The organism is Marinobacterium jannaschii DSM 6295 (assembly GCF_000620085.1).
GTDB lineage: Bacteria > Pseudomonadota > Gammaproteobacteria > Pseudomonadales > Balneatricaceae > Pontibacterium > Pontibacterium jannaschii.
This window is the reverse complement of the sequence record NZ_KK211069.1, coordinates 1-44746: the sequence shown is the minus strand read 5'-3', so window position 1 is coordinate 44746 and position 44746 is coordinate 1. Positions and strand designations below refer to the sequence as shown.

The following is a 44746-nucleotide window of genomic DNA, read 5'->3' as shown; positions in this document are numbered from 1 at the left end:
GGAGTGTAGCGCAGCTTGGTAGCGCATCTGCTTTGGGAGCAGAGGGTCGGGGGTTCGAATCCCTCCACTCCGACCATTCATCTCAGTGACAGTCGCCACCACCCTACCTGCTGATCAGATTCAGTCCATCATCAGGCATGTAGCGCAACAGCCAAGGCAATATACAGCCGGAACTGACCTTTACGGCAGCCATTTCAGCCGGAAAGCCACCTTCAGTCATAGCTATTTGACTATGGCTACGCCTTGTCGCACTCCTCTTCCGGTAATTCAACCCGAAAGCTTTTGGCTGCCAGAGATTCGCGTAGTTCGAGTAATCGGTTGATAGTCGCTTGTTTTAACTCGAAGCCAGCAGCCAGCAATAAGGTGCCATTTTTGTGCCTGACTTCATGCAGTAAACGCATATTGGGCCGCAGTTCATAAACTTTGAGGCTCAGCCCACCTTCCTCTTCGGCCTCTTCCGGCTCAGCAGCTTCAGCCTCTTTTGGACGTAACAGGACGTCGAGATCCGTCTCTACCCCGAAGTACCTTTCACTCAGGGCGGACTTCCCATCCGGGGCAGTCACCTCGGCCAGGGCCAACACCACTTTTTTAATCACCGTAATCGGTTTAAACGGCTTCGAGATAAAACCATTAATATCCAGCGCCAATGCCGAACTGAGCGTGTCATCGCCAGAAAAGGAGGTGATCACAATGATTGGAAGGTTTCTTGCAGCGCCCGCCAGCCCACAACGCACCCGTTTGGTAAACTCCAGCCCATTTACTTCAGGCATCTGAATGTCGGTAAGCACCAGATCTATCTCAGATCCTTGCAACTTGACCAGTGCTTCCTGCCCATTTTCAGCCTGCTCCAGATGTTCAAAGCCAAGGTTAGACAGTACCTTGGTGATGGCCGCTCGCATGAAAGCGTTATCGTCAACGACCAGAATCCGTTGTAACTCCAGATTTTCAATCTTTTGATTCAACATGCTTTACGACTTCCTGATTTGTCCCTTTATTGTCACCTCTATGCCATCTCACTCAGCTGCAACTGCAGATCTATCGATGGCCGGATCAGGTCTCAAGCTCTAACAACTGATGACACTTTTCAGCCCAGTTATTTACCCATAAGGGCAGCTCCTCAGCAGGCATCGGGCGGGCCGCAAAATAGCCCTGAACCTGATCACAACCCAAACGCTCGACACAACGCCACTCCTGCAGCGTTTCAACCCCCTCAGCAACGACCGTCATACCCAGCTTTTTGGCCAGCTCAACACTGGATTCCAGAATCGCCGCGGCCTTGCCGCCACGCAGCGCTTCCTGAACGTAGCTTCGATCCAGCTTAAGCTCATCAAAGGGCAGGTCTCGCAGCTGGGTCAGATTTGAGTGCCCAGTTCCAAAGTCATCGATCGAAAGCCTGACTTTTTTCAGGCGCAAGCGTAGTAGCACTTCAAGAGGCCGGGCCAGGTCTTCAGCCAGCTGGCTTTCGGTAACTTCCAAGTGCAATCCGCCAATCTCGCCACCCAGCTGTGAAACAAGCGTTCCCAGACTGTCAGGAAACTCCAGGTTTTGCAGGCTATCCATCGAAATATTGATGGCTGTACTGAGGTTCAGCCCGCAGCTTTGCCAATGCATCTGAGCCTTCAACGCCTTCTCCACCACCAGAAAAGTCATCCTGTCGATCAGGCCACTCCTCTCGGCCACAGGTATAAACTCATCCGGGTAGATCATGCCGCGGCCGGAAGTAGGCCATCGCACCAGGGCCTCAACACCAACGGGCTCCAGGCTTTTCAGATCGATTTTGGGCTGAAACCAGGGTTCCAACTCCCCTGCATCAATCGCTCTTTCAAGCATATCGATGGTTACTTCAGGCCTTTCGGCAGAAGAGGCGCTCCGTCTTGCGGGCTCATCGAAAGCAATAAGGTTTTTCAGCACAGCTTGCAAACAATGAGCACTGACCGGCTTATTAAGCGCCCCGAGAACCGACAGTCCGCGTCGACGACCAAGATTTTCGGCCATACTCAGCGTCTGCCGGTCCTCGCCGCTGATCAGAATAATAAAGCCCTGATAGTTGATCTCCTCGAAATGCCTGAGAAACTCAACACCATCGACATCCGGCATATTCAGGTCGACCAGAGCAAGAGCAACCGGCGGCATTGCATCAGCAATACACTGCCGGGCCTGGGCGACACTTTCCGCCGTTGAGATATGACCAAAGCCCATTTTTTTCAGCATATGTGATGTGGTTCGCAACACGAATGGTTCATCATCGACAACCAGTACGGTGCGATTTAGCAACTGGGTACTACACAGGTTGTTTGTCTTCATAGGTATTTTGGTAATTCTCGATCCATGTATCCACTTCAGCAAACAGCAAACTAATCTGCTCCATCTGCTCACTGACCTCTTCCATATCGCAGGCCTTACCTGCATTTTCCAGCGCCAGGCAACAATCAGCGAGTCGATCAGCCCCAACAGAGCGCGCTGTCGACTTCAGATTATGAGCAACCCGACCAACCTGGGTTGCATCACCGGCAGCAAAGGCAACCTTCATTTCGGCGAGATTGACGTTGGCAGAGCGCTGGTAGTCCAGATAGAACTCCAGTAATTCAGCGACATCATCAATCCCGAGCATTGCACCAAGCGCTGTCGGGTCGACGGGGGAGTCAACCACCTCATCAGCCTCATCTGTCGGGACCGGCTCTATGACAGCTTCCCTAACCGGGGCTGCGGAAGAATCGGGTAACCATGTATCTAACGCATCCCTTATCTGGTGCAACTGCATCGGTTTGGTCAGATAAGCATCCATTCCGGCTTCGAAGCAAAGGCTCGCCGTCCCTCTCATTGCATCAGCCGTAATCGCAATAATCGGGATTCGCTCTCCGGCCGCTTCTTCCTGCCGGATACAGCGGGTTAACTGGTAACCATCCATCTCGGGCATATGACAGTCGGTCATAACCAAGCGATAAACATCACTGCGCCACATTTGCAGCGCTTCCACGCCGTCACCAGCCACCTCAACGTTGTAACCCAGCATATTCAGCTGCTGCCTGATTACCTTTTGATTGGTTTCATTGTCGTCGACAACCAGAATAAGCTGCTTAGCGGCTCTCGCCTCTTCCGACGTAAGCATTGGTGCATCCAGCAAACACGGCTCTTCTTGCTGCTGGACTACCTCCGGCGATTTGCGCCCCGCCGCTGCCGCCACAGCATTTACAAGCACGGTGCGACTTAATGCATTCGGATCAAGCCGGATACCCTCTCCAAACTGCTGCTGGATGTAACCACCATTGCCACTACCAAGCAGGACAAAGCGCAGATCTTCGTTATAGCCGAGCCGGGACAGGCTATCTTCTACCAGCTCAAACAACCCGGTGTCTTCACGACAGTCAATAACCACACCGAAATCGATATCGGACTCCATCAATTGACCAAGATAAGTCTCCGCTTCACTTATCTCAGCGGCATACACTCTCGCCCCGGCCGTCCCCAGATAGCTTTCTACAATGTTTTTAATATCAGGGTCCGTGCTGATCAGAAGCAGGTTGAGTTGTTGCAATATCGCAAATTCCGGTATCCCCGGGATACAAGCCTTTTGCAGGGAAAGCGTCAATGAAAACTCAGAACCCTCCCCTTCTTCACTCGCGACTCTGATACGCCCCTCCATGAAATCAACCAGTCGCTGAGTAATTACCAACCCCAAACCGGTACCGCCGAAGCGCCTGGTAATTGTCTTTTCCCCCTGCATAAACGGCTTGAACAGTCGGCTTTTCACCTGGGGACTCATTCCAATCCCGTTATCCTTCACACGAAACTGGATATGGAGTTCATCAGCATCCTGCGCGATCATCTCAACACAGAGCAACACCCGACCATTTCTGTCCGGCATGTCACTGCTGAACTTGATCGCATTACCGACCAGATTGAACAGGATCTGCTTAAGCCGTACAGGGTCTCCTTTCACCATTGGTAAGCCCGGCTCACAATTGATCAGCAACTCTACCTGCCGCCCAGCAGCCACCGTGCGCAACCCATCACCAACATTCTCGATTAACTGTTCTAAAGAGAGCTCGTTATACTCAAGTACAAGCTTACCTGCCTCAATCTTCGAGAAATCCAGAATATCGTCAATCACGCCCTGCAGCATGGCAGCCGATTCATGGGCAGTGCCCAGCATCACTTGCTGCCTCCGGGCAAGATTGGTATGTCGCAGCATATCAATGGTGCCGACAATGCCATTCAGCGGCGTGCGAATCTCGTGGCTCATTGTCGCCAGGAACGTGGACTTGGCCTGATTGGCGGCCTCAGCCTCTTCACGAGCCTGAATCAAGGCGAGCTCATCCTTTTTGCGCTCGGTTATATTTTGTACCGAGGACAGAATAAAGCTTTCGCTGCCCCGTTCGATCACCAATCCATCCAGTAGTACGGGGACTCGATGCCCTTCTTTATGCAGATACTCTTTTTCATAAGGGCCGTATCGCCCGGTCTGGGCCATAGAGTCGATCTGCTTCATCTCCTGAGGTTCATACTCCCTCGGGGTGATATCCCAGTAGCTCAGGGCTTTCGCTTCTGCCTCTTCATAACCAATGATCCCGAGGAAAGCCGGATTAACATCGAGCAGCTTCCCTTCCATATCACACAACACCAGGCCGATCGGTGAAGCGAAGAACAAAGCCCGGTTATAGTCCGTGACATCTTTTAGCTCGACCAGTGTACTTTCAGCCAGTTCTTTCTGCTGACGGGACTCGTTTAAGGTTTCGAGCAGGACAGAGACATTCTGCTTCTGTAAGCGATAGATAATTACGATAGCGATCAGTGCCAGCAAGAGTGCCAAGAGAAACTCAAGCACCATCGAATTGCTAATCAGGCGTGTCGAATCAATGACTTCACTCTCGTCGACCTCAGTTGCGATACCCAGGCCCAGCTCAGCATCCCATAACCAGGCACCGAGCACCGGGACTCCCCGGTAATCCGGATAGGCTTCCAGGCTACTGCCATCCTGCCCGGTGGTTGCACGCTGCGCCATTCTGGTTAACGGCCCAATGGTATCGCCGGAACCAGGCTCCCTGATATCGATGTTGAGAATACTGCTCTTGCCCCGCTCCAGCAGGCCGAGGTCATATAACTGAGATTCAAAGCGGCTTCGCGATAACATTCGCCCCTGGCGGTCAAATGCGTATGTTTCACCGGTACTCCAGATAAGCCTGCTGGCCAGAATCTGCGAGAAGTCACCCAGAGGATCAAGCCGGATCAACAAAATGGCCATAACCTTGCCGCGGTTATCGAAGACCGGTGAAGCCGCAAACATAATTGGTCCGTCATCAACCAACTGCCCCTTGGCGTTACGCAACGGAGTATCGGATCGAAACGGCGGAATGAAGGAAGACTTACCTGCCAGTGCTTTTTTCAGCGGGCCGGGGCGGTGTTGTATCGCCAGATTGACATGCCCCAGATTGCTATCCTGCATTGAAGCAACATTGCGGTAGTCCGGAGAAACAATAATGAATCCTCTACCACTCCTCAGATTAAGACGGGGCTCAAAAAACTCTCGCAGGGCGGCTTGCGCCGGGTGGTTACTCAGGGCAGTGAGATTAGCCGGTGCCTGCAATAGTCCCTCTACGCCAGAAACAACCAGGGGATCAGACGCCCAGCGCTCTACATCCGAAAAAACCGCATCCAGCCAAATCTCTCGTAAAGTTCCGTGGACACTGGATACGCTGGCTCCCAAGGTGCTAATAGCCTCCTCCGTGAGCTTATGCCGGACATTGCTGATGGAGTAGTTGATTACCAAACCCATGCTCACCAACAGAATCAGAGCCACACCCACCAGATGCGCCAAGGTAAAACGCCAGCTTTTTTGCTGCTCATCTGCAGATCGATGGTGTTTTGGCCGGGCGATGAGTAAAACAACACTGCCGATCAATGCCAGAGCAGCAACCAGACCGGCGAAATAATACGCCTCCAGTCCCTGTTCGACGCGCTTCTTGAGTTGAGCCAGCTTCGCCAACTCTGCTGCTGTTATGAACCCCTGCACCTTGCGATATTCGTCAATTAGCGCAGTTTGCGTGTCCCACCATGTCTTGCCATCCGCTTTAAACAGCCCCGTAGATGCACTGGCCAGTGCATTTCGACGCATCTCATCTGCCCTGAGCATCAGTGATGAATTAACAGATTGCTTGTAAAAGCTGACAGCCTCATCATCAGCCAGCGAGAGGAAGAGCTCTTTGTAAGCATTCTCCTGCGCCGAGGTTTCGATAATTCTTCGGAAAAGGCCAGATTCAAAGCTTCCCTGAACAAAGACACGCGCAAGAATTGCTCTTTCCTGCCCTAACAACTCTTTGTAGTAGAGCAAGTTACTATAGCTCGCCAGAGAACCGATCAACCGGCTTCTTTCGGTATAGAAGCTTATCTGCTTAACCGATTCCAACAGCTTGGTATTGATGTCGGTATAGGCGTCAAACACGCCACCACTTTGAAATGGATCTGATTTGAGATTATCAGCCAGACGCAGATCAACACGTCCGTAGCGTAGAGATGGAAGGCGCTTGATATCAGTACGAATGCCATCGAGAATCGCGCGCAATCCGGGAAACCGGACAGACTCTTTCATCTGCCCGGAGCGCTTTAGCAGTTTCTCAGCAAACTGATCCGTGGTTTCCCGCAGAAGCTTTACTTCCTTTTGATATTTCCTGGCATCACCGTTTAAGAAGCCAGATGTCAGGCCGCGTTCCTTTTGAACTTGATGTAACAGATCGCCAATCTCTGCAGCCAGCTCGACCAGTGCGATATCAGAATCAATATCCGATAACACCGCCCGTTTATCGACAACACGGTTTAAACAAAAAAGTCCTGCCAGAAGAATCAGAGAGATGAGAAGCGAAAGCGCGAGAGTTCGGGGAAGTACCCGATTAAACACCTTTCCTGCCGCTACCATCTGCCCTCCTTAACTATCCATTCGTCAATTGAATAAGACTTCAATTTCAATATCCTTATTTAGGGCTCAAACAGAGCAACAGAATTCAACTTACATCGTTACATAGTAGAGCAGGACCAGAAAATTGATAAATGATTGGGGAAATATAGTCTCGGATCTCTGGAAGCAGATGTGACCTGTTACCGCCCTCCAGGACAGAATGACGGCAGATCCTGGACGGCCTGATAATCACGAAGGACGGGCTCGATCAGGGGCAAAGCTGTCTTAGCTAATTTAGAAGGGCTGGGGGCTTAACATATGATGTGGGCCAAAAGGCCGACCTGTAGCACTTCAGTGGTCAGCAGGTCGGTCAATCAGGCCTTGGGGGGGGCGTTACCCCCCCAATCCGGTCTCAGACTTCCGGTTCTTTATAGAATCGGCTTAATACGCGACTCAGGTTATAAGCGTCGGCGGTACCGGCCAGCTCCCGGATTGAATGCATCGCAAACTGAGGAACACCGATATCCAGCGTTTTGACACCGATCTCTGACGCCGTAATCGGACCGATCGTACTGCCGCATGCCATATCACTGCGCACGACAAAGGCCTGTACAGGCACTTCCTCTTCTGCAGCCAGCTTGCGGTAAAGTGCGCTGGTTTCACTGTTACTGGCATAGCGCTGATTAGCGTTCAGTTTTATAACCGCACCCTGGTTGATTAGCGGCCCATGATTAGCATCATGTTTATCAGCGAAATTAGGGTGTACCGCATGGGCATTGTCCGCTGAAATCATCATGGAACGGGACAAAGCACGGTGCCGCTCTTCCGCCTGCGGCATAATGCGCTCCAGCATCTGGCTCAGCATCGGTCCCTGAGCACCCGCAGCAGACATACTGCCGACCTCTTCATGATCATTACAGACCAGCAGCGTGCCCTCTCGCGAATCTGCTTCCAGCATTGCCTGAAGCCCGATAAAGCAGCTCAGCAGATTATCCAGACGCGCCGAAGCGATAAATTCTTCATTCAGACCAACCATTGCCGGAGACTGGACATCATAGAAGCAAAGCTCGTAATCCAATACCTGATCAACATTTGCTACACCGTCATCGATCAGCTTCTGCTTCAGAATCTCCCGAAAGTCCGGCTTTGAACCGGTGCGCCCCAACACAGGAGGCAGATAAGTCTGGGCATTGATGGCGCGACTGCTATTGGCTTCCCGGTCCAGATGTATCGCCAGACTCGGAATAATGGCGATGGCTTTGCGGAAATCGATCAGATGGTGCTCAACAACACCCGCTTCAGACAGGTAACTGATACGACCGGCCAGCGAGAGGTCACGGTCAAACCAGGGGTTCAGCAATACTCCACCATAAACTTCCACACCCAGCTGAAAATAACCGTTTCGGTGTAACTCAGGAGAAGGCTTAACTTTAAGGCACGGCGAGTCCGTATGGGCGCCCACCATACGAAAACCATTTTCAGCCGGAGACCCTTCTACCGGCATGGTCCAGGCGATAATAGATGAATCATTGCGGGTGATGTAGTACCGACCGCCAGCCTCCGTTTGCCATGCGTCAGCTTCGCGCAACGGCTCAAATCCAGCCTCCCGCAATCGCGAAGCCATCGCCTTTACTGCATGAAATGGCGTCGGAGATTCAGATAGAAAGCGGATCAGGGACTGATTGTACTCATTCTGTGTCATTTTAGTTTTCCTCTTTCTTCACTTCCAGCAGCTCAACCTTAAACACCAGCGCAGAATTCGCGGGAATCAACTCTGAAGGACTGGTTGCGCCGTACGCCAGGTCTGCCGGGATATAAAACATTCTGACACCTCCCTCCTTCATCAGACTCAGGCCTTCAGTCCAACCCCTGATCACCCGGTTCAATGGAAATTCAGCGGGTTTTCCTCGCTGCCAGGAGCTGTCAAATACGACCCCATCGACACGAGTACCTTCATAATGAACAACGACATTATCCGTTACTTTGGGAGACTCTCCCTGCCCTTCCCGAAGCACCTCATACTGCAATCCAGAGGGCAGCACGACCACCGACTCCCGCTTGGCATTTTCGGCAAGATAAGCATCACCAGCCTTGCGGGTGTCATCATTGAGTGCTTTCTCAATCAGCTCTTTACGAAAGCGCTCCTCTTCTTCACTTTTGCCGCATCCAGCCAGTACCAGAGTGGTCGCCAGAACCACGATAAGCGGTCGTAACATCACATCACCTTAAACAATTAAATAGCGCTAAACAGTTGATTTTACATCAGCACGCCCCATGTCTAAACTCTGCTATGAAACCTTTGCCTGACTTGGTTAGACACCAACGGATTCCTGCTGCATCGGAACTCTCTGCAATATCAAGTGGTCTCATCAAGAGAACACACGACTGGTAACTCAAATTTATGTATAAATCGCTGTTACACCTTATTGGCACCACCACTCTTGCAATCTGCCTTGCATCACCTGTGGCGGCAAAGATTCCCGAGCCATTAAAGGCTGAAGCGATTCATAGTCAGACGCTTCTGGAAATTGTCGACTCTCTGAAGCTGGGCCATTACAAAAAGCTCGAGATTAACGATACCCTATCCAGCCAGCTGCTCGATAAGTTCCTGGAAAATCTCGACCCGTCCAAGCTTAACTTCTATGCCAGTGACATCCGTGAATTTGAGAAATACCGATTCCAGCTTGATGAAGAGATCAAAGCAGGCAAGCTGGATGTCGCCTATATCATATTCAACCGTTTGCAGCAGCGCAGCAACGAGCGCAATGCCTATGCGATTAAGCTGCTGACCAGCAGCAACAGGCGGTTTGACTTTGACGTTGACGAGAACCTCGACACTGATCGTACCGATGATCAATGGGTTTCCACCAGAGAGGAGATGGACAACCTGTGGAGGAAGCGGGTTAAAAGCGCCCTGTTAAACCTGACTCTGGCGGAAAAGTCGCTGGAAGAAGCCAAAGAAACACTGATTAAACGCTACGCTAATCAACAGAAGCGTTCTGATCAGATCAATAACGACGACGTTTTTCAGACCTACGCCAATACATTTACCGGCCAGTTTGACCCCCATACCCAGTATTTCTCTCCACGCCGCTCTGAAAACTTTAAAATTAATATGAGCCTGTCGCTGGAAGGTATCGGTGCTGTACTCCAGGCAGAAAACGAATACACCAAAATAGTACGCCTGGTGCCGGCAGGGCCTGCCGACAAAACCGGCCAACTGAAACCAGCCGACCTGATTCTGGGTGTCGGCCAGGGCGAAGATGGCAGCATTGAAGATGTTGTCGGCTGGCGCCTGGATGACGTAGTAAGCAAAATCCGCGGACCTAAAGACACAGTGGTCCGTCTACTGGTTCGCTCCAGTGATTCCGATAGCAGCCAGACCCGCATTGTTAAAATCAAAAGAAACAAGGTTAAGCTTGAGGAGCAGGCCGCTAAAAAACGTATTCTCGATATTGATTATCAGGGACGCCAGTTCAAAGTCGGTGTTATTGAGATACCGGCATTCTATATTGACTTTGGTGCCCTTCAGCGTGGCGAGAAGGATTATAAAAGCACCACGCGTGATGTCGAAAAGCTGATCGCCGAACTGCAAGCCGAAAAAATCCACGGCCTGATTATCGATCTTCGTAACAACGGCGGCGGATCTTTGCGTGAGGCCAATGAACTGGTGGGACTGTTTATCAGCCGCGGCCCGACCGTGCAGATCCAGGACCCTAATGGCCGTATTAATGTGATGAGCGACCGTAATCCTAAGTTTGTCTATACCGGCCCGGTTGCGGTGGTAGTAAACCGAATGTCAGCCTCGGCTTCTGAGATATTTGCCGGCGCTATTCAGGATTACCAGCGCGGTATCGTACTGGGAGGACAAACGTTCGGTAAAGGCACGGTCCAGACCCTGCTTCCGCTTGAGCATGGCCAGCTTAAACTTACCCATGCCAAGTTCTACCGTATTTCGGGTGAAAGCACCCAGCATAAAGGGATTATTCCCGATATCAGCTTCCCTACCCTGTACAACACCTCTGAGATCGGTGAAAGCGCTCTGGATGGTGCTCTTGAGTGGGATACAATCCATCCGGTACGTCACGGACACTTTGTGGGTGTATCACCATTTATTGAAAAGCTGACAAAACGCCATAAGCAGCGTGTTAAAGATAATCCTGACTTCATGTTTATGCAGGAGCAGGTCAACCATCTGGAAGAGCAGCGCAACGATACCTTAATTTCATTAAGAAAAGATAAGCTGGAAACAGAGCGCAGCCAGGTTGAATCCTGGCAGCTCGAGGCCGAAAACAGACGTCGGGAGCGCAAGAACCTCGCGCCCATCAGCAAACTGTCTGAGCTGGACAACGAGTTGGAGAAAGACAGCAGCGGCCGCCAGATCAGCCCTGAATCAGAAGCTATTCTGGCAGAAAGCGGACGGATTCTGCTGGATATGATTGACCTGACACTGAAATATACTTCAGCAAAAAACTAACAGGCCCGAAGGAATATCTCTGGAATGAAATCCGGTATCAAAACAGCCGTTGTAGCAACGGTTGCTTTACTTGCAATCAGTGGCACCGGCCTGGTCGGCTACACCTTCCTGGCCGATAGCGAAAGCAGCAAAAAGCTGGAAAAATTTGGTTACGCGGTATTACCTGCCAGCTTCTATGACGATACTGTCGGTGCTCTGGGTCATAAACAGGTACCTGCAACCTTTGCGGAAGAGAAACTGACGCCTACGCAAAAAGTCGTTCAGGGACTGCGCAAGGATAAGGAAAACCTGATTAAGGAGCAGGAAGTCCTGCGGGAACAGATCGCCGAGCTGGAAAAGCAGGTCATGGAGCTGTCTCAATACAAGCGCCTGAACGAGCACTTCGCACCCGACAATATTGCCGATGAAACTGCCGCGGTTGAAACAGAGCTTAAACGCTTCCTGGTGACTAATCCGGCGGCGGCCCGCTTCAGTAACATCCAGATCGAAATCATGTCTGCCGCTTCTGCAATCGAGTATCGCCGCTACATATCCCATAACCGCCTGATACTGAATGATAAGCAGCGCAGCAGCATCACCAACAACTTCCTGCCTGAGTTTGCTTTTTGTGTGGGAGACGGCGCCGAACTTGCCGCTAACAACAGCAGTGAACTGATAAGGATCGCAGAGTATTTTCGACAGGAAGATCAGAACAAGCTCAACTCAGCCCTCAAGCAGGATCTGAACTCTGTTGTCGAACCCTGCCAATCCACCCTGTATGAACAATTCGCAACCATTAGTAACGTAAATTCTGCAAACTAAGCACCGATACAACCACCGGCGGCTATAATTAGTAGCCTCCGGTGCGTTTTTTACCTGTTTTTCCCCGCGTCCTCTCGGTATAATACGCCCGCCTTTATCTGTGCAAGGCCACATACACCATCGGCAACGGTGTCCTTCCACAGAGAATTTAACTGACCCTGCGCAGCCGATGGCCCAGGTTGAACTAAGAGCTGCATTATGCAGCCCATAGGAATATTTCATGAGCGAAAGCTTTGCTGAATTGTTTGAAGAATCCCTCCAGAATGTAGACATGACCCCTGGCACCCTGGTAATGGGTGAAGTTATCGATATCGATAGCGACTGGGTTACTGTTAACGCTGGCCTGAAATCCGAAGCTGTTATCCCTCGCGCACAGTTCCTGAACGATGCGAACGAGCTGGAAATCCAGATCGGTGACCAGGTAAAAGTTTCCCTGGAAGCTGTTGAAGATGGCTTCGGTGAAACGCGTCTGTCTCGCGAAAAAGCTAAGCGCGCAGAAGCATGGGAAGTTCTCAAGCAGAAATTCGATGCTGAAGAAGTTGTTAAAGGCTACATCTCTGGCAAGGTCAAAGGTGGCTTTACTGTCAGCATCAACAACATCCAGGGCTTCCTGCCAGGCTCTCTGGTAGACGTACGTCCGGTTCGTGACGTTGACCACCTGGAAGGCAAAGAGCTGGAATTCAAACTGATCAAGCTTGATCCTAAGCGTAACAACATCGTTGTTTCTCGCCGTGCCGTTCTGCAGGAAGCTAACAGCGCTCAGCGCGATGAGCTGCTGGCATCCCTGGAAGAAGGCCAGTCTGTTAAAGGTTTCGTTAAGAACCTGACAAACTACGGTGCATTCATCGATCTGGGTGGTGTTGACGGCCTGCTGCACATCACTGACATGGCTTGGAAGCGTATCTCTCACCCAAGCGAAATGCTGAACCCTGGCGATGAGATCAACGTTAAGATCATCAAGTTCGACAAAGAAACTGGCCGTATCTCTCTGGGTCTGAAACAGCTGTCCGAAGATCCTTGGGAAGCTATCAAGAACCGTTACCCAGCTGGTTCTAAAGTACAGGCTCGCATCACCAACCTGACTGACTACGGCTGCTTCGCTTCTATCGAAGACGGCGTTGAAGGTCTGGTTCACGTATCCGAGATGTCCTGGACGAACAAAAACATCCACCCATCCAAAGTGGTTCAGATCGGTGACTCTGTAGAAGTCATGATCCTGGATGTTGATGAAGAGCGTCGTCGTATCTCCCTGGGTATCAAGCAGTGTGTTGGCAACCCATGGGTATCTTTCGCTGAGCAGTACGCTGCTGGTGATAAAGTTGCCGGTACTATCAAGACCATCACTGACTTCGGTATCTTCGTTGGTCTGGAGAACGATCTGGACGGTCTGGTACACATGTCCGACATCACTTGGGAAGCTGATGCTGAAGCAGCTCTGCGCCAGTACAAGAAAGGCGAAGAAGTTGAAGCAGTTATCCTGTCCATCGATGCTGAGAAAGAGCGTATCTCCCTGGGTATCAAACAGCTGGAGAGCGATCCTTTCGCAGAATTCGTTGCTGCTAACGACAAAGGCACTATCGTAAACGGTACTGTTAAGTCCGTAGACGCTAAAGCCGCTGTAGTAGAGCTGGCCGAAGGCATCGAAGGTACTCTGAAAGCTTCTGAAATCTCCGCTGACCGCGTAGAAGATGCTGCATCTGTCCTGAAAGAAGGCGAAGCAGTTGAAGCTAAGATCACTAACATCGATCGTCGTAACCGCGTTATCACCCTGTCTATCCGTGCTAAAGACCAGGCGGAAGAGAAAGCAGCTCTGAAAGCAGTTCAGAATGCAGAGGTTGAAGTATCCGGTCCTACTACTATCGGTGAGCTGATCAAAGCTCAGATGGCTGCCAAGAAAAACTAATCATTGATTAGTTTGAATGCTAAAAAGGAGTGCCTCGGCACTCCTTTTTTGTTGTCTGCTTTCCCGGAGGGCGTAATAGAAACGATCCCCTACTCCTCCTGTAGCGCTGCCAGACCCGCTCAATCCCGATAGATAGTCTGAATCAGATGCCAGCCGAAACGAGTCTTAACCGGCCCATGCACCTGTAGCACTGGCTTTTTAAACACCACATCATCGAACGGCTTAACCATCTCACCACGACGAAACTCTCCAAGGTCACCACCTTTCTTCTTAGATGGGCAGGTAGAGTGGCGTTTTGCCAACTGAGCAAAATCAGCGCCTTTATCAATCTTCTGTTTTAGCTTCTCTGCCTCTTCACGGCTTTTCACCAAAATGTGCCGTGCACACGCCTTATTTGCCATTAAACTCTCTCAACCTTAATCAACCCAACAAACAGCGATAATACCAGATCCTATCCGGCACCTCAGACTGTTTCAGTCGCACTATTGCCTGACTGACAGTACTTAGACGAAGACTTTTTCATTCTATACATAGCATGATCAGCGTTGCGCAACAGATCATCCACGCTTGTTCCACTATAGGGATAGTAGCTAACGCCGACGCTACAGCTCACTTCACGCAAAGCGCCATTAAGCTCTACCGGCTGACCCAGCTCATCACTCAGCTTACCTACCATGGCCGCGGTAGTTGTCGCATTCCGTTCACAGGCGGGGGCAATAATCGCAAACTCATCACCACCAAATCGCGCAATGAGCGCAGCACTATCAAAGCATGATTTTAATCTTTCAGACTGAACTTTCAGCAATCGATCTCCGGCATCATGGCCAAAGCGATCATTCACCAGCTTGAAGCTATCAAGATCGACAAAGAACACCGCCAATACGGCGGGTTTCTCGTTCAACATAGACTCCAACCGCTCGGTGAAAAGCCTTCGATTAGGCAAACCGGTCAAAGCATCATGATAAGCAAGATAGCGAATCTCGTCTGAGCTCTGTTGCAGGATTCGGTCTGCCCTACGTACAACAAGGAAGAGGAAGAGATAAAGGCTAAGCAGACAGCCTGTAACCCCTCCTACTATCTTCGCTAACGTGTAATCCAGAGCATCGACCAACTCCGTCACATCCGAATAGACCTCAATCACGCCGATCGAGCCGCTACCATCTTCAGCCACTACCGGCACATAGGAAGAAACCAGGTTTCGATCTGCTTTCACACCGTGAAATGTATCAACCTGATGCTTGAAAACGAGAGCAGAGACGACATCGCCACCGATAGCAGCAATAAAACCTTTGTCACCAGCCCGGAGCTCACCAATTTGCGAGATCTGCGTAGAAAAAAGCGTCATACCCTGGTGATCGAATACCTTAACCTTAACGATATTCAGCCCCTTCATCAGGCCCACCACACTCTGCCTCATTGAATCAGCGGCATCCAATGGGCCGGGACTCTCTGACAAGCGCCCCTCCGATGATTCGATGAATAAGTACAAACGCTGACCTAGCGAATTGGCCAATGCCTGGGTGAGCGAAACGTTAGAACGCTCCTCATGGGCTATCAAGTCAGCAAACGCCAGATGCCTGTAGAAAAGTGACAACGCCAGCACCACCACAAAAATTCCAACAGAACTAATAACAGAAAAATGATGAAGTAGGCGAAACATCCAATACGCTCATTCATGATACGAGTAGGCCGGGATATCAATAGCCTGCAGCCATAGATATATAGCCCTCCATCTAAGCACATCTCAAGACCGACAGGTAGGTCTTGCAGGATTGCATCTTAAAAATCGGGCATGCTTCTCGCCTAATCTGGTCTATAACTAACCATGCACATCCATGATGTACGACTATGGAATAAGTACCGACACCGTACAGGGAGGCACAGAGACAACTAGCGGAGACTCTCATGTCCTTACGTATTGGAGATGATGCGCCCGACTTTACAGCTGAAACCACCGAAGGAAGCCTCAATTTCCATCAATGGATCGGCGATAGCTGGGCTGTACTTTTCTCACACCCCAAAGACTTCACTCCTGTATGCACAACCGAACTGGGCTACCTTGCCAAACTAAAACCGGAATTCGACAAACGGAACTGCAAGATCATAGGACTCAGCATCGATTCAGTTGAAGATCATCAGCGCTGGAAAGGCGATATCGAAGAAACCCAGGGCCATGCCCTGAACTACCCCCTTATCGGAGATACTGATCTGAAAGTAGCAAAACTGTTCGATATGATTCACCCCAATGCCAGCGGCGCAGCGAAAGACCGTACGGCTATCGATAATGCTACGATAAGATCTGTCTTCCTGATTGGCCCGGATAAGAAGATAAAAGTTAACTTCACCTATCCAATGAGCAGCGGTCGTAACTTCGACGAAGTGCTCAGAGTACTTGACTCCTGTCAGCTTACCGCCCGCCATAAGGTAGCCACTCCGGTTAACTGGAAACAGGGTGAAGATGTAATTATTGTTCCTGCCGTTTCTGACGATGAAGCCCGCCAGAAATTCCCGCAAGGATGGAAGGCACCGAAGCCCTATCTTCGTATCGTCCCTCAACCGAAGTAAGCCTGATATAGCAACGGGTTAAGTCCATCAGGGCTTAACCCTCTCGGCCACAGCAGCCAACCTCACATATCAGGCCTAAGAAATTCTATAGCGCCCGATTCTCAGACCTGACACTTCTTGCTGGAATTTAACACCTATAAATCGAAACCTATTTTTCATGAAAAAATAGTGGACAGACTTACAACTGTGACCTAATTTTTGTAAATAGCCTGAACAAGAAGCGAAGTCTTGTTTCAGCATTAAGGCGAAACAGCAGACTTTTGTTTAGTCATTGAGCTACACCATTACATTGTAAGACTACAATTTTCTGTTGCAGCGCCCACTAAAGAAGATACCCGATATTCGGGATGATTAACGCAGGGAAAGGTATATTGCCTGGTTGATCATCGATTTATGACTGATACGGGTAGCCAGCCCGGAGACCTCAGGTTTTATAATGCAGAGAAAGGACATCTCTGTAGCTAAAGGGAGGTGTTCAAGATGGCGTTTGTTACACGCAGCCTTTTTCTGCTGCTATGCATAGTCCTGTTGTCAGTTGCAACAGAAAAGGAGACGAGAATGGCCGAACCGCTGGTTGACCGCTCCGATTCCTACTGGCATACCTCTAAACAGGAAGAACGATATTAAATCGGGGGTATTCCCCTTCAGCCCCCTTCGCATGTGTAAGTCTGGAGATTATCTGTACTCCAGCATCATGCGCTTCTTTTTTCTTCCTCCGCCTGATTAAATAACCCTAAGTTGTCAATCGGCTTGAACGGATACCATATGCCTCTAGCGCTTCCCAAGTTCTTACTTTTGCTTTCAGCTGCAGGCGCTGTACACGCCTCTCAGGCGGCGACACCCCACTTATCCCCGGAGATAGCCTGGCAATCCCCAATCCTGCAGCAACACCCTCTGACCGGCTCTATCTATGACACAAAACAGAGAGAGGCAGTCTCTGTACAGGAATTGCTATCCAGTCTGAGAACGGCGGAATTCGTCCTGATTGGCGAAAAACATGACAACCCGGACCATCACGCGATAGAGGAGAGGCTACTGTCCGCACTGCTATCGGATAGAAAGCGCAGCCTGGTATTGGAAATGCTCAGTTCAGGTGATCTGCAATCATCAACCGCCGCAATATTGCCCGAAGACGCAGATGACCAGGAAATCAGGAAGAGCCTGCAGTGGCCTGAAAAAGGCTGGAGCTGGTCAAACTACGCCCCATTAGCACGCATAGCGGTTAAGGGTAACAATCCGGTTAGAGCTGGCAACATCAATAAAGAAACAATGATGAAAGTCTATCAGCAGGGCCTCGCTAGTCTGGATTCAGCACGCATCAGCTCCGCCCGCCAGATTCCTGATGCGGTGTACCAGAAGATTCGGAAACAAGTCCATCAGGAACACTGCGAGATGATGCCGATCTCTCAAATGAATCCTATGGCTGAGATTCAGGTCGCACGGGATGCAAGCATGGCATTTTCAATGACGGCCAAGCCCCCATCGGTGCTTATCGCAGGCGCATACCACACGTTGCAGGATCAGGGCGTTCCACTCCACCTGAAGATTCTGAAGCCGGATAGCACCATTAAGACGGTCATCATTACCGAAGTTATCAAGGACAGCACCCTGCCAACGGAATACCCTTTTACGGGAAAGGCTGACTACATCTGGTTTACCCCTCGCTTTAGCAACCGAAACTATTGCGAAGACCTACAGCAGCAATAGCCTGCCAAACATAAGCGCTCACCCTACAACCGGCCTATAAGAAAAAGGAGTAAGCCGATTAGCTATAACAATATACGAAATATGTCGTATTGTTTAAAACAGTCGGTAACCTAAGAATAGGTTTACTACCTCTGAATTCTCCAGCAAATTATCCGGCGGTAGTTCGCAAATCCCTAAGTAAGTCGAGTCAATCTCGAGGGAACGATGAGCATGGAGGCTCTTGATTCCCGGCCCCAAAGCCAGTGAAGTACAGACAGGATGTCGCGAAACGATCGCGGTCTGGGCGCCTGAATTCCAGGCGCTACTGGCCCTTTCCTCTACCTGTAAGTATTCATCTACATTCTGTACAGCTTCACCCTTCCTTCGGTAGATTTACCAAATCTGTTCTACTATTAAATAAGTGCTTGTGAGCGCAGCTTAAACAGACTGTTAAAGCGCGTGAACAAAATGGCTAATTACTCGTATTCACCCAATGTGACAAGAGGAGCCTTGCCACCGCGAAAAGCACTCTATTTGGACTATAGCTACGATCGAAGCCTGCCAGGCATTGATATTCGCCTCGATAACTGGGCAATTGAGCGCGTAACATCGACCCCCAGGGCTCGTAGCCGGTTACATCATAATAATTTTCTGGTTGGACTTGTCCACCTTGAACATCTGGATGATGAACAGATAGAAGATATAGAAGGCTTCTTTCGCGAAGAAGACTCCACCGCCTGGATCGCCTTAACATGTCAGGAAGACCTGAAAAATCCGGTGTTCCGTCGCCTGATCTATCAGTATTTTTACGACTACTTCACCCTTCCACTGGAGAATAATCTTGATTACCTGAAAGCAACGCTCGGCCATGCCTATGGCAAATGCATGCTCAAGGACAGCCCCCCTCCCCCGGATGAGCGGCAGCCCGACGACGATATCGAAATCGTCGGCACCAGCCCCTCTATGCTGAAGGTATTTGAACAGATCCGGCATATAGCTGGCGTTGATGCCCCTGTTCTTCTTCATGGCGAATCAGGCTCTGGTAAAGAACTGGTTGCTTCAGCCATCCACCAACGTTCGCACAGGAGTTCAGGCCCGTTTCAGGTCATGAATTGCGCGGCACTTCCGGAAAGCCTTATAGATTCGGAATTATTTGGCACTCAAGAACCCGCCCCTGAGAACGCCTCAAGTCGCACCGGACGCCTGGAATCAGCTGCGGGAGGCACACTATTTATTAAGGAAATCACTCGCCTGCCCATACAGGCACAGCAGAAACTTCTTCACGCCATGGAACAGAACAGCTACCAGCGAGAAGGCTCCGGAATCAGTCGGCAGCTCAATGTACGCATATTGGCGGGCACGGCTGAAGATGCGACACAAGCCGTCAGCGAAGGGCGCTTGATAAATGAGCTGTACCAAAGGTTAAGTATTCTGAGCATTGCACTTCCCTCTCTGAGCGAACGGGAACAGGATATCGAACTGCTGGCCAGATACTTCTTTAATCGATTCAAGGAAGAATACGACACCCCCGCGACCGGATTTTCTGCCGACACGGTTGATGCCATGTTGAAACACCGATGGAGTGGCAATGTCAGAGAACTGATTAACAAGATACGTCGGGCACTGGTAATGTCCCAGACTGAACTCATTCAGCCACAGGATATGGCGCTCTCTCCCTCTGATATAGAGATGGAAGTGGTTTCTCTCGATGAAGCCCGAAATCAGGCAGAAGTTATGGCCGTGAAATGCAGCCTGCAACACACCCACCATAACATCTCAAAGGCAGCTAGCCTGCTGGGCGTTTCCCGCGTAACACTCTATCGCTTAATGGATAAATACGCGATTCGCTAACTAACCATTCAGCAAAACGAGGTGCATCCGGATAAGATGCACCTGATCACACCGCTCCTGATTCTGCTTAAGCACTGGAATCTGATAGCATGCCTGACCGGAACAAAGTCTCTCAGGACAGATTCAATGCAAAAAGCAGTGCTAATTACAGGATGCTCCACCGGAATCGGACTCAGGGTCGCTTCTGATCTAAAACAGCGTGGCTACCGGGTATTTGCAACGGCCCGAAAACCTTCTGATGTTGATATGCTGGCTAACCAGGGCTTTGAGGCAACTCAGCTGGACCTGGATTCCAGCGAATCGATCAGTACTGCTCTGGAATGGGTTCTGGCTCGCAGTGGCGGCGAGCTTTATGCTCTGTTCAATAACGGCGCCTACGGACAGCCTGGCGCAGTAGAGGACCTCAGCAGGGATGTTCTCAGGCAACAGTTCGAGACCAATGTTTTCGGCTGGCATGAACTAACCTGCAAAGTCCTGCCGGTGATGAGAAAACAGGGTTACGGCCGTATCATTCATAACAGCTCAGTGCTGGGTCTGATTACGCTGAAATACCGCGGTGCCTACAATGCTTCAAAGTTTGCGCTTGAGGGACTGAGTGACACGCTGCGCCAGGAGCTGGCGGGAACGGCAATTCAGGTTTCACTGATTGAGCCGGGACCGATAGAAAGCCAATTCCGCAAGAACGCCTACCAGAAATTTCAGGAAAATATTGATAGCAACAACAGCGCCCATAAGGAAGTCTATGCTGCCGTCAATGCCCGCCTGAGCAAGACTGATATCGAGCGCCAACGTGATCCGTTTACATTAGGCCCTGAAGCTGTCACCAAGTGCGTCATCCACGCACTGGAAAGTAAGCGCCCGAAACCACGCTACTATGTCACAGTACCAACATACCTGTTCGGATTTCTGCGCCGGGTTCTGTCCACGCGCCTGCTGGACAAAGTCTTACTAAAAATTTCGGACGACGAAAATAAATAGCCCGTGCATCTTACCGCATTCAGATCCATACCGGATGGGCTGGCTGCAGGGCTGAAACCAGGCAAAAAAAGAGGCAACCAAAGGTTGCCTCAACTGAGCTAAGGGTACTGGGAGTTAGCTAATCAATTACCACCGTCCGACGCAGACAGACTGCGCTAACCAATCCTCCCGAATGACGTATTGGATGATCCCCCGAAGGATTATCCGTTACGCTGACACCAGTCCATGGTGACCCATGATCTCTTGGATCTCGGGCAGACTTGCCGGATCATCGATAGTGGAAGGTACAGAGTACTCCTTACCATCGGCAATCTGGCGAAGTAGTTTACGCAGAATCTTACCGGAACGTGTTTTCGGCAGACGCTGTACGACAATCGCTTTCTTAAAGCAGGCAACCGCACCGATCTCTTTACGCACCAGTGCAACCAGTTCGGCTTCGAGTGCATCTTCTTCGACATCAACACCGTCTTTCAGCAGTACCAGGCCAACAGGCTGCTGACCTTTAAGCGGATCGTTGACGCCGATAACCGCACATTCAGCGACGGCAGAGTGGCCCGCGACGATCTCTTCCATTTCACCGGTGGACAGTCGATGGCCGGCGACATTAATCACATCATCGGTACGGCCCATGATAAAGACGTAGCCATCTTCATCTTTATAACCACCATCACCTGAAGTGTAATAGCCCGGGAAGTCAGACAGATAACCAGTACGGAAGCGTTCAAAATCGCCCCAGACGGTTGGCAGACAGCTTGGTGGCAGCGGTAATTTCAGGGCAATAGCTCCCTGCTCGCCTGCAGGCAGCTCGTTACCTTCAGGGTCAAGAATCTGCACATTGAAGCCCGGCACCGGCACCGTCGATGAACCTGGTTTAGGCGCCTTCAGCTCAACACCTGTCAGGTTGCCGCAGATCGCCCAACCGGTTTCAGTCTGCCACCAGTGATCTACAACCGGCTTGCCGGTTACATCTACGGTCCAGTGATAGGTTGGTGGATCCAGACGCTCGCCCGCCATAAAGATCGTCTCAAGCTTGGACAGATCATAATTTTTCAGCAGCGCAGCCTCAGGGTCTTCTTTCTTGATCGCGCGGAACGCGGTTGGCGCGGCAAACAGAGCTTTACAGCCATACTCCTCGCAGACCCGCCAGAATGCACCGGCGTCCGGTGTGCGTACCGGCTTACCTTCATATACGACTGTGGTGCAACCCGCCAGCAGAGGACCATAGACGATGTAGGAGTGACCGACCACCCAGCCTACGTCCGAGGCAGCCCAGAATACATCGCCCGGCTCCATGTTGTAGATCGCTTTCATGGAATAGTTCAGGGCAACAGCATGACCGCCGTTATCACGAACCACACCCTTTGGCTTACCGGTAGTACCGGAGGTGTAGAGGATGTACAGAGGATCTGTGCCCTTAACCGGTACACATTCAGCGGGTTCTGCCGTTTCCATCGCCTGATGCCAGTCAAGATCACGACCTTCGACCAGAGAAGCCTCGGCCTGTGGACGCTGCAGTACGACACACTTCTCAGGTTTATGGGCAGACTTCTCGATCGCCTGATCAAGTAGCGGCTTGTACTCGATAACCTTCTGAACTTCGATACCACAAGAAGCCGTTACAATTACCTTAGGCTCAGCATCATCAATACGTACAGCCAGCTCGTGCGGGGCAAATCCACCAAACACGACGGAATGAATCGCACCCAGACGCGCGACAGCCAGCATAGCCATCACGGCTTCAGGCACCATCGGCATATAAATGACAACACGGTCACCTTTGCCAACACCCTGCGCTTTAAGAATACCCGCGAACTTTGCAACTTCATCACGCAGCTCATTGTAGGTCAGCTGGCGTTTGGTGTTGGTTACCGGTGAGTCGAAAATCATCGCCAGCTGGTCGCCACGGCCATTTTCTACATGGTAATCAAGCGCCAGATAGGCGGTGTTCATTTCACCGTCGGCGAACCAGCGATGGATACCATTCTCATCCTTGGACAGGATAGTTTCCGGCTTCTTAAACCATTCAATGGCGTCCGCTTTCTCACTCCAGAACAGCTCAGGAGTTTCAATGGATTTGGAATACTCTGCTTGATAGGACATAGCACCGGTCCTTTCTTCTTGTGGTTGACGATCGTGTTTGAGACAGGTCTTTGTAATTTATTGTAGACACTTGACCAGTCCGACTTGGCTTCACTGTAACCGAGTTAAAGAGGAATTAATCTACTACAAAAGGCGAATGAACGGTCACTTTGTAGTACAGAAGCCTAATACAATAGGTGAAAGCATCGTTATAAAACCCGTATAACCGCAACATTGTCGACAATATGAAGCTTGACTGCTTTCCAGTAGAAACCTCCCCCGGAGAATCTGCAGGCGCGAACTCCAGACACAAAAAAACCACCCGAAGGTGGTTTTTGTAGACATCATCCTGAGAAACTCAGGCAATTATTTCTCTTTCGGCTGCACCGGAATGGCTTTCTTCATGCCGGTCAGTACATTGCGCTGAAACAACTCTTCATCGCTGGCACCGACACCGCCGTCAGCTTTGGCATTTTCGAAGTAGCACAGTGTTGGCTGGAAGTTCTCCACTTCCTCTTCATTCAGCTGCACGTAGGAGCCGATGATCAGCAGATCACCCTTGCTCGCCTTGTGAGCCGCCGCTCCGTTCACAGAAATAATGCCGCTGTTATCTTCAGCGCGGATGGCGTAGGTAGAGAAACGCTCACCGTTATTGATGTTGTAGATATCAATCTTTTCGTATTCACGAATACCGGATTTATCCAGCAGTACGCCATCAATAGCGCACGAACCTTCATAGTGAAGTTCGGCGTGTGTCACTGTCACTCGGTGCAGCTTCGCCTTCAGAAATGTCTGCAGCATAATCTAGACCTGCTTCTTGCTCTCCGTTCCTGGGTGTTCACCCAGCCCCCGATAACGCGCTTATCCCTGATTCGCATCATCACTTATAAGTATTCTGTTACCGACAGCCCCGCTAACTGCTTCATTGAACTGTTTCGGGCTGATCCTGGCTCCCACTTCCAGTGTGGAATGCATGCACAATGGTATTAAATGCATGATCAGAATGAGCTAGTGAAATAGTCAAGGCAGGCTGGATTGCTGCGGTGGGGCGAAATTCTAGCACCATTTCCCCTCTTCCAGACAGACAGTCAATAGCTATTTTCGGACAAATTAGCGCGATTACGACAAATATTAGCCCTATTCATTCTAAGTTGAATGAAGGTCACGGCATTTGCTAAATAATTGATTTAGAATGATTCGCTTATCACTCCGTTGGTTGGTGGAAATATAATCGTGACACAGAAGAACAAGACACCGCAGCTACAGGCAGCCCTGCAAGAACGTATTCTTATTCTGGATGGTGGTATGGGTACCATGATTCAGGACTACAAACTTGTTGAAGAGGACTATCGTGGCGAGCGCTTTGCTGACTGGCATATCGAAGTTAAGGGAAACAACGATCTTCTGGTGCTCACACAACCAAAAATCATCAAGGATATCCATCGCGCCTATCTAGATGCCGGTGCAGATATCATTGAGACCAACACCTTCAATGCGACCCAGATCGCAATGGCTGACTACGAGATGGAAGCGTACAGCCGTGAGATCAATGTTGTCGCCGCCAGACTGGCACGGGAAGCAGCCGATGAATTGGAAGCACTGACACCGGATCGCCCGCGTTACGTTGCCGGGGTGCTGGGCCCGACTAACCGTACCTGTTCTATTTCGCCGGATGTAAACGATGCCGGCTATCGCAACGTTACCTTTAATCAGCTGGTCGAGGCCTACACCGAATCCATTGACGGCTTGCTGGAAGGCGGTGCCGACATCATTCTGATCGAGACTATCTTCGATACTCTCAACGCAAAAGCCGCCATTTATGCGGTTGAAACCTACTTTGAAGAGAACGATCTGCGTCTTCCGGTAATGATCTCCGGAACCATCACCGACGCCTCCGGCCGCACGCTTTCCGGTCAGACCACAGAAGCGTTCTGGAACTCGGTACGCCATGCCCGCCCATTATCCGTCGGTCTCAACTGCGCTCTGGGTCCGCAGGAACTGCGTCAGTATGTAGAAGAACTATCCCGTATTGCTGACACCCATGTATCGGCTCATCCGAATGCGGGTCTGCCAAACGCCTTCGGCGGCTATGATGAAACACCTGAGCAGATGGCGACCGAGATCGGCGAATGGGCTGCTTCCGGATTCCTGAACATCATCGGCGGTTGCTGTGGCACAACCCCGGATCATATCCGGGCGATGCGCGAAGCGGCTGAGCAGAATAAACCTCGTCCGATTCCGCAACTGCCGGTTGAATGCCGTCTCTCCGGCCTTGAGCCGATGAGCATCGGCGAAGACACCCTGTTTGTAAACGTTGGTGAACGTACCAACGTGACCGGGTCTGCCAAGTTCAAGCGTCTGATTAAAGAAGGCGACTACGAAACAGCGCTGGAAGTAGCCCTGCAACAGGTTGAAAACGGTGCCCAGATCATCGATATCAATATGGATGAGGGGATGCTCGATGCCCATGCGGCAATGGTGCGCTTCCTCAACCTGATCGCCGGCGAGCCGGATATCGCTAAAGTACCGATCATGATCGACTCTTCCAAGTGGGATGTCATCGAAGCCGGCCTGCAGTGTATCCAGGGTAAGGGCATCGTAAACTCCATCTCCCTGAAAGAGGGAGAGGCTAACTTTATCGAGCAGGCCCGTAAGCTGCGTCGTTATGGTGCAGCCGTTGTGGTGATGGCGTTCGACGAAGAGGGCCAAGCCGATACCTATGAGCGCAAGATCGAGATCTGTGAGCGCTCTTACAAGGTACTGACCGACGTAGTGGGCTTCCCGGCGGAAGATATTATCTTCGACCCCAATATTTTTGCAGTCGCTACCGGTATTGAAGAGCATGATAACTATGCGGTGGACTTCATCAATGCCACCGGCTGGATCAAACAGAACCTGCCTTATGCCAAAGTTTCCGGCGGAGTCTCCAACGTATCCTTCTCGTTCCGCGGCAATAACCCGGTGCGTGAAGCGATTCACTGTGTATTCCTATACCACGCCATAAGCAAGGGCATGGATATGGGGATCGTGAACGCCGGCCAGCTGGCGATCTACGATGATCTTCCGGCGGAACTGCGTGAGCATGTCGAAGATGTGATCCTGAATACCCGATCCGACGGAACCGAACGTCTGCTGGCTATCGCAGAGAAATACCGGGGTGATGGGGCCGCGGTAGAAGACCCTCAGACAGCCGAATGGCGTAGCTGGGACGTTAACAAGCGTTTGTCCCATGCACTGGTTAAGGGCATCACCGAATTCATCGATGACGATGTCGAAGAGTGCCGACACAACTACGAGCGCCCTTTGCAGGTCATTGAAGGTCCGTTGATGGACGGTATGGGCATCGTTGGCGACCTGTTTGGTGCCGGTAAGATGTTCCTGCCTCAGGTGGTGAAATCCGCCCGGGTGATGAAAAAAGCCGTCGCCTATCTGATGCCATTTATCGAAGAAGAGAAAGCCGGCAACGAGAGCAGCTCTGCAGGCAAAGTGGTCATGGCTACTGTTAAAGGCGATGTGCACGATATCGGTAAAAACATCGTGGGTGTGGTACTCCAGTGTAATAACTTTGAGATTATCGATCTCGGCGTTATGGTCGCGGCGGAGACGATTCTCAAGACTGCCCGTGAAGAGAATGCTGATATTATCGGCCTGTCCGGATTAATCACACCATCACTGGATGAGATGGTCCATGTGGCTAAAGAGATGGAGCGCCAGGGCTTCGATATCCCGCTGATGATCGGCGGTGCCACTACCTCCAAAGCTCATACAGCCGTTAAGATCGATCCGGCCTTCAAACGCGATCAGGTGGTCCATGTTACCAACGCATCCCGTGCAGTTAATGTCGCGTCAACGCTGTTGTCCAAAGCACGTAAAGCAGACTACGTAACGGAGATTCAGGAAGAGTATCAGGCAGTGCGCGACCGCCATGCTGCGCGTGCTAATGATAAGCGCCGCGTAACGCTGGAGGCTGCACGCGAGAATAAATTCAAGATCGACTGGCAGGACTACCAGCCGACGGCCCCGCTCAAACCTGGCATCCATATCTTTGACGACTTCTCACTGGAAGAGATCGAGCCTTACTTTGACTGGACTCCGTTCTTCCAGACCTGGGAACTGGCCGGTCGCTATCCGCGTATCCTGCAGGATGAAGTCGTTGGCGAAGAAGCTACCCGGCTGTTCAAGGACGCCAAGGCAATGCTGCACAAGCTGATTGATGAGAAGCTGCTGACCGCCAAAGCTGTCGTGGGCATCTTCCCGGCCAACACGGTTAATCATGACGATGTGGTGCTCTACACCGACGACAGTCGCAGTGAAGTGCTGGTTCGCCTGCCACAGCTGCGACAGCAGACAGAGAAAGTCGCCGGTAAAGCCAATATGTGTCTGGCCGACTTTGTCGCCCCGGCTGACTCCGGCGTCAATGACTACTTTGGAGCCTTCGCTGTGACCGCTGGCCACGGCTGTGATGAACTGGTTGCCAGGTATGAGGCCGACCATGATGACTACAATTCCATCATGGTAAAGGCGCTGGCGGACCGCTTTGCAGAAGCCTTTGCCGAACTGATGCACGCAAAAGTGCGTAGAGAGTTGTGGGGTTACGCGGCAGACGAAACTCTGGATAACGAGGCTCTGATCAAAGAGAAGTATCAGGGAATTCGTCCAGCACCGGGCTATCCGGCCTGCCCTGAGCACACCGAGAAAGGCAAGCTCTGGCAGCTTCTGGATGTTGAAGCCAACGCCGGCATCACCCTGACAGAGTCCTACGCGATGCTGCCAACGGCCTCGGTGAGTGGCTGGTACTTTGGTCATCCGCAGTCTCAGTACTTCGGTGTGGCGAAGATCAGCGAAGACCAGGTCGAGAGCTACGCTCACCGCAAGGGTATGGAAAAAGCCGAGGCTGAACGCTGGCTGGCCCCTAACCTGGGTTACGAACCAGAGGAAGGTGGCGTATAAGCCACCCTCTTAAACGCCTGAAAACTAAAAAGCCCGGATTGCTATCCGGGCTTTTTGTTATCCGTTTTAATGGTCGCTTACAGGCACTGTTGCAGCACTTTGAGGCCTTTATCGATCTCCTGCTCTGAATAGCCGGCAAATCCGATAACCAGACCCGGCCTGGGAGCTGTCCGGTCAAAATAGGGAGAAAGCGGCCTGACGCCAACGCCATCGCAAGCCAGTCGTTGGCACAATGCAACGTCGTCGCAATCGGATGCTAGCAGGTATACCGAGTGCATGCCGCCATCGGATGGCACAGAGACCAGTTGATCGCCGAACAATTCGGCCATCCTGCCATTCAGATAGGCCCTTCTCCCGGCATACAGTTTACGCATTTTGCGGCAGTGGCTGGCAAAACAGCCACGCTCCATAAAGTCCGCCATCGCCAGTTGGGGCAGCGAAGGCAGGCCTCCGTCATAGTAGCGCCGTGCTTGCTCAAAGCTCCTCACCAGGGCTTGGGGCAACACAGCATACCCCAGCCGGATGGACGGATGCAGGATTCGGCTGAAGGTCCCCAGATAGATCACCTGATTCTCCCCTCCCATCCCCTGCAGCGCCGTTAATGGCGGGCCATCAAAGCGAAACTCACTGTCATAATCATCTTCAATAATCCAGGCGCCGTTTTGCTCCGACCACTGCAGCAGCTCAATCCGACGCTTCAGGCTCAGCGTGTAACCCATAGGGTAGTTTCTCGATGGTGTCAGCATCGCCACTCGCGCATCCGGTGCCTGTTTCAGACCCGAGTTCAGCACAAAACCCGATTCATCGGTCGGAACCGAAACCTTAATAGCACCGGTTGCGGCTATAGCGCCGTCAATTCCAGGAAAGCCGGGATCTTCCACCATGATTGACTCGCCCTGATTCAGCAACAGACTCAGGGTCATAAAGATAGCCTGTTGAGATCCGGAAAACACCATGACCTGATCCGCATTGCAATTCAGGCCACGAACAACATTCAGGTGTTCAGCAATCTGCTGCCGCAATCTTGGCTCGCCGCCAGCCGGCGTCCCCAGCGAGAACTTCATCGCCTTCCCTGCGGCCGCTACGGAACGTTGCCATTGCATCCAGGGGAAACAATCCAGAGAGGGCCTTGCGGGCAGTAGCAGATCACCGGAGCGGTGCGAATTGATTGGACGGGCATCTGCGATCCTCCGCGCCTGATCAGAAAGCGGTTTATTTACCGGGACCGAAGTCCGCCGATCGGCCCCTACTGCTATAGCATCGGGAACAGATACCGAGACAAAACTGCCTGCGCCTACCCGGGTTTCGATATACCCCTCTGCCTGAAGTAGCTCATAGGCAGACTTCACACTGTTCCGGGAAACTGATAACAGCTGACATAGCTCCCGGCTTGCCGGGAGTTTTGCGCCCGGCAGGATTTTCCCCTCGATAATCGCCTGCTGAATGGCACGAAACACCCTTTGATAGACAGGTAACTCAGCTCCCTGCTCCAGAAAGGGAATAAATAGATCAGCAGATAGTACAGCCATCTCCATTGGGCCTCATAAATTACCGCAAACAGACGCTATTACAGCCCGCTTTATGTGACAGGTTCAATACCTAATCATGATCATGTATATCTTTATTCAGGGCTGAAATAACCATACACCTGCTGGCAGATGATCCAGCCTTACGTAACCCAGACCACTCAGAAACACCGTTGCGTATTACGCCATATTCAATAGGCTCATTCGCTACTGACCTGCTGCGGCCCCGAATCAGTTTCGGGTACAATGGGCGCCCCCATTTACTGCACGCTATACGAGCCGATGTTAGAAACCGCTGTTATCGTCATCTTAGCCCTGCTGCTGGACCGGATTTTTGGTGAGCCGGCTCGTTTTCATCCACTGATCGGCTTTGGCCGCTGGGCAAACTGGATTGAAAAAAGCTGCAATACGCCTTCCAGCCCATACCGCTGGAAGGGTGCGCTGGCTCTGTTGCTGGCACTACTCCCGGTTCTGTTGACGGCTCTGCTGTTGCTGCAGTTACCCTATGCGCAGCAATGGCTTTCATTACTACTGCTCTATCTGGCCATTGGTGCCCGCAGTCTGGATGAACATGTCGCAGCAGTCTCAACGGCCCTGCACAATGACGAAATCGACCGGGCCCGCCTCCGGGTCAGCTATATAGTCAGCCGGGATACCCAGCAGCTGAATCACACTCAGATCGCTTCAGCCGCAACAGAATCGGCGCTCGAAAACGGCAGCGATGCTATCTTTGCAGCTATTTTCTGGTTTTGGCTGGCCGGACCGCTCGGTGTATTGCTCTACCGTATGGCCAATACGCTGGATGCTATGTGGGGTTATAAGAACCACCGCTTCCTCCATTTTGGCTGGGCCGCCGCGCGATTTGATGATCTGCTCAACTGGATACCAGCGCGGCTTTGTGCCCTGACCTACTGCCTCTGCGGGCATTTCGACAACGGCTTCAAGAGCTGGCGCGCCCAGGCACCAAGCTGGAAAAGCCCCAATGCCGGACCGGTGATGGCGGCGGGCGCTGGCGCGATCAACACACGCCTTGGCGGCGCGGCGCCCTACCATGGTCAGATGCAATCACGCCCTGCTCTGGGAATTGGTGCGGCTGCCAGTGCCGACTCGATCGATGCGGCCAGGGCCCTGCTTCAGCGTGGCATCATCCTGTGGGCGCTACTACCACTGCTACTGATCTATATGAGCCAGTTCCTGTGAGCGCACCTTCAGAGAGTACTTCTCAGCTTCGACCGGCCCACGGAGGCAGGCTGTATCAGGCTGCCCGCCAGTACGGCATCCCCCAGCCTGCCTGGACTGACCTTTCCACCGGCGTATCGCCTCTGGGCTGGCCCATACCCGAAATACCCGGGGATATCTGGCAACGCCTGCCGGAGGATGACGATGGTCTCGTCAGTGCGGCACAAAGCTACTATGGCTGCAGCAATCTGTTGCCACTGGCCGGCTCGCAGCAGGCAATCGAGCTGTTACCACGCATATTGCCGCGCGGAACAGTGGCAATACCCGACCCGGGCTATCAGGAACACCGCTACCACTGGCAGCAGGCCGGACATCAGCTTCACCTCTATGACAGTCGCACTGCCGACCCTCAACTAGTAGATGCTGATTACCTTCTGGTGATTAATCCAAATAACCCGTCCGGGCAGGCTTACAGTCGTGATTGGCTGACAGGCCTGTTGCAGAAACAGCAAATGCGGGGGGGCTATCTGATCATTGACGAAGCCTTTATAGACCCAACGCCGGAACAGAGCCTGTGCAACTTAAGCAATCAGCCGGGGCTGATCATTCTGCGCTCGCTAGGCAAGTTCTTTGGTCTGGCCGGCATCCGTGTCGGTTTTCTGATTGCCGACGACCTGATTCGCGAACATATTTCCAGGCAGATTTCGCCCTGGCATATCAGCACTCCGTCACGATATATCGCGACGCTGGCGCTTCAAGACACCGGCTGGCAGCAACGGGCACAACAGTGGCAAAAGGCACAAAGCGAACGCCTGCGCTCACTGCTGGAATCACATAAACTAGCGACCCGCGGCACTGCATTGTTTCAGAGTTGCTATTCACCGCAAGCCGTACAGATCCACCAGCAACTGGCAAGGCAGGCAATCCTCACCCGCCTGCTGGACGACCACAGCGCCCTGCGTTTCGGCCTTCCAGCCAACAGCCATCAGTTGCAACAGCTGGCCGATGCACTGGAAGGGCTTAGACTGTAACTATTCATGATTAATTCAGCCGCCTGAGGCTTAAATGCGGCAAAGACTATTGCGATAAGGAGATGGCATGAAGATCAACACAACACTGACCGGCCTGGCGACATTGTCTCTGACGGTAGCGATCAGCTCCAACCTCTACGCGGGCTGGGATGATCTGCTGAAAAAGGCGGAGGAAACCGGTAAAGAGCTGATCGAGCAACAGACCGGTAGTGACAGTGCCGCAACCGGCACGACACTGGATACCGATACCCTGATTAAGGGCCTGAAAGAAGCGCTGGAGGTAGGCAGCCGACGTGCTATTGAGGGAATCAGCCAGTCCGGTGGCTACCTGAATAACCCGGATATCCGCATCCCGTTGCCGAAAGGCGTCGATCAGGCCGCCGGCCTCATGCGTCAGTATGGTCTGGGTTCTCAGGTTGACCAGTTTGAGCAGAGCATGAACCAGGCTGCCGAAAAAGCAGCGCCTCAGGCTACCGAGATCATCATCACGGCGCTGCGCGGCATGACGATTGAAGATGCAAAGCGCATATTCAATGGACCGGACGACGCCGCAACCCAGTACTTCCGCGATAAAACCTACAGCAACCTGACGGCGCTGTTCAGACCAAGCATCAAGGAATCGATGGGACAGGTCGGCGTTACCCGCTATTACAATGATCTGGCAGGCGAAGCCAAGCAACTGCCGATGGTGAATCAGATGGTCGACCTGGATCTGGAGAATCATGTCACCACCAAAGCCCTGGACGGTCTGTTCGCCGTATTGGCGGACGAGGAAGCACGCATCCGTAAAGATCCTGCCGCCCGAACCACGGACATCCTGAAATCGGTATTTGGCGGCTCCTGATCGCCGTTTTATAGCCAGGATATGACCAGATACGCCACCCGAGGCCTATCTGGTCAGCACCATGACTCAGGAGGAGGCCAGGACCTTTTCAGCCTTTGGCTTCATGGCCAGTAATCCGGCGACAATCACCAGCATAATGCCCAGCAGGCTGCTCAGTGCCAGCACCTCATCCCACAGAAGCCAGCCAAACAGCGCGGCGAACGCCACAGAAGCATAAGTGTAAGGCCCCAGCTGACCAGCAGGTGCCATCCCGTAAGCCTTGCTCAATAGCAGCTGTGCAATGGTTGAGGTCATCGCCATCAGCAGTAGCCACATCGCCTGCACCAGTGTCGGTGTCGTCCAGCTGAAACAGGCTGGCAGTGCCGAGATCAGTGAGCTGAATAATGCAAAGTAAAACACAATTCGCTGCGGAGATTCCGTATCCCGCATCCGACGTATCACAACTTTTGCCAGCCCTCCCAACATAGCACCACCTAAAGCGATCAGTACCGCTATATTCAGCGCTCCCTCTCCAGGGTTGAGTATCAGGTATACGCCGGCAAAGCCAATAAGAATCGCCAGCCGGGCTGGCGCCGGTATCCGCTCTCCCAACCAGAAGAAGGCGATCAGGGGGATAAAAAACGGCGCGGTCTGTTTCAGCAACGCCGCCTGCGCCAGCGGCAGGTGTCCCCATGAGTAATAGAGACAGGTCATCGCAACCACACCGACACCCGCCCTCATCAGATGAAAACGCAGTTTATCGGTACGGATAGCGCCTGGCCCCTGCCTGATTAGCCAGGGCAGCAGCAACATCAGGCCAAAGATATTGCGGGCAAAGACAATCATTTCGGTCGGCAGGTCAGAGGATACCTGTTTCACCACCATGCCGGATGCAACCAGGAACAGCTCAGACACCAGTATCAGCGCCGCAGCCATAAATATCGGAGGATTTGACATAAAAAACAGAACCCCTCGCAAGCGAGGGGTTCTCCAGTGAGTCAAGTTAAAGGGTCAGACTTCGATGATCTGGTAGTCCCCACCCAGCGCAGCAGCCGTTGCACTGTTGGTTACGACCGCCACGCTGGCATCGGTATCTTTAAGATAACGGGCCGCTACCGCTTTCAGGTCATCCAGTGTGACTTTCAGGATACTGGCGCGGAATGCTTTACGCTGCTCTGCCGTGCGGCCGAAAAGCTCGCTATGGAAGGCCTGCTTCGCTTCACCCGCCGGTGATCCCGGCTTATCGATAGAACTGACAACACCAAGAATCGCCTCTTCCAGCTTCTGAGCATCATGGTCTGACTCCAGCATCCAGTCCACGGCCTGATCGAAGTCCTGCAGGGTGTCCTCCAGGCGCGGGTCACGGTAGGAGAAGAAGCGGAATACCGCATCTCCTGAGTCCTGTCCGGCACCCGATCCATAGGCTCCACCCTGTTCGCGGATGGCCCGGTGCAGGAATCCATTGCGCAGAAACTCACCCAGTACGGTCAGCGGCGCAGCGTCCTTGTGCTCGACCGGCACGGTCGGGAAAGCCTTGGCACAGAAGTTCACCTGAGTGCTGGTCGTCCAGAGCTGCTTCACATTTTCCCGTACCGGCGCCAGGGAGAACGCAGCAACACTGCAGTCTTCCTGTGCAGACCACTCTGCTTCCAGTGCCTGTACCATAGTGGCTTCATGTTCCTTCTCGGACACTATAAGGAACTGGCGCGGCGCCTGACGGATCTTGTTATGCAGCGCACTGAGGCGCTCAGACAATGCGGCCTGCTCTGCACTGTCACTCAGTCGATCATCCAGAGACTTGGTAAAGTGAATTCCCGCCAATCCGCGCGAGTTGTGTGCATAGAGCGCACAGGGACTCATATGAGAACTGGCCGCCAGCATCGCCAGGCTATGGCCATTGCCGGTGATGCTTTGCTCTTTCCGCGCACGCTGCTGGGAGACAACTTCGCAAATACGGCCACTTTCATCGAAGCGCGCTTTATCCAGTGTCTCATGCAGCAGAGCGGTCAGCTCAGTCTGCTTAGAGGCCAGGGCTTTACCTGACAGGGTGAAATATCCCCTGACAGACTGCTCATCAGCTGTACTGCCTCGCAGCGATGCGAAGCCGTTGATACCGCCGGATACCTGGGACTGGTACTGCTGATTTTCACGATAATCACGTTCGCCAACACCCAGTTGCGTGACCAGAGATCCATATAGCGATAGCAGACTCTGTTCTTCGCTACTCAGTTCCGGCAATTCAATAACGATCTGCTGGTAGACCAGGCCATTGGTACCCTGATGGTAAACCGTGACCGGCAGCGCCGATGACAGAACGGCAGGTTCCGGAATCAACAACTCTTCGGGGACATCATCAATCGTAACTTTCGGCAGGATTGTTTCATCATCTACCTGCATCTGGCGGGCTTCCAGCTGAGCGGCCTGTTCAATTACAGCCTGAGCATCCTCATCACTCAGGGACGCCTTAATCTCAGCCAGTAAGCGGGACTCTGCAGCTTCACGACGGCTTGCGAGCTGGTTGTCCGGTCTCAGTGTCAGACGTACCCGGTGAGGGTTATCCAGCAACAGTTCTTTCACCAGATTCTGCAAAAACTCCGGCTGTTTGATCTGCTGGTGCAGTGATTCCAGTACCGGATCGAGGTTCAGCTGTGCGACCGGATCACCACGGTGCACGGCAGCCCCCAATGCAGAAAGGATCAGGTTAAGGCCATATGGATGTCCATCGCCGGCAATCTCTCGCTGAGCCAGTTCCAGCTGGTGCAACTGTGCTTCCAGCATATCCTGAGATACACCCTCATCGGCCACCTTCTGCAGGGTTTCCAGTACCAGCGCTTCAAATTCTTCAGCCGAGGCCGGTTCACTGCCCTCAAGACCGCACATAAAGCTCATCTCGCGGTTAGAATCTTCCAGGCCACATAGCGGAGATGGCGCGGCGCCCAGATCACTGCTCTCCAGTGCCTGACGCAATGGGCAGGCACTGTTATCCAGCAAAACCTGAGACAGCAGGTGTGCTTTCAGCTGCTGCTCAAGGTCAATCGATTTGCCCAGCAACCAACCCATTACATGATGGGTCTTGCCGGAGAGATCGTCCTGATCCAGCGCATAGGCTTCCTCAACCCGCACCGGCGCGTGATAACGCTTTTCATCAGCCACTTCGATCGTCTCTTCCAGCTTATCAAAGCGGGACAGTGATTCAGATTCAAAGCGCTGCTGCAGTTCTTCCACCGGGATGTTACCGAAGGTCATAAATACCGCATTACTCGGATGGTAATGTGTCTTGTAGAACTCAATCAGCTGCTCATAGCTGAGATCGGTAATACACTCCGGGTCGCCACCACTGTTGTAATGGTAGGTACTCGTAGGGAACAGGTATTTACCCAATGTCTGCCACAAGGTCGAGACCGGAGCGCTCATCGCCCCCTTCATCTCATTGAGAACCACCCCTTTAAATACCAGGTCAGAATCCTTGTTACCGGCCTCTTCAAACTCAACCCGGTGACCTTCCTGAGCAAAATCCAGTGGATCCAGTCGGGAGAAAAATACCGCATCCAGATAGACATCCAGCAGGTTGAAGAAATCCTTCCGGTTCTGGCTGGCGAACGGATAGGCGGTCCAGTCGCTGCTGGTAAACGCATTCATAAACGTATTGAGGGATCGGCGCGTCATCATAAAGAACGGATCACGTACCGGGAATTTCTCACTTCCACACAGTGCTGTATGCTCGAGAATATGTGCAACGCCACGGGAGTCCATTGGCACAGTGCGAAATGCCACCAGGAAAACATTCTCCTCATGTTCCGCACAGATATGAAAATGGCTGGCTCCTGTCTTGATGTGCTGATACTCAGCAACTTCCACACCCAGCGAATCGATCGTCTGAGTGCGCAGGAAACGGAAACTTGAGTGACAACCTTGTGATTGCATAAACACTTTGCCTTTGTCAGATAATCCTTGAACCGTTACAGCAGAATACATGCATTGGCGCAAAATAACGGCGTATTAATGAGAGTGTAATGGTTCAGCAGCAGGTTTCAAAAAACTGTTGCATTGAATTGCTAGGCTGAAAGCCGGATTTTTTGCACCTACAGCAGGAAAATTCTGCAGGTAGCGGAAAAATCCTCCAGAGCCGCTTGACTCAAGGATAGCCTATTTAGTGCTATCTTGTTGTATTTAAAAGCGATATCCCAAGAAAAACAGCAGAGACCACTCTTTGCTGCAACGCACAAATTTGTTATTGACAGGTCAAAATATAACCACTATATTGACCTCAAATGCTGCACCGCACAAACCCAGAATCAAAACTGCACAATTTAAGGTGACGAGAATGTACGAAGATATGATCAAAGACGTTAAGGACAAAATGCAGCCAGTAATGGAAGTGGCTGAGATCAATAAGAAAGCAGCCGAAAAGCTGTTCGCTCTGCAATCCGCGTATGTTTCTGATTTCCTGAACGGCTGCTTCTCCCAGATGCAGGCGATGGCTACTGTTAAAGAGCCAAAGCAGCTGGTTGAAATGCAGATGGATTACTATAAGCAGCTGGAAGCCAAGCTGACTGACGTTGCAGAAAAAGAGATTGCTGCAATGACTGAAGCGAAAGAACAGCTGACTGAAGTTGTTGAAAAAAGCATCGCAGATATGAATGTCATCACTGAAGTCCCTTACTTCAATGATTTCTCCAAATACATGGACAACATGACTGGGAATGTTGTCGCAGAGCAGCCTGCCAGCACCGAAGCGGCGCCAGCGAAGAAAGCACCTGCCCGCCCGGCACGCAAATCTGCTAACGCAGACGCTGCATAAGTGAAGAGCTCTTCCCGGGGGTAGCAGTACGCCCCCGAATTTCTCTCTACTCTGGCTTTTTTGAAAAAGCCGTTATCCCTTTTGTCCGGCCCTTGGCCGGACTTTTTTGTTAGCACCTGCCAACCCACTTTTAGTGTAAAAGCGGCTGACCGGTCAGATCTCTTCCAGACGCGCCAGGGCCGGTAGCTTGCCTTCCAGCCCCATAGCAAAGCGCATGACCTTATTTTTAGCGGGCAACGCACGTTCGGCAATGCCCAGCCCGATATTCCGAATCAGCTTCAGCGGCAAGATTTCATTACTAAAAATACGGTAGAAAGTGTCCATCGTCTGCATCATCAGCAGGTTGCTGTTTCGTCGCTCAGATTCATACTGTTTAAGCACCGCCAACGAACTGTAATCCTGCCCTGCCCGTTCTGCTTTGAGTATCACTTCGGCCAACGCAGCAGCATCGAGCAAACCGATATTCACACCCTGTCCCGCCAGTGGATGGATCATATGCGCCGAATCACCTGCCAAAGCCACGCCCTCTGCAACATACTGCTGTGCGTGCTGCCTGCGCAAAGGGAAATAACCGCGCTCAAAAAGCTGATCAATATTGCCAAGCGCTGCCGGAAAGGTCTGATGAAGCTCTTTCATAAGCGGCTCTTCGGGTAAAGCCATGAGTCGCTTCACTTCAGACGGCGTGTTGTACCAAACCAGTGAGGCGTTATCACCTGAGAGCGGCAGGAAAGCCAAAGGCCCGGTCGCGGTAAATTGCTGCCAGGTAATATCCTGCTGCGGATAGGATGTCTTCACCGAGGCCACAAGCGCCTGCTGTTCGTAGTCCCATTTATGAACCCCGATACCAGCGGCCTGGCGCACTCTGGATTCACCACCATCAGCGGCCACCAGCAGCTTACCAACCAGTTCGGTGCCATCATCCAGACGAACCAGACTGCAGCCGGGTGAGTAATCGATTTCGACCGTGGTAGCAGGGCAGATCAGATCTATGTTACCGAATGCCTTGAGACGCTCCAGCAATGCCAGCTGGATCACGCGGTTTTCAACAATGTGGCCAAGATAAGGTTGCTGAATATCATCGGCATTAAATTCTGTGGCGGCCCTCGCTTCGTCGGCTTCCCACACTTTCATCCGCATATAAGGGCAGGAGCGGCGGGAAATAATACCCTCCCAGGCACCAACCATATCGATGATATTCTGCGACGCCACACTCAACGCCGAGACGCGCAGGTCATGGGCCTGGTCGTGATCGAAAGCCGGCGGATAACGGTACTCAACCACACCAACCTTAAGGTCACTGCCACCCAGAGCACAGGCGATGGTAGACCCTACCATTCCGCCCCCTACTATCAGTACATCGTAGCGTTTATCCATAATACTCAGCCAATTCAGATCGAAACCGCGCAAGTATAACCAATCGATACCCTTTGTGCTTGAGTAGGATCAAGCTTAAGCGGGTCACTGCCCGCTTTCATAACAGAGGTTTGTGAGAATTGTCAGAAGCCGGACTCCCTGATCAGGAGAGAATATATCCGGCGCAGATTGAACCAGACCAGGCTGCGTGAGCGCGCCTCAATCACAACAGTCCCAGGTAAGCGCTGGGAGGCACCGGAGTTTTGCGGTGCCTGTAACCCTAACTGCACCGGGTAGTAGCTTTGTTCCGGTACCAGTCTATCGCTGCTGTTCTTTCTCACAGCAATACTGCCACCATAAGGGGAAGCGACTTCCTCATAGCGAATCCGGCTGAGCGCTCCCATATCGATGCCGTTCAGCGTGACTGGCAACGCTTTGCTTTCACCACGGTCGCTGATAAAAACGCCCTGCTGCCCCGTTTCAACCAGTTCAAGATCCTTCTCCGAGAGATAGGCTTCCAGCTCGTACTTTGTAGGATCGACTACGGAGACTAAAAGGTCATGCGTGCCCACCCAGCTTCCTGTTGCTGCAGAGGTTATCTCGCTGACTACGCCGGAATGACCAGCCCGTATCTCCAGCTGCGCCCGGCGCGCTGCGATGCCGGCCAGCTGTTTTTCTAATTGTGCAGCCTGCTGGTTTAGTACAGCCCGGCTGGATTTTTCACGTAACGAACTGGCATTTCGCTGCAGCCTCAGCGTCACCAGCCGCAGCTCCTCTTCAAGCCGCTGTTGACGATACTCAATTTCGTCCGAGCTGAGGCGTAGCAGTAACTGACCTGCGATCACCCGATCACCGGGTGCGACCCGAACCTCCTCAATGCGGGCCGGAAGCGGGGGAAATATCTCGCTGTACTGGGTGGCTTTCAATACTGCTGGCAGGTGGACCTTTTGTGGCAATGGCAGCAATGCTACGAGGAACAACCCGGCAAGGGCCAACCAGCTAAGTATCCGGGCTGGTGATGCCCGGAAATCCTGACGCCGCTGAAACCAGACTTTCAATTCTTTAGTCATGGGGAACACGATAAACCAGAGGATCTCGACCAGGAAAAGCACTATGCCCAGCAGCTTAAAAAACAACTGATAGACGATCAGTGCAATGCCCAGAAACAGAAAAAAACGATACAGCCAAGTACACCAGGCATAGATGATCATGATGCGACAACGCCGACGCGGCAATGGCTCGGGTAATGGATCATCAAGGCCGAACAATATCCGTCGCAGCGACCAGCGGCCAAGCGCAAACGCCCTGCTCTGCAGGTTTTCGATTCCCAACCAGTCAGAAAAAGCGTAATAGCCATCAAATCGCAGAAAGGGGCTGATATTCACCAGCAGCGAGGTCACCCAGCTAGTCGTCGCAACAAAGAACGCGGCGCTGCGCAGCGGCCCGTCCGGCAGGAAATTCCAAAGAAAAGTTGCCAGTAGCGCCAGGCATAGTTCGACTCTGACCCCTGCCGTGACGATGCGCAGGCGCTTAGTTCTGGACTGCAATCGCCAGGCATCGGTGGTATCGGTATAGAGCACCGGAAACAGCACCAGAAAGGCCACTCCCATTGAGGCCACTCGGCAACCCTGCCACTTTGCCACAAGCGCGTGCCCCAGTTCATGCGCACTCTTCACCAGAGCCAGCGTCACGGCATAGAACAGAACGCCCTCAAGGCTGAAAAAGTGCAGAAAAGTACTCTGAAATGCATCCCACTGCCGCAGTACCAGCACCGCTCCCAGCATTCCCAGGATGAGTATCGACCACTGCAACAACGGCGACGTCAACCAGTGCAACCTGGGGGCCCACTCATTCAGCCAGCCATCCGGGCGTAGCAGAGGAATCCGAATAAACAGGTAATTGTGAATCAGCCAACGCCAGAAGCCCTTCTTGCGACTGCTTTGCTGTTGAGCAATCCGGCTGGAAAGTACCGTATCCCTCGCCATCACAAGATGGTTGTTAATAAGAAACTCGGTAAAGGCGTCTACTTCCTCACGGCTATACTCAAATCCCCGTTCAGCCAGAACACCGGTAAAGCAATCAGTTTCTAATCCCGGCTGCCAATGCCTGACCAGATCGAATGCCTCCCGGGAGATCGCAAAGTATTGATTTCGCATCCCATCAAACAACAGCCATCGTGGGGCTCCATCTTCGTCCGCAGCCCCTTTCATCAACTGAAGATCCTGCCTTAATGCAGGCAGGATTGTGGTTTCTTCCTGCGCAGCTACCATCCCAGCCATTGCCTCAGGCTGGTAACCGGACGTCGGAACAGATAAAAGAACAGCGTGACATCACCGCCATAAACCTTAGCCGTCCCCCGGCTTCCAATCCGCGGCAGTACCTGATCTCCGGCATCGAGACGAGCGACAAGGCGGAATGCCAGTACTTCTTCAGGCGTTCGCGTGGGTTTGTACTCGGCGTGGCTGATACGGGCCGGATATGCATTCAGCGGATCACTGTCAAAGAAAATCTTTGCTTTCGCTCCCCGTTCCAGTGCAATGGAATCCTTAACCGGTAACATGATTTCAAGCTCGACCCTGTCCGGGTCGGCCAGCAGCATGATACGTTCGCCAATCGATACCGGTCGTCCCTGCCACTGATCAGGATCAGCCAGCACCGCAATACCGGCTTCAGGGGCATTCATCCTGGATTTGTTGAAACGGGTCCGGGCATATTCGAGCTCAGCCTGACGCAGGCGCACCCGGGTCTCCAGCTCGGCTACCCGTGCCTTTTGCTTGGGATCGAGAAAGCCGCTTTGACGCACGGTTTTCAGTTCAGCTTCTGCCACCAATAATGCCTGAGCCGCTACGTCCAGTTCACTGGCCAGTTCGGTATCGTCAAATTGCACCAACGGCTGGCCGGAAGAGATCTGCTGATTGGGTTCTACCAGTACTTTTTTAACAGCACCGTTAATCGGCGCGGCAATAGTGACCGGATCTTTCGGAATCACTTCTACCGGTGCCAGAGCACTCAGACTGACAGGCAACCACATGGCAGCCCCTAGGGCAGCAAGGGTCGTTGCCATAATCTTGCGCTGTAACAGGGTTTTCCGCAGACGCTTAAAAGTACCGTGTCGGCGCCAGGCGAAGAGTGCGTGACCAATGGTGCCTCCCAAATGGTCCATCAGCGCCTGCTCAGCCGCAGACCAGCCCTCCTGCCGGAAAAGCAGCAGGCTACCTACCTGTTCCCCTTCACTGGCAGCCACTTTCAGTGGCACCCAAAGAAGTTTGTCCGGCGAAAACTGACGCCATTCTGTAATCAGCGAATCGTCCAGGCCCTGTATATCGATTTCACGGCTGGTTTCGGGTTGCCCCCCCTTAACAACATGCTTAAACAGACGTTCCAGCCAGACCACAAAGGGTGAGGTGTAATCAACAGTCGGCAGATCTGATGCCGCAACCAATTCCATTGAGCGGGCATCATTGCCTGTAAACAGCACAGCCTGCGTATAGGGGACGCACTGATGGGTCTCATTAACGATGGTATAAAACAACTGCGCAGGCCCGGAGGCACTGCGCAGTTGCTGTTCCAACTTGATTAAAGCTGCAACATTTTCACTCACTCAATTTATCCTCATACGGCTGTCAAAATAGCCACTAACTGATCACCATATGCATCCGTTGCGTCAGCTTCTGCTGCGAGTTGCTGTGAAAGCGGGACAAACCCGATTGCAGCGGTTTCATTGCCGCCACTGGACTCACCGCCTTCACCTTCATCCTCTCCCAGCGTTTCCAGATCAACCTTAATCTCCAGAATTCGTACCTGACCATCAGCATCGATAGCCCTGACACGTATCGCCAGTTCAGTCACCCCTTCAGGCGGTGTCGCGGTGATGCTGCCAGTAGCAGCGTCAATGCTGACCCAGGCCGGCAGAGAAGAGCCATCGGCCATACTGCCACTGTAGCTCTGAGCGCCATCTCCCCGGGTATCTGCAACCTCGATATTCACCGAACCTTCGCTGGCCGTGATACGGGATACACTGAGCGCAACCACATCAAAGGCCTGCTGCTGGGCGTCGCTGAAAACCACCTCACCACTGTCGGAGACATTTACATCAACTGAAGCTGTTACCGTGACCTGTCCATCGCTGCTGACTGTCTGAACAACAATCGCGTTGGCTTCGGCCAGTAGCACGGTTTCAGTACCACTGTCATCAGACTGATCTTCTCCGGATTCAGTGGCCTCAACTTCGGTACTTTCGGTCGTTTCAGTACCGCCGTCACCCGAACCGGTTCCGGTGTCATTAGTCGTTGCTGCAGCAGGGGAAGCGCTGTTACTGCTATCACTGCTTTCGGTGCTGGTTTCCACCGGAGGCGCAATAATCTCCAGCGTGAATTCACGGGATATAGATACCCCTGACTGGTCTACAGCCGTTAGTTTTACGCTAAAGACACCGATATCGGCCGGTTGCCCGCTGATCACACCAGTAGCAGCATCATAACTAAGACCCGCTGGCAGTCCCTCTATGATATAGCTGAGCTGCTCACCATTCCCGGCGGCGTCAACATCACTGAACAGTAAAGAGATATCACGCTGATAATCAGCAGCGAAGCTCCATTCCTCATCGATATTGGTATCCAGCACTTCAGGGCTGTCATTGCGGCCATCAATGGTGACGGTAAGCGTCGCTTGCGCCGTCAGGCCATCGGTATCGGTCACCGTGTAGCTGAAGGTTTCCGTCAGTGTCTGGCCGCTGATTCGCAGCGCCTGGACAGCGGCGTTGGATTCATCGATCACATAGCTGTAGGAGCCATCGCTGTTCAGGGTCAGGGCACCGTAGCTGGCGGTCAGGGACTGTCCGATCGCTCCGGCAGTGCTATCGAAGGAAACGGCGGTGACTGTCTTGCTCTCGCCCGTACCGTCGACGTCGGTATCGTTATCCAGCACATTGCCGCTGGCGTTAGATCCAGCCGTGCCGTTAGCCACGCCACCCGCTTCGACTGCCGTGGCCGTATCCGCCACCGCGACCGGATTATCGTTGCACCCTTCCAGGGTGATGGTCAGGGTAGTCTCGGCGGTGAGGCCATCGGTATCCGTCACCGTGTAGCTGAAGGTTTCCGTCAGGCTCTGTGTCGAGTTGCGCAATGCCTGGACAGCGGCATTGCTCTCATCAATCACGTAGCTGTAGGAGCCATCGCTGTTGAGGGTCAGGGCACCGTAGCTGGCAGTCAGGGACTGACCCACGGTGCCATTGCTAGTCCCGAAGGACACGGCAGAAACCGTCTTAGTCTCGCCCGTACCGTCGACGTCGGTATCGTTATCCAGCACATTGCCGCTGGCGTTAGCACCGGTTGTGCCGTTAGCCACGCCACCGGCTTCGATCGCCGTCGCGGTATCCGCTACCGCGACCGGATTATCATTACGCCCTTCCAGGGTAATGGTCAGGGTAGTCTCAGCCGTCAGGCCATCGGTATCCGTCACCGTGTAGCTGAAGGTTTCCGTCAGGCTTTGTGTGCTGTTGCGCAGCGCCTGGACAGCGGCGTTGGATTCATCGATCACATAGCTGTAGGAGCCATCGCTGTTGAGGGTCAGGGCACCGTAGCTGGCAGTCAGCGACTGTCCGATCGCTCCGGCAGTGCTATCGAAGGAAACGGCGGTGACTGTCTTGCTCTCGCCAGTACCGTCGACGTCGCTATCGTTATCCAGCACATTGCCGCTGGCATTGCTGCCGGTTGTGCCGTTAGAGACGCCGCCCGCCTCGACTGCCGTGGCCGTATCCGCGACCGCGACCGGATTATCATTACGCCCTTCCAGGGTAATGGTCAGGGTAGTCTCGGCGGTGAGGCCATCGGTATCGGTCACCGTGTAGCTGAAG

The 44746-nt window shown here is 52.4% G+C and carries 28 protein-coding genes and 1 tRNA gene; 13 read left to right on the top strand and 16 right to left on the bottom strand.

All coding sequences use genetic code 11. From position 1 onward, the window contains the following. Positions 1-76: transfer RNA gene (locus Q354_RS0122750), tRNA-Pro, on the top strand. 160 nt (positions 77-236) lie between these two features. On the opposite strand, the gene Q354_RS0122740 is transcribed toward Q354_RS0122750, so the two are convergent. From Q354_RS0122740 to Q354_RS0122720, 5 genes are all read right to left on the bottom strand, one after another. Next, positions 237-965, bottom strand: coding sequence for a response regulator (locus tag Q354_RS0122740; protein WP_027859629.1), 729 nt, complete (start codon positions 963-965; stop codon positions 237-239). 85 nt (positions 966-1050) lie between these two features. Then, the gene (locus Q354_RS0122735; protein WP_036231284.1) at positions 1051-2304 is read right to left on the bottom strand and encodes an EAL domain-containing response regulator; all 1254 of its coding nucleotides are present in this window, start codon (positions 2302-2304) and stop codon (positions 1051-1053) included. After that, the gene (locus tag Q354_RS27730; protein WP_027859627.1) at positions 2282-6910 is read right to left on the bottom strand and encodes a nitrate- and nitrite sensing domain-containing protein; all 4629 of its coding nucleotides are present in this window, start codon (positions 6908-6910) and stop codon (positions 2282-2284) included. The genes Q354_RS0122735 and Q354_RS27730 overlap by 23 nt, the downstream gene beginning before the upstream one ends. A 391-nt stretch (positions 6911-7301) precedes the next feature. After that, positions 7302-8591: a M18 family aminopeptidase gene (locus Q354_RS0122725; protein WP_027859626.1), complete on the bottom strand. Its 1290-nt coding sequence runs from the start codon at positions 8589-8591 to the stop codon at positions 7302-7304. Position 8592: 1 nt separating this feature from the next. After that, a complete protein-coding gene (locus Q354_RS0122720) occupies positions 8593-9105 on the bottom strand; it encodes an FKBP-type peptidyl-prolyl cis-trans isomerase (protein WP_027859625.1) in 513 nt (170 codons plus the stop codon). 185 nt (positions 9106-9290) lie between these two features. Here Q354_RS0122720 and Q354_RS0122715 point away from each other — a divergent pair, with 185 nt between their 5' ends. The 3 genes from Q354_RS0122715 (at position 9291) to rpsA (ending at position 14070) form a co-directional block, all read left to right on the top strand. Continuing rightward, positions 9291-11366, top strand: a complete 2076-nt coding sequence (locus Q354_RS0122715; RefSeq protein ID WP_027859624.1) for a carboxy terminal-processing peptidase — start codon at positions 9291-9293, stop codon at positions 11364-11366. 24 nt (positions 11367-11390) lie between these two features. After that, complete coding sequence (locus Q354_RS0122710) at positions 11391-12167, top strand: hypothetical protein (RefSeq protein ID WP_027859623.1); 777 nt, start codon at positions 11391-11393, stop codon at positions 12165-12167. Positions 12168-12387: 220 nt separating this feature from the next. Further along, complete coding sequence (gene rpsA, locus Q354_RS0122700; protein WP_027859622.1) at positions 12388-14070, top strand: 30S ribosomal protein S1; 1683 nt, start codon at positions 12388-12390, stop codon at positions 14068-14070. 119 nt (positions 14071-14189) lie between these two features. On the opposite strand, the gene Q354_RS0122695 is transcribed toward rpsA, so the two are convergent. Both Q354_RS0122695 and Q354_RS27725 read right to left on the bottom strand, forming a co-directional pair. Further along, a complete protein-coding gene (locus Q354_RS0122695) occupies positions 14190-14471 on the bottom strand; it encodes a peptidylprolyl isomerase (protein ID WP_027859621.1) in 282 nt (93 codons plus the stop codon). A gap of 62 nt (positions 14472-14533) precedes the next feature. Then, complete coding sequence (locus Q354_RS27725; RefSeq protein ID WP_051560566.1) at positions 14534-15730, bottom strand: GGDEF domain-containing protein; 1197 nt, start codon at positions 15728-15730, stop codon at positions 14534-14536. A 245-nt stretch (positions 15731-15975) separates the two neighbouring features. Here Q354_RS27725 and Q354_RS0122685 point away from each other — a divergent pair, with 245 nt between their 5' ends. From Q354_RS0122685 to Q354_RS0122670, 4 genes are all read left to right on the top strand, one after another. Further along, the gene (locus tag Q354_RS0122685; RefSeq protein ID WP_027859620.1) at positions 15976-16635 is read left to right on the top strand and encodes a peroxiredoxin; all 660 of its coding nucleotides are present in this window, start codon (positions 15976-15978) and stop codon (positions 16633-16635) included. A gap of 765 nt (positions 16636-17400) precedes the next feature. Further along, a complete protein-coding gene (locus tag Q354_RS0122680; RefSeq protein ID WP_027859619.1) occupies positions 17401-18342 on the top strand; it encodes a ChaN family lipoprotein in 942 nt (313 codons plus the stop codon). A 447-nt stretch (positions 18343-18789) separates the two neighbouring features. Further along, on the top strand, positions 18790-20172 hold the full coding sequence (locus tag Q354_RS0122675; protein WP_084332729.1) for a sigma-54 dependent transcriptional regulator: 1383 nt from the start codon (positions 18790-18792) through the stop codon (positions 20170-20172). 126 nt (positions 20173-20298) lie between these two features. Continuing rightward, on the top strand, positions 20299-21150 hold the full coding sequence (locus tag Q354_RS0122670; RefSeq protein ID WP_027859617.1) for an SDR family oxidoreductase: 852 nt from the start codon (positions 20299-20301) through the stop codon (positions 21148-21150). 207 nt (positions 21151-21357) lie between these two features. On the opposite strand, the gene Q354_RS0122665 is transcribed toward Q354_RS0122670, so the two are convergent. Both Q354_RS0122665 and panD read right to left on the bottom strand, forming a co-directional pair. Next, positions 21358-23307 carry a propionyl-CoA synthetase gene (locus Q354_RS0122665; protein ID WP_281174744.1) on the bottom strand — a complete coding sequence of 650 codons (1950 nt, stop codon included), beginning with the start codon at positions 23305-23307 and terminating at the stop codon, positions 21358-21360. A gap of 288 nt (positions 23308-23595) precedes the next feature. Then, entirely contained in the window at positions 23596-24030 is a 435-nt protein-coding gene (gene panD / locus Q354_RS0122660) for an aspartate 1-decarboxylase (RefSeq protein ID WP_027859615.1), read from the bottom strand. Between the two features lie 432 nt (positions 24031-24462). On the opposite strand from panD, the gene metH reads away from it, so the two are divergent. Then, complete coding sequence (gene metH, locus Q354_RS0122655) at positions 24463-28179, top strand: methionine synthase (protein WP_027859614.1); 3717 nt, start codon at positions 24463-24465, stop codon at positions 28177-28179. Between the two features lie 77 nt (positions 28180-28256). Here metH and pdxR read toward each other — a convergent pair whose 3' ends face one another. Then, positions 28257-29708, bottom strand: a complete 1452-nt coding sequence (gene pdxR, locus Q354_RS0122650) for a MocR-like pyridoxine biosynthesis transcription factor PdxR (protein ID WP_245601117.1) — start codon at positions 29706-29708, stop codon at positions 28257-28259. Positions 29709-29987: 279 nt separating this feature from the next. Here pdxR and cbiB point away from each other — a divergent pair, with 279 nt between their 5' ends. From cbiB to Q354_RS0122635, 3 genes are all read left to right on the top strand, one after another. Continuing rightward, positions 29988-30905: an adenosylcobinamide-phosphate synthase CbiB gene (gene cbiB / locus Q354_RS0122645; protein ID WP_027859612.1), complete on the top strand. Its 918-nt coding sequence runs from the start codon at positions 29988-29990 to the stop codon at positions 30903-30905. Further along, positions 30902-31915, top strand: a complete 1014-nt coding sequence (gene cobD, locus Q354_RS0122640) for a threonine-phosphate decarboxylase CobD (protein WP_051560565.1) — start codon at positions 30902-30904, stop codon at positions 31913-31915. The genes cbiB and cobD overlap by 4 nt, the downstream gene beginning before the upstream one ends. Before the next feature lie 67 nt (positions 31916-31982). Then, on the top strand, positions 31983-32759 hold the full coding sequence (locus Q354_RS0122635) for a DUF4197 domain-containing protein (RefSeq protein ID WP_027859610.1): 777 nt from the start codon (positions 31983-31985) through the stop codon (positions 32757-32759). A 66-nt stretch (positions 32760-32825) separates the two neighbouring features. Here the strand turns inward: Q354_RS0122635 and Q354_RS0122630 are convergent, their stop codons facing one another. After that, the gene (locus Q354_RS0122630; RefSeq protein ID WP_027859609.1) at positions 32826-33695 is read right to left on the bottom strand and encodes a DMT family transporter; all 870 of its coding nucleotides are present in this window, start codon (positions 33693-33695) and stop codon (positions 32826-32828) included. Between the two features lie 54 nt (positions 33696-33749). Further along, on the bottom strand, positions 33750-36662 hold the full coding sequence (locus tag Q354_RS0122625; RefSeq protein ID WP_156948461.1) for an insulinase family protein: 2913 nt from the start codon (positions 36660-36662) through the stop codon (positions 33750-33752). 286 nt (positions 36663-36948) lie between these two features. Here Q354_RS0122625 and Q354_RS0122620 point away from each other — a divergent pair, with 286 nt between their 5' ends. Continuing rightward, positions 36949-37539, top strand: a complete 591-nt coding sequence (locus Q354_RS0122620; RefSeq protein ID WP_156948460.1) for a phasin family protein — start codon at positions 36949-36951, stop codon at positions 37537-37539. 153 nt (positions 37540-37692) lie between these two features. On the opposite strand, the gene Q354_RS0122615 is transcribed toward Q354_RS0122620, so the two are convergent. The 4 genes from Q354_RS0122615 to Q354_RS27720 form a co-directional block, all read right to left on the bottom strand. After that, positions 37693-38913 carry a UbiH/UbiF/VisC/COQ6 family ubiquinone biosynthesis hydroxylase gene (locus Q354_RS0122615; RefSeq protein ID WP_027859606.1) on the bottom strand — a complete coding sequence of 407 codons (1221 nt, stop codon included), beginning with the start codon at positions 38911-38913 and terminating at the stop codon, positions 37693-37695. A 122-nt stretch (positions 38914-39035) separates the two neighbouring features. Further along, positions 39036-41102 carry an HlyD family efflux transporter periplasmic adaptor subunit gene (locus tag Q354_RS0122610; protein ID WP_051560577.1) on the bottom strand — a complete coding sequence of 689 codons (2067 nt, stop codon included), beginning with the start codon at positions 41100-41102 and terminating at the stop codon, positions 39036-39038. Between the two features lie 53 nt (positions 41103-41155). Further along, positions 41156-42493 carry an efflux RND transporter periplasmic adaptor subunit gene (locus Q354_RS0122605; RefSeq protein ID WP_027859604.1) on the bottom strand — a complete coding sequence of 446 codons (1338 nt, stop codon included), beginning with the start codon at positions 42491-42493 and terminating at the stop codon, positions 41156-41158. Positions 42494-42504: 11 nt separating this feature from the next. Then, the coding region (locus Q354_RS27720) for a VCBS domain-containing protein (protein WP_027859603.1) at positions 42505-44746 on the bottom strand (2242 nt) is incomplete at its 5' end.

Excerpts from the sequence above, each read along its gene's own strand:
- Q354_RS0122740 (WP_027859629.1), bottom strand. The coding sequence starts at position 965 with ATGTTGAATCAAAAGATTGAAAATCTGGAGTTACAACGGATTCTGGTC.
- Q354_RS0122735 (WP_036231284.1), bottom strand. The coding sequence starts at position 2,304 with ATGAAGACAAACAACCTGTGTAGTACCCAGTTGCTAAATCGCACCGTA.
- Q354_RS27730 (WP_027859627.1), bottom strand. The coding sequence starts at position 6,910 with ATGGTAGCGGCAGGAAAGGTGTTTAATCGGGTACTTCCCCGAACTCTC.
- Q354_RS0122725 (WP_027859626.1), bottom strand. The coding sequence starts at position 8,591 with ATGACACAGAATGAGTACAATCAGTCCCTGATCCGCTTTCTATCTGAA.
- Q354_RS0122720 (WP_027859625.1), bottom strand. The coding sequence starts at position 9,105 with ATGTTACGACCGCTTATCGTGGTTCTGGCGACCACTCTGGTACTGGCT.
- Q354_RS0122715 (WP_027859624.1), top strand. The coding sequence starts at position 9,291 with ATGTATAAATCGCTGTTACACCTTATTGGCACCACCACTCTTGCAATC.
- Q354_RS0122710 (WP_027859623.1), top strand. The coding sequence starts at position 11,391 with ATGAAATCCGGTATCAAAACAGCCGTTGTAGCAACGGTTGCTTTACTT.
- rpsA (WP_027859622.1), top strand. The coding sequence starts at position 12,388 with ATGAGCGAAAGCTTTGCTGAATTGTTTGAAGAATCCCTCCAGAATGTA.
- Q354_RS0122695 (WP_027859621.1), bottom strand. The coding sequence starts at position 14,471 with ATGGCAAATAAGGCGTGTGCACGGCACATTTTGGTGAAAAGCCGTGAA.
- Q354_RS27725 (WP_051560566.1), bottom strand. The coding sequence starts at position 15,730 with ATGTTTCGCCTACTTCATCATTTTTCTGTTATTAGTTCTGTTGGAATT.
- Q354_RS0122685 (WP_027859620.1), top strand. The coding sequence starts at position 15,976 with ATGTCCTTACGTATTGGAGATGATGCGCCCGACTTTACAGCTGAAACC.
- Q354_RS0122680 (WP_027859619.1), top strand. The coding sequence starts at position 17,401 with ATGCCTCTAGCGCTTCCCAAGTTCTTACTTTTGCTTTCAGCTGCAGGC.
- Q354_RS0122675 (WP_084332729.1), top strand. The coding sequence starts at position 18,790 with ATGGCTAATTACTCGTATTCACCCAATGTGACAAGAGGAGCCTTGCCA.
- Q354_RS0122670 (WP_027859617.1), top strand. The coding sequence starts at position 20,299 with ATGCAAAAAGCAGTGCTAATTACAGGATGCTCCACCGGAATCGGACTC.
- panD (WP_027859615.1), bottom strand. The coding sequence starts at position 24,030 with ATGCTGCAGACATTTCTGAAGGCGAAGCTGCACCGAGTGACAGTGACA.
- pdxR (WP_245601117.1), bottom strand. The coding sequence starts at position 29,708 with ATGGCTGTACTATCTGCTGATCTATTTATTCCCTTTCTGGAGCAGGGA.
- cbiB (WP_027859612.1), top strand. The coding sequence starts at position 29,988 with ATGTTAGAAACCGCTGTTATCGTCATCTTAGCCCTGCTGCTGGACCGG.
- Q354_RS0122635 (WP_027859610.1), top strand. The coding sequence starts at position 31,983 with ATGAAGATCAACACAACACTGACCGGCCTGGCGACATTGTCTCTGACG.
- Q354_RS0122630 (WP_027859609.1), bottom strand. The coding sequence starts at position 33,695 with ATGTCAAATCCTCCGATATTTATGGCTGCGGCGCTGATACTGGTGTCT.
- Q354_RS0122625 (WP_156948461.1), bottom strand. The coding sequence starts at position 36,662 with ATGCAATCACAAGGTTGTCACTCAAGTTTCCGTTTCCTGCGCACTCAG.
- Q354_RS0122615 (WP_027859606.1), bottom strand. The coding sequence starts at position 38,913 with ATGGATAAACGCTACGATGTACTGATAGTAGGGGGCGGAATGGTAGGG.
- Q354_RS0122610 (WP_051560577.1), bottom strand. The coding sequence starts at position 41,102 with ATGAAAGGGGCTGCGGACGAAGATGGAGCCCCACGATGGCTGTTGTTT.